Annotated in this window: 52 protein-coding genes (1 of these 52 running past the window's edge); 20 read left to right on the top strand and 32 right to left on the bottom strand. The window is 41.0% G+C overall.

Going from position 1 to position 57,671, the window contains the following annotated elements:
- The 3 genes from B0185_RS06780 to B0185_RS06770 form a co-directional block, all read right to left on the bottom strand.
- Positions 1–166: the 5' end (the start) of an ATP-binding protein gene (locus tag B0185_RS06780; RefSeq protein ID WP_005707249.1), read on the bottom strand. The gene continues 1,208 nt to the left of window position 1, outside the view; 166 of the gene's 1,374 nt are visible here — the first part of the coding sequence; the start codon lies at positions 164–166; its stop codon lies off the left edge, out of view.
- A gap of 37 nt (positions 167–203) precedes the next feature.
- Positions 204–869 carry a response regulator gene (locus B0185_RS06775; protein ID WP_005707200.1) on the bottom strand — a complete coding sequence of 222 codons (666 nt, stop codon included), beginning with the start codon at positions 867–869 and terminating at the stop codon, positions 204–206.
- A gap of 91 nt (positions 870–960) precedes the next feature.
- Complete coding sequence (locus B0185_RS06770) at positions 961–1,584, bottom strand: PepSY domain-containing protein (protein WP_005707226.1); 624 nt, start codon at positions 1,582–1,584, stop codon at positions 961–963.
- 248 nt (positions 1,585–1,832) lie between these two features.
- On the opposite strand from B0185_RS06770, the gene rpiA reads away from it, so the two are divergent.
- The 3 genes from rpiA to B0185_RS06755 all read left to right on the top strand — a co-directional run bounded on the left by rpiA (position 1,833) and on the right by B0185_RS06755 (position 4,620).
- Positions 1,833–2,492, top strand: a complete 660-nt coding sequence (gene rpiA / locus B0185_RS06765) for a ribose-5-phosphate isomerase RpiA (protein ID WP_005707186.1) — start codon at positions 1,833–1,835, stop codon at positions 2,490–2,492.
- An 84-nt stretch (positions 2,493–2,576) separates the two neighbouring features.
- Positions 2,577–3,806 carry a phosphoglycerate dehydrogenase gene (serA, locus tag B0185_RS06760; RefSeq protein WP_005707257.1) on the top strand — a complete coding sequence of 410 codons (1,230 nt, stop codon included), beginning with the start codon at positions 2,577–2,579 and terminating at the stop codon, positions 3,804–3,806.
- A gap of 130 nt (positions 3,807–3,936) precedes the next feature.
- Positions 3,937–4,620, top strand: a complete 684-nt coding sequence (locus B0185_RS06755; RefSeq protein WP_039863386.1) for a DNA utilization protein GntX — start codon at positions 3,937–3,939, stop codon at positions 4,618–4,620.
- 3 nt (positions 4,621–4,623) lie between these two features.
- On the opposite strand, the gene dnaG is transcribed toward B0185_RS06755, so the two are convergent.
- From dnaG to tsaA, 5 genes are all read right to left on the bottom strand, one after another.
- Positions 4,624–6,366, bottom strand: coding sequence for a DNA primase (gene dnaG / locus B0185_RS06750; protein ID WP_005707191.1), 1,743 nt, complete (start codon positions 6,364–6,366; stop codon positions 4,624–4,626).
- Between the two features lie 100 nt (positions 6,367–6,466).
- Positions 6,467–6,682, bottom strand: coding sequence for a 30S ribosomal protein S21 (gene rpsU, locus B0185_RS06745; RefSeq protein ID WP_005598703.1), 216 nt, complete (start codon positions 6,680–6,682; stop codon positions 6,467–6,469).
- A gap of 362 nt (positions 6,683–7,044) precedes the next feature.
- Positions 7,045–8,529, bottom strand: coding sequence for a ketol-acid reductoisomerase (gene ilvC / locus B0185_RS06740; protein WP_005707246.1), 1,485 nt, complete (start codon positions 8,527–8,529; stop codon positions 7,045–7,047).
- 173 nt (positions 8,530–8,702) lie between these two features.
- A complete protein-coding gene (locus B0185_RS06735; protein WP_005707252.1) occupies positions 8,703–9,896 on the bottom strand; it encodes a ribosomal protein uL16 3-hydroxylase in 1,194 nt (397 codons plus the stop codon).
- A 69-nt stretch (positions 9,897–9,965) separates the two neighbouring features.
- Complete coding sequence (gene tsaA / locus B0185_RS06730; RefSeq protein ID WP_005707239.1) at positions 9,966–10,706, bottom strand: tRNA (N6-threonylcarbamoyladenosine(37)-N6)-methyltransferase TrmO; 741 nt, start codon at positions 10,704–10,706, stop codon at positions 9,966–9,968.
- Positions 10,707–10,766: 60 nt separating this feature from the next.
- On the opposite strand from tsaA, the gene B0185_RS06725 reads away from it, so the two are divergent.
- Complete coding sequence (locus B0185_RS06725) at positions 10,767–11,675, top strand: 1,4-dihydroxy-2-naphthoate polyprenyltransferase (protein ID WP_005707215.1); 909 nt, start codon at positions 10,767–10,769, stop codon at positions 11,673–11,675.
- A 73-nt stretch (positions 11,676–11,748) separates the two neighbouring features.
- On the opposite strand, the gene B0185_RS06720 is transcribed toward B0185_RS06725, so the two are convergent.
- From B0185_RS06720 to tyrS, 4 genes are all read right to left on the bottom strand, one after another.
- Complete coding sequence (locus B0185_RS06720) at positions 11,749–12,609, bottom strand: alpha/beta hydrolase (RefSeq protein WP_005707210.1); 861 nt, start codon at positions 12,607–12,609, stop codon at positions 11,749–11,751.
- A 51-nt stretch (positions 12,610–12,660) separates the two neighbouring features.
- On the bottom strand, positions 12,661–14,736 hold the full coding sequence (locus tag B0185_RS06715; RefSeq protein WP_005707192.1) for a TonB-dependent receptor domain-containing protein: 2,076 nt from the start codon (positions 14,734–14,736) through the stop codon (positions 12,661–12,663).
- Positions 14,737–14,806: 70 nt separating this feature from the next.
- Positions 14,807–17,887, bottom strand: a complete 3,081-nt coding sequence (locus B0185_RS06710) for a TonB-dependent siderophore receptor (protein ID WP_005707234.1) — start codon at positions 17,885–17,887, stop codon at positions 14,807–14,809.
- 216 nt (positions 17,888–18,103) lie between these two features.
- Positions 18,104–19,294 carry a tyrosine--tRNA ligase gene (gene tyrS, locus B0185_RS06705; protein WP_005707180.1) on the bottom strand — a complete coding sequence of 397 codons (1,191 nt, stop codon included), beginning with the start codon at positions 19,292–19,294 and terminating at the stop codon, positions 18,104–18,106.
- 357 nt (positions 19,295–19,651) lie between these two features.
- Here tyrS and cpdA point away from each other — a divergent pair, with 357 nt between their 5' ends.
- Positions 19,652–20,491: a 3',5'-cyclic-AMP phosphodiesterase gene (cpdA, locus tag B0185_RS06700; RefSeq protein WP_005707189.1), complete on the top strand. Its 840-nt coding sequence runs from the start codon at positions 19,652–19,654 to the stop codon at positions 20,489–20,491.
- Between the two features lie 14 nt (positions 20,492–20,505).
- Here cpdA and nudF read toward each other — a convergent pair whose 3' ends face one another.
- Genes nudF through B0185_RS06685 form a run of 3 tightly spaced genes read right to left on the bottom strand, consistent with a single transcriptional unit; the run spans position 20,506 to position 22,283 of the window.
- Positions 20,506–21,126, bottom strand: a complete 621-nt coding sequence (nudF, locus tag B0185_RS06695) for an ADP-ribose diphosphatase (protein ID WP_005707178.1) — start codon at positions 21,124–21,126, stop codon at positions 20,506–20,508.
- Positions 21,119–21,850, bottom strand: coding sequence for a 4'-phosphopantetheinyl transferase family protein (locus B0185_RS06690; RefSeq protein WP_005707218.1), 732 nt, complete (start codon positions 21,848–21,850; stop codon positions 21,119–21,121). The genes nudF and B0185_RS06690 overlap by 8 nt, the downstream gene beginning before the upstream one ends.
- Before the next feature lie 4 nt (positions 21,851–21,854).
- Entirely contained in the window at positions 21,855–22,283 is a 429-nt protein-coding gene (locus tag B0185_RS06685; RefSeq protein ID WP_005707216.1) for an EamA family transporter, read from the bottom strand.
- A gap of 186 nt (positions 22,284–22,469) precedes the next feature.
- Here B0185_RS06685 and nhaA point away from each other — a divergent pair, with 186 nt between their 5' ends.
- From nhaA to B0185_RS06665, 4 genes are all read left to right on the top strand, one after another.
- A complete protein-coding gene (nhaA, locus tag B0185_RS06680; RefSeq protein ID WP_005707260.1) occupies positions 22,470–23,654 on the top strand; it encodes a Na+/H+ antiporter NhaA in 1,185 nt (394 codons plus the stop codon).
- Positions 23,655–23,837: 183 nt separating this feature from the next.
- Positions 23,838–25,388 carry a phosphoethanolamine transferase gene (locus tag B0185_RS06675; protein ID WP_005707262.1) on the top strand — a complete coding sequence of 517 codons (1,551 nt, stop codon included), beginning with the start codon at positions 23,838–23,840 and terminating at the stop codon, positions 25,386–25,388.
- Between the two features lie 372 nt (positions 25,389–25,760).
- The gene (locus tag B0185_RS06670; protein WP_005707220.1) at positions 25,761–26,438 is read left to right on the top strand and encodes a cation diffusion facilitator family transporter; all 678 of its coding nucleotides are present in this window, start codon (positions 25,761–25,763) and stop codon (positions 26,436–26,438) included.
- A gap of 24 nt (positions 26,439–26,462) precedes the next feature.
- Positions 26,463–26,849 (top strand): MerR family transcriptional regulator, encoded by a 387-nt coding sequence (locus B0185_RS06665; protein ID WP_005707207.1) that lies wholly within the window; start codon positions 26,463–26,465, stop codon positions 26,847–26,849.
- Between the two features lie 111 nt (positions 26,850–26,960).
- Here the strand turns inward: B0185_RS06665 and cpdB are convergent, their stop codons facing one another.
- From cpdB to B0185_RS06650, 3 genes are all read right to left on the bottom strand, one after another.
- A complete protein-coding gene (cpdB, locus tag B0185_RS06660) occupies positions 26,961–28,934 on the bottom strand; it encodes a 2',3'-cyclic-nucleotide 2'-phosphodiesterase (RefSeq protein ID WP_005707202.1) in 1,974 nt (657 codons plus the stop codon).
- Between the two features lie 91 nt (positions 28,935–29,025).
- Positions 29,026–29,733, bottom strand: coding sequence for an acid phosphatase AphA (gene aphA / locus B0185_RS06655; protein WP_005707221.1), 708 nt, complete (start codon positions 29,731–29,733; stop codon positions 29,026–29,028).
- A gap of 80 nt (positions 29,734–29,813) precedes the next feature.
- Positions 29,814–34,187 (bottom strand): two-partner secretion domain-containing protein, encoded by a 4,374-nt coding sequence (locus tag B0185_RS06650; protein WP_005707237.1) that lies wholly within the window; start codon positions 34,185–34,187, stop codon positions 29,814–29,816.
- Positions 34,188–34,486: 299 nt separating this feature from the next.
- Here B0185_RS06650 and B0185_RS06645 point away from each other — a divergent pair, with 299 nt between their 5' ends.
- From B0185_RS06645 to B0185_RS06635, 3 genes are all read left to right on the top strand, one after another.
- Complete coding sequence (locus B0185_RS06645; protein ID WP_100208025.1) at positions 34,487–35,602, top strand: anhydro-N-acetylmuramic acid kinase; 1,116 nt, start codon at positions 34,487–34,489, stop codon at positions 35,600–35,602.
- Between the two features lie 247 nt (positions 35,603–35,849).
- Positions 35,850–36,761, top strand: a complete 912-nt coding sequence (gene murQ, locus B0185_RS06640; protein ID WP_005707227.1) for an N-acetylmuramic acid 6-phosphate etherase — start codon at positions 35,850–35,852, stop codon at positions 36,759–36,761.
- Between the two features lie 198 nt (positions 36,762–36,959).
- A complete protein-coding gene (locus tag B0185_RS06635) occupies positions 36,960–37,649 on the top strand; it encodes a pirin family protein (RefSeq protein WP_005707233.1) in 690 nt (229 codons plus the stop codon).
- Between the two features lie 138 nt (positions 37,650–37,787).
- Here B0185_RS06635 and B0185_RS06630 read toward each other — a convergent pair whose 3' ends face one another.
- The 6 genes from B0185_RS06630 to B0185_RS06605 all read right to left on the bottom strand — a co-directional run bounded on the left by B0185_RS06630 (position 37,788) and on the right by B0185_RS06605 (position 43,684).
- The gene (locus B0185_RS06630; protein WP_005707229.1) at positions 37,788–38,423 is read right to left on the bottom strand and encodes a YkgB family protein; all 636 of its coding nucleotides are present in this window, start codon (positions 38,421–38,423) and stop codon (positions 37,788–37,790) included.
- A 204-nt stretch (positions 38,424–38,627) separates the two neighbouring features.
- Positions 38,628–39,491, bottom strand: coding sequence for a VirK/YbjX family protein (locus tag B0185_RS06625; RefSeq protein WP_005707241.1), 864 nt, complete (start codon positions 39,489–39,491; stop codon positions 38,628–38,630).
- 97 nt (positions 39,492–39,588) lie between these two features.
- Positions 39,589–39,681 (bottom strand): methionine/alanine import family NSS transporter small subunit, encoded by a 93-nt coding sequence (locus B0185_RS06620; protein ID WP_039851557.1) that lies wholly within the window; start codon positions 39,679–39,681, stop codon positions 39,589–39,591.
- Position 39,682: 1 nt separating this feature from the next.
- The gene (locus B0185_RS06615) at positions 39,683–41,191 is read right to left on the bottom strand and encodes a sodium-dependent transporter (protein WP_005707248.1); all 1,509 of its coding nucleotides are present in this window, start codon (positions 41,189–41,191) and stop codon (positions 39,683–39,685) included.
- A gap of 337 nt (positions 41,192–41,528) precedes the next feature.
- Positions 41,529–42,800, bottom strand: a complete 1,272-nt coding sequence (locus B0185_RS06610) for an HlyC/CorC family transporter (protein ID WP_005707184.1) — start codon at positions 42,798–42,800, stop codon at positions 41,529–41,531.
- Positions 42,801–42,892: 92 nt separating this feature from the next.
- The gene (locus tag B0185_RS06605) at positions 42,893–43,684 is read right to left on the bottom strand and encodes a cytochrome C assembly family protein (RefSeq protein WP_005707236.1); all 792 of its coding nucleotides are present in this window, start codon (positions 43,682–43,684) and stop codon (positions 42,893–42,895) included.
- 224 nt (positions 43,685–43,908) lie between these two features.
- Between B0185_RS06605 and yceD the strand changes: the two genes are divergently transcribed.
- The 8 genes from yceD to yggU all read left to right on the top strand — a co-directional run bounded on the left by yceD (position 43,909) and on the right by yggU (position 48,996).
- Entirely contained in the window at positions 43,909–44,433 is a 525-nt protein-coding gene (gene yceD, locus B0185_RS06600) for a 23S rRNA accumulation protein YceD (protein ID WP_039863384.1), read from the top strand.
- A 16-nt stretch (positions 44,434–44,449) separates the two neighbouring features.
- Entirely contained in the window at positions 44,450–44,620 is a 171-nt protein-coding gene (gene rpmF / locus B0185_RS06595; protein ID WP_005598552.1) for a 50S ribosomal protein L32, read from the top strand.
- 21 nt (positions 44,621–44,641) lie between these two features.
- Complete coding sequence (plsX, locus tag B0185_RS06590; protein WP_005707193.1) at positions 44,642–45,667, top strand: phosphate acyltransferase PlsX; 1,026 nt, start codon at positions 44,642–44,644, stop codon at positions 45,665–45,667.
- A 109-nt stretch (positions 45,668–45,776) separates the two neighbouring features.
- Positions 45,777–46,727, top strand: a complete 951-nt coding sequence (locus B0185_RS06585) for a beta-ketoacyl-ACP synthase III (RefSeq protein WP_005707244.1) — start codon at positions 45,777–45,779, stop codon at positions 46,725–46,727.
- Positions 46,728–46,877: 150 nt separating this feature from the next.
- Positions 46,878–47,627, top strand: a complete 750-nt coding sequence (gene trmB / locus B0185_RS06580; protein WP_005707181.1) for a tRNA (guanosine(46)-N7)-methyltransferase TrmB — start codon at positions 46,878–46,880, stop codon at positions 47,625–47,627.
- Between the two features lie 101 nt (positions 47,628–47,728).
- Positions 47,729–48,070, top strand: a complete 342-nt coding sequence (locus B0185_RS06575; RefSeq protein ID WP_005707261.1) for a YggL family protein — start codon at positions 47,729–47,731, stop codon at positions 48,068–48,070.
- Positions 48,071–48,166: 96 nt separating this feature from the next.
- Complete coding sequence (locus B0185_RS06570) at positions 48,167–48,703, top strand: YggT family protein (protein ID WP_005707188.1); 537 nt, start codon at positions 48,167–48,169, stop codon at positions 48,701–48,703.
- Positions 48,703–48,996, top strand: a complete 294-nt coding sequence (yggU, locus tag B0185_RS06565; RefSeq protein ID WP_005707245.1) for a DUF167 family protein YggU — start codon at positions 48,703–48,705, stop codon at positions 48,994–48,996. Before B0185_RS06570 ends, yggU begins: the two co-directional genes overlap by 1 nt.
- 200 nt (positions 48,997–49,196) lie before the next feature.
- Here the strand turns inward: yggU and B0185_RS06560 are convergent, their stop codons facing one another.
- The 8 genes from B0185_RS06560 to B0185_RS06525 all read right to left on the bottom strand — a co-directional run bounded on the left by B0185_RS06560 (position 49,197) and on the right by B0185_RS06525 (position 57,451).
- Positions 49,197–50,042, bottom strand: coding sequence for a patatin-like phospholipase family protein (locus B0185_RS06560; protein ID WP_005707258.1), 846 nt, complete (start codon positions 50,040–50,042; stop codon positions 49,197–49,199).
- A 91-nt stretch (positions 50,043–50,133) separates the two neighbouring features.
- Positions 50,134–50,457, bottom strand: coding sequence for a zinc ribbon domain-containing protein YjdM (locus tag B0185_RS06555; RefSeq protein ID WP_005707235.1), 324 nt, complete (start codon positions 50,455–50,457; stop codon positions 50,134–50,136).
- Positions 50,458–50,559: 102 nt separating this feature from the next.
- Positions 50,560–51,867: a sodium ion-translocating decarboxylase subunit beta gene (locus tag B0185_RS06550; RefSeq protein WP_005707204.1), complete on the bottom strand. Its 1,308-nt coding sequence runs from the start codon at positions 51,865–51,867 to the stop codon at positions 50,560–50,562.
- A 117-nt stretch (positions 51,868–51,984) separates the two neighbouring features.
- On the bottom strand, positions 51,985–53,781 hold the full coding sequence (oadA, locus tag B0185_RS06545; protein ID WP_005707208.1) for a sodium-extruding oxaloacetate decarboxylase subunit alpha: 1,797 nt from the start codon (positions 53,779–53,781) through the stop codon (positions 51,985–51,987).
- Between the two features lie 21 nt (positions 53,782–53,802).
- Positions 53,803–54,060, bottom strand: a complete 258-nt coding sequence (locus B0185_RS06540; RefSeq protein ID WP_005707211.1) for an oxaloacetate decarboxylase subunit gamma — start codon at positions 54,058–54,060, stop codon at positions 53,803–53,805.
- 185 nt (positions 54,061–54,245) lie between these two features.
- Positions 54,246–55,520, bottom strand: coding sequence for a sodium/C4-dicarboxylate transporter SdcA (gene sdcA / locus B0185_RS06535; protein WP_005707219.1), 1,275 nt, complete (start codon positions 55,518–55,520; stop codon positions 54,246–54,248).
- 135 nt (positions 55,521–55,655) lie between these two features.
- Entirely contained in the window at positions 55,656–56,501 is an 846-nt protein-coding gene (locus B0185_RS06530; protein WP_005707264.1) for a DNA ligase, read from the bottom strand.
- A 113-nt stretch (positions 56,502–56,614) separates the two neighbouring features.
- Positions 56,615–57,451, bottom strand: coding sequence for a DUF5718 family protein (locus tag B0185_RS06525; protein WP_005707182.1), 837 nt, complete (start codon positions 57,449–57,451; stop codon positions 56,615–56,617).
- Positions 57,452–57,671: the final 220 nt, after the last annotated feature.

The following is a 57,671-nucleotide window of genomic DNA, read 5'->3' as shown; positions in this document are numbered from 1 at the left end:
TTTCCACGGAATTGACGAAGCCTGAAAGCTGAACCAACATATCGTCTTGCAGTTTGTAAGTTTCGCGGTAAGTATCGTAGAACGAAACACCGCCCGCAATGCCTGCCGCCACAGTGAAAAGGGCGGTGAAAGCTAAAGTGAGTTTGAGTTGGATTGAGTTTTTCATTTTTCCTCTTAGGGTAAGGTTGTTATCCGAGGTATCACTAATTTTTAGAAACCAACCATCCCACGCCTCGCACATTTTTAATATGCTCTTTACCGATTTTCTTGCGTAAGGCGTGAATCAGAAAATCAATGGCGTTGCTCTCCACTTCATCGCCCCACGCGTAGATTTTATCTTCCAAGTCTGCACGAGAATGGATAATCCCTGGTCTTGTCATTAAAGCTTGCAGAATGGCAAATTCCTTGTTGCTGAGCTCAATTGGTGTCAGTTGATCAGCAAGAGTAACTTGGTAGTTCGTCGGATTGAGGGTGATTGTACCGTTACTTAACAATGGCGTGCTTTGTCCGCTTTGACGACGCAGGACAGCACGAATGCGGGCAAGTAATTCGGACAAATCAAAAGGCTTAATAATGTAGTCGTCTGCCCCGCCGTCTAAGCCTGCCAAGCGACTATCCAAATCATCACGTGCGGTGACAATCAACACAGGCGTATTGTTTTTTTCTTGTCGGAGATGTTTCAGTACTTGCAAACCATCTTGCCCTGGTAAACCCAAATCGAGCAACACCAAATCATATTGCTGGCTGTTTAACGCCTGTTCTGCCGTGTTGCCGTTGTTTACCCAATCCACCGCATAACGGGCGGTTTTCAAGCCATTCAAGACCGCTTTGGCAATCATTTTGTCGTCTTCGACCAATAAAATTCGCATAGTAAAAATGAAAGATTAAAAAATTGACGAGATTTTATCGAAAAATAGGCGGAAATACATCCGCCCGACATCGCACAATGCGAAGATAAGATTAGTTTTGACGGAAACCGCCTTCATTTTGATGATGTTCGTGACGTTCGCCTTTTTCAAAGCGATCGTGTTTATGATGCTTACCTTTATGTTTTTGTGGCATATCAATAATTTGCCCGCTATTTGCATCTACCGCCACTTTATAAACCACACCGTTGTTTATGGTTTCGATTTTGTAGAATGCCATACCGCGTTTATGCTCTAAGTCCGCTTCTGCCACTTTACCGCCCGTTTTTGTCACTGCGGTGTCCATTGCTTGAGCGAAGCTCACTTGTGGTGCAATATCTGCTGTTGGGCTAACTTTCACGGTTTTAGGGGCTTCGCTTTCCACGCCTAAAATATCACCGCTTGCTGCATCTACTGCCACTTTTTGTTTTTGACCGTTAGCAAACATTTCAACTTCAAAATGATCTTTACCAAAGTAGTGATGTTTAAAATCGATACCTTTTACTTTCGCATCGGCACCGATTTTTGCTTGTGCGGCAGATAATGCTTGCACTGCCGTGATTTTAGCTTTACCCAAAGCATCTTGATCTTTTGGAGACATTGCATTCGCATTGATTGCACCGAAAGTCATAACACCTGTTAATAATGTTGCTGCTAAAGTTTTTACTGATTTTTTCATAGTATTCTCCTTGTAGAGTTTTAAAAGTTTATTTTCATAGAGTTTAAAATCATTATGATCAAAAGCATCTCTGCTCTTGATAGTGTGTATTCTAGAGAGGAAAAATTAGCGGAAAATTAGCAAAACAAAATTTTTTATTTTTAGAAAAATTTTCAAATGACTTATGAAAAATTACCGCTTGATTTAGCTTGCTCTTTGGCACACAATGGAATCAATTTTTATCTTTAAAGCAATAATAGGGAAACGTAATGAACCAACAAGAAATGAAGAAAATTGCAGCGAAAGCAGCACTAAAATTTGTGACACCAGATACCATCGTTGGCGTGGGTAGCGGTTCAACTGTGAATTGCTTTATTGATGAATTAGCTTCAATGAAAGATGAAATTAAAGGTGCAGTAGCGGCATCGAAAGCTTCAGAAGATCGTTTGCGTGCGTTGGGGATTGAGGTGTTTAGTGCTAATGACGTTGTGGAATTAGATGTGTATATCGATGGTGCAGATGAAATTACCCCGCAAGGTGCAATGATCAAAGGCGGCGGGGCAGCATTAACCCGTGAAAAAATTGTGAGTTCTTTGGCGAAAAAATTTATTTGTATCGTGGATAGCTCAAAACAAGTCGATGTGCTTGGTTCAACTTTCCCATTGCCAGTGGAAGTGATTCCGATGGCTCGTTCTTATGTGGCTCGTCAATTAGTTGCACTTGGTGGTTCTCCTGAATGGCGTGAAGGCGTGGTAACGGATAACGGCAATGTGATTTTAGATGTGCATCACTTTAAAATTCTTGAACCGCTGAAAATGGAACACGCCATCAACAATATCGCAGGTGTGGTCACCAACGGTATTTTTGCACAACGTTTTGCGAACGTCACGATTGTTGGCACGCCTGAAGGGGCAAAAATTATTGAATAAGGTCAAGCGGTGTATTTTTGCAAACGTTTTGCAAAATCGCACCGCTTTTTGTTTTTCACTTTAAACACAACATAAGGAATAACTATGGCTAAAGTTTCTCTCGACAAATCAAAAATCAAATTCTTATTACTCGAAGGCGTGCACCAAAACGCACTGGATGTATTAAAAGCGGCAGGTTACACCAACATTGAGTATCATAAAAAAGCCCTAGATGGTGAAGAGCTTATCGAAGCAATTAAAGATGCTCACTTTGTGGGAATTCGCTCGCGTACACACTTAACCAAAGAGATTTTAGAGCACGCACAAAAATTAGTGGCGGTAGGCTGTTTCTGTATTGGTACTAACCAAGTAGATTTAGCGGAAGCGAAACGTCGTGGTATTCCTGTGTTTAATGCACCGTTCTCAAATACCCGCTCCGTGGCGGAATTAGTGTTGGCAGAAATTATTTTGTTAATGCGTCAAGTACCGAAAGCGAATATGGAAGTGCACCGTGGTGTGTGGAACAAATCAGCTGCGGGTGCAAATGAAGTGCGTGGTAAGAAATTGGGTATAATCGGTTATGGTCATATCGGCTCACAATTGAGCGTGATTGCCGAAGCGGTGGGGATGCAAGTTTACTTCTATGACATTGAAAATAAATTACCGCTTGGCAATGCTCAACAAGTTGCAAGTTTGGATGAATTACTTGCAAGTTGTGATGCGATTTCTTTACATGTGCCAGAGAATGCCTCGACTAAAAACTTAATGAGTGCAGAACGCATTGCCCAATTAAAAGAGGATGCGATTTTAATCAATGCCGCGCGCGGTACTGTCGTGGATTTAGATGCGTTAGCGGCTCGTTTAGAAGCAAACAGCTTACGCGGTGCAGCGATTGACGTATTCCCTGTTGAACCTGCGTCTATCAACGATCCGTTTGAATCGCCATTACGTAAATTTGACAACGTTATTTTAACCCCACACATTGGTGGTTCAACGGCGGAAGCTCAAGAAAACATCGGTACAGAAGTGGCAAATAAATTTGTGAAATACTCCGATAACGGCTCAACCTTATCGGCAGTAAACTTCCCAGAAGTATCACTTCCTGCCAACAATAATGCGAAACGTTTATTACACATCCACCAAAACAAACCAGGTATTTTAAACAAAATCAACCAAGTGTTTGTGGATCAAAACGTGAATATCGCAGGCCAATATTTACAAACAGATCCAGAAATTGGTTATGTGGTGATTGATGTTCAGCTTGAAGATAGCTCAGAAGCATTAAAACGCTTGAAAGAGATTGACGGCACAATTAAAGCACGCGTGCTTTATTAACATAAAATGTGAAAATGGTCAGGTTTTGCCTGACCATTTTTTATGTCTGCACTTTACTAAATTTACGGTTTTTAGAACTCACTCGAAAAATAATTTTTGCTAATTTGGTAAAGTAAATAGCGGAGGGTGTATGAATAGATTAAATTTCCGCTGTTTTCATTGCGATCAAAAATTAGCAATTGCAGATCATGGCTTTTGTAGCCGTTGCATTAAACTTTTGGCATATTCACCTTACTGCGGGCATTGTGGCAGTTTGTTGGCAGAAAATGCACTATCTTGCGGGGAATGCTTACGAAATGAGCCGAAATGGCAAAGAATAGTGCAAATTTCGGTATATAAAAAACCGCTTGCAGATTGGATTCATCGTTTTAAGTTTCATCAGCAATATTGGTTAGATCAGCCATTAGCACGATTGCTGTTGTTAGCGGTGAAACAGGCTCAACGGGAGCATGGTTTGGCACTCCCAGAAGTAATTTTGCCTGTTCCGCTTTTTTGGCAACGCCATTGGAAGCGAGGTTATAATCAATCTGAGTTAATCGCCCGGTATCTATCTCGATGGCTAGATATTCCGCTTGATACGCAAAGCCTTAGCCGTATTCGACATACTGCTTCACAGCGTGAACTTACCGCACAAGAACGACGTTTAAACCTGAAAAACGCTTTTCGGTTTAGACCGCAAGCGGGCAAATTTTATGAGCGAATTGCAATTGTGGATGATGTAGTGACCACAGGTTCAACGCTCAATGCGATTTGCAGGGAAATTAAACAAGCAGGCGTACAAGAGGTACAAGTTTGGACGTTAGCAAGGGCGTAAAATTTACTGTGAAAGTAATAAAACCAACTCTTGTTTTTCTTCCGTACTCAAACCTGAAGTTCGCTCTTTGGCGATCAACATCTCTACTCGTTTTTCGACCAATTTATCGTAGAGAAAACCGAGGGTTTCGATAAACTCTTTTTCTAGGTTTTCTGAGGCGACCATATGATCCCAACTCGCTAGCAATTCAAGCGTGCGGAATTGTTCGCTATCTCGCCAATGTTCTAGCAAAGCCCCCATTGAAATGCCGATATTAGCTTGGCAAACTTGGGCTAATTCACAGAATAAGGCAAAGCCAGGTTCGTTCAATTCGCTTAGCGGTGAGAGGTCTGGCACGTGTTTTGCCAACTCAGGATTTTGCAATAACAAAGCAATCAACAAGCGCATTGGGGTGCGTTTGATTTGGTTTGCTTGTGGTTTAGCGACATCTTTTTGCTGGCGATTTGGCAACATCGCTTCGAGCTGAGCGGGGTCTAAAATGCCTAATTTTTGCCCCAAGATATTGCGAAGGTAAACCCGCAACATTTCGCCTGGAATGCGATTAATGAGCGGAATGGCAAGCGAGGCAAGTTTAGATTTTCCTTCTGGGCTAGATAAATCAACTTGCATCAGTAAGCTATCAAACAGAAAATCGCTTAATGATTTGGAATGTTCCGCCAAATATTGTTCAAAACCCTCTTTGCCTTGGCTTCGTACGAAAGTATCGGGGTCTTCGCCATCTGGCAAAAAGATAAATTTGAGCTGACGACCATCATACAAATATGGTAAGGCATTCTCAAAGGCACGCCAAGCTGCATCACGCCCTGCACGGTCACCATCGTAGCAACAGACAATCTGCTCTGTTACACGGAACATCTGTTGGATTTGTTCACCTGTAGTTGCCGTGCCGAGTGAGGCAACCGCATTCAATACACCAAATTGAGCGAGTGCCACCACGTCCATATAGCCTTCCACCACAAACAAATATTTAGGATTTTCATTAGCTTGTAGAGCTTGGTATAAGCCGTAAAGTTCGTTACCTTTGTGGTAAGTGGCAGATTCGGGTGAGTTGAGGTATTTCGGGCGTTCATCACCCATTACACGCCCGCCAAAGGCAATCACGCGACCACGTTTATCCCTAATCGGGAACATCACTCGATTGCGAAACTTATCATAAATTCGACCGTTTTCATTTTCTGAAAGCATCCCTGTGTCGCGTAATTTTTGGGTTTCCTCAGGATTCACACCAAAGCGTTTGAGCACAGCATCATAGCTATTTGGTGCAAAGCCAAGTTCAAATTTAGCGATGATTTCGGACGATAAGCCACGACCTTGCAAGTAACTTTGGCTTGGAATATCGTGTTGTAAATTGTGTTGATAGAAGCGGGTAATTTCTTCAAGTAAACCGTAAAGATCGCGTTTCGTTTTATAACTAATAGGGCGAACGTTGCCCGATTGACGTACATTCTCTCGAGGGACTTCTAGCCCTTGCATTGCAGCAAGTTCTTCAATTGCTTCAGGAAATTCGAGCTTGTCATACTCCATCAAAAAGCTAATCACATTGCCGTGTGCCCCACAGCCGAAGCAGTGATAGAACTGTTTGGATTGGCTGACGGAAAAAGAAGGTGTTTTTTCGTGATGAAATGGGCAACAGGCTTGATAATCTCTCCCTGCTTTTTTGAGCTTAACGCGTTGGTTGATTAGATCGACAATATCAGTGCGAGCAATGAGATCATCAATAAACGAACGTGGAATAGTGCCTTTCATTGGTCCTCCATTGCTAAAAGAGTGGGATAAATAAACTAAAACCGTGATTCCTTGCGGTTTCACGGTTTTAGTAAAGATTCAGTGCTAAAAAGCAAATGAATTAGTATAAACGAGTGTTACGTGCGTTTTCACGAGCATTACGTTTAGCGTGACGTTTTGCTAAAGATGCTTTCTCACGTTTACGAATTGTTGTTGGTTTTTCGTAGAATTCACGAGCACGAACTTCTGCTAATAAACCTGCTTTTTCGCAAGAGCGTTTGAAACGACGTAATGCAACGTCAAATGATTCATTTTCACGAACTTTAATTACTGGCATATGCCATCACCTCAGAAAAATATGATTAAATTAAACCGCACACATTTTTGGCGGCATAGAACTAAAAAAGGTATCCAATTTTAACGCAGGTTAGCAAGGAAGTAAAGAGATGATTTAGGTTCTTTGTGGATTATCCGTTATACAAAATTTGCACTAAGTTAGTTCTCGTTAAACATTGATTTCATCAAGCGGTGCAAAAACATTCTACTTTTGCATTTTGATTTCGGGTAAAATGCGTTTAATTTTTCATTTAAGGAATTTTTATAATTTAATCAGAAATAATAAATTGCAATCATCCTAAACAAAACCACCGCTTGTTTCACAACAAGCGGTGGTTTTTCTAGGATATTTTACTGATTAGATTAACCCGCTACAGCAATACGTTTCATATCAGTCATATAACCGCGTAATTCTTCGCCGATTAATTCTACTGGGTGATTGCGAATTGCGTTGTTGATATCACGTAAGTAAACGTTGTCGATTTCAACGGTTGGTGTTGGTTCGCCTAAATCACCTTTTTGTAAAGTTGGAATTAATTGTTCTGCAAGAATTGGGGTTGCTACGTTTGCGAATAAGTAGTTACCGTATTCTGCAGTGTCTGAAATTACCACGTTCATTTCATATAAACGTTTACGTGCGATAGTGTTTGCAATTAACGGTAATTCATGTAATGACTCATAGTATGCAGACTCTTCGTAGATGCCGCTTGCTACCATTGCATCGAACGCCATTTCTACGCCCGCTTTCACCATTGCAACCATCACCACACCGTTATCGAAGTATTCTTGTTCAGAAATTTTGATACCGTCGGCTTTTGGTGCATTTTCAAAAGCGGTTTTGCCTGTTGCTTCACGCCATGCGAATAAATCTTTGTCGCCGTTCGCCCAGTCTGCCATCATTGTTGCAGAGAAGTGACCGCTGATAATGTCATCCATATGTTTTAAGTATAAGAAGTTTAATTGCTCTTTGATTTGCTCTGCTAATTCAAAGGCACGGATTTTCGCACTGTTTGATAAGCGATCCATCATCAGCGTGATGCCGCCTTGTTTTAACGCTTCAGTGATGGTTTCCCAACCGTATTGGATTAATTTGCCTGCGTATGCAGGGTCTTTACCGTCTGCCACTAATTTGTCGTAGCACACGATTGAACCTGCTTGTAACATACCGCAAAGAATAGTTTGCTCACCCATTAAGTCAGATTTTACTTCTGCCACGAATGAAGACTCTAACACGCCTGCACGATCACCACCAGTTGCTGATGCCCACGCTTTTGCAATCGCTAAGCCTTCGCCTTGAGGGTCGTTTTCAGGGTGAACTGCGATTAATGTTGGTACACCGAAACCACGTTTGTACTCTTCACGCACTTCTGTACCTGGACATTTTGGTGCTACCATCACCACAGTGATGTCTTTACGGATCTCTTCGCCCACTTCAACAATGTTAAAACCGTGTGAATAACCGAATGCTGCACCTTGTTTCATTAAAGGTACAACGTCAGCCACCACTTTAGAGTGTTGTTTGTCTGGGGTTAAGTTAATCACTAAATCTGCAGTTGGAATTAACTCTTCGTAAGTACCAACTTTAAAGCCGTTTTCGGTTGCACGTTGGAATGATGCACGTTTTTCTGCAATCGCTTCAGCACGTAATGCGTAAGAGATATCTAAGCCAGAATCACGCATATTTAAACCTTGGTTTAAACCTTGTGCACCGCAACCCACGATCACGATTTTTTTACCTTTTAATACTTCGCAACCGTCTGCGAATTCGCTGCGATCCATAAAACGGCAGCGACCCAATTGGTCTAATTTTTGACGTAAATTTAATGTGTTGAAATAGTTATGAGCCATGTTTGCATTCCTTCTTTGAAATGGGTTTGTTTAAGTTGGAAACAGTATAGTGCAATTCTTTTGTTGCGTAAATTGATATTATTGATATTTTATATTGCATTTTTTGCAATTGATTGATGAAAGAAAACCCCTCTTTAGCAAAGAGGGGTAGGGGAATTTAGCAGAATTGTAAGCTATTCCGCCTCGTTCAAAATCAACCAGCCCATATCGAGCCAGTCGCAAATCGTATCAAGCAACAACTCAAGTTCGGCTTGGTCTTTTACGCGAGACGCCAGTTTATTCCACGAAATTGAATCACCGTTGGCAATCCGAATTAACAAGTTAGTTTCCGCTTCGTTTAGCTCATCAATCCATTCGCCGTTTATATAAATACGTTGCGGATTTTCGGTATAGAGCATTTTCACATTTGCATCTTGTTGCAACCAGCCTCCCGCTTCGAGCACTTCTTGTACTTCATCTGGATAATTTTCACTCTCTTCGGTAAGTTGCTCGTAGCGTCTTGAACTTACCGCAGAAGCCACTGCGTGAGTAAAAATAGCATCAAATTGCTCAGAATCTTGCAATAAATTGATTAATTGACGTTTGAAGTTTGCCACCATTTTTGGATCTAACAACGCATTTGGTTGCTCATTTGGCGATAAACGGAACGGAATATTAAATTCAGAGGTTGGCAATAAATCGTGGTCTTTGTCCAAGGTTTCAGTGAATTTGCAGAGTAAATCCGCCGCATTTGGATAACGCAAGCCGAATGAGAAAGTCAGGCTATCAGTTTCTGACACACCATAATGTGCCATACGCGAAGGCACATAAAGCACGTCTCCCGGCTTCATCACTTCATCAATCACCAGATCGCCCATATCATCAAAAATACGAATTGGCTGGTTTGGTTTAAATTCAGTAGAAGGATCGCACCATTTACCTACTTGCCAACGGCGTTTGCCATAGCCTTGCACAAGGAATACATCATATTCATCATAATGTTTGCCTACAGTGCCGCCTGCTGGCGAGCAAGAAACCATAATATCATCGCGTTGCCATTGCGGAATATAGCCAAATGCTTGCCATAATTCGCCCAACTCTGGAGACCATTGCTCAAGATTTTGCACCATTACCGACCATTGTGCGGACAAGTTTTCCAAATCGCGTTCTTCAAACGGACTATTTTTCACCGACCATTGTTTATTTCGGCATTGAATTAGGCGAGCGGTAATCTCTTCTTCCAAAGCTAATTCCAAAATATCATTTGGTTCGAACAAATCGACAATTTGTGGTAAACCGTTGCGGATTAAAAGCGGTCGTTTTTGCCAATAATTTTGCAAAAAGTCTTGCGGTGTGATGTTTTCAGGTAAGCAGAATGGAATGTTCATAGGGCGTTCCTTCTTTTGAGAATAGTTGTTCTTATAATAGCCCTATTTAGGGCAAAATACACGGAAAAATTACGTAAACTTGGTGTTATCAAGTACGATCACTACCGCCTTTGTCAAATCTTGCTCATCAATCTTCCATCGTATGTTATAGCCCGCCAAATTCATGCCATAAATCCGATCCGATTTTTTCCCTTGTTGATAGGCAGGGCGAGGATCTTGAGCAATCACATCACGAATAAAATCAAGCGGTTGATTTATGCCAAATTTTGCAAAGTTTTTAGCTTTCTTGACCGCTTGTTCTGATTCAGGCAGAAATATAACGCTTAATTTTGCTTGCGGTTTTTCTTGGGCAAAGCCAGAAATGGCTTCAGGCTCGCTGTCGGCGTAGTGAATATAGGGCTTGATGTCGAAGATAGGCGTGCCATTCACTAAATCAACGCTGCCCAGATGTAACAACACTTCACCATCTTTGCATTCAACCCGTTCTAATTTTACTTTAGACAACCCAAGAGAATTAGGGCGATGCGTAGCACGAGACGCAAACACGCCCACACGTTCATTACCGCCTAAACGCGGTGGGCGAACGGTCGCGTGCCATTCACGCTTGGGAATCTGGTGAAATTGAAAAATCAGCCATAAATGGCTAAATTGCTCAATACCACGTACGGCATCGGGCATATTATAGGGCGGAAGTAGGCGTAAAATGCCCTTACCTTCTTGCACTAAGTTAGGCTGGCGAGGCACGGAAAATTTCTCATCATAAGGGCTTTCAACCACCGCCACAGGGCTTAAACTGATTGGATTACACATCATTTCTCTTTTTTGCTAAACTACGTTTTTCTTTTATCTATTCTAAACGAAACCACCAAAATGAACAAAAATTCCACCTTTGCCATCTGGTTTAGCACGGCTCGCCCGAAAACGTTACCACTTGCGTTGGCTTCTATTATTATCGGCTCAGCGCTTGCCTATTGGGCAGGCAAATTTGATTTAATCACCACCCTACTTGCCTTTATCACAACCATTTTATTGCAAGTGTTATCTAACTTTGCGAACGACTACGGCGACCACGTAAAAGGATCCGACACTGCTGAGCGAATTGGTCCACTGCGTGCGATTCAGCACGGTGCGATTACGGGCGAACAGCTTAAAATGGCGGTCATTGTGCTGAGTGTACTCTCCTTTATTTCGGGGGCAGCATTAAGTTTCTATGCGTATGAAGGAATTGAAGATCTGCTGGTATTTCTAGGCTTAGGCGTGATCTCCATTGTGGCAGCAATTACCTATACCGTCGGCAAGAAAGCCTATGGCTATTTAGGTTTAGGCGATTTATTCGTGCTGATTTTCTTCGGTTTTGTTGCGGTTATCGGTGTGTTCTATCTACAAGCTCACAGCTTGCCTGCGATGATTTTTATTCCAGCCTTTGGTTGTGGTTTACTTTCGGTTGCCGTGCTTAATATCAATAATCTCCGTGATATTAACCAAGACCGTAAAGCAGGGAAAAACACCCTTATCGTACGCATTGGCTCGAAAAACGGACGTATTTACCACGCTATTCTATTAGGACTATCGGTCGTTTCTTACCTGATTTTTGCAATATGCAATTTTGAGCATTGGTACAATTATCTGTTTTTACTTGCTGTGCCACTTTTGGTGAAACACGGTTTATTTGTATATCGCCATCAAAACCCTATCGAACTCCGCCCAATTTTAGGGCAGATGGCAGGCTTAGCGTTAATCACCAATTTACTGTTTAGTTTGGGAATTTTCTTAGGATAGAAATTCGCCATACAATAAGCAAGATTCCTCTGAATATAGGCTAAAACCTCAACATATAAGGTTCTAGCCTTTTTCATTTCTGGATGAGCTCTACACTATATTTTATTGCTTCAGGTATCGAGTTCCCATGATTTTTGTTTAAAATCCAAAGAAAGTGAGCATTATTGCCCTGTGATTTTAATTTTTCGCTCAACTGCTCTGCATTAAATGGGCGTATTTGTTGGCGTTGCTGAATGCGTTGTTTCTGTTCAGATGTTATTTGCGGATCTTTTTCTGGAAACTCTTCATACTCACCAAGAGTAATTAAAATATACTCAGGTTTATGTGCAATCCAATCACTCTTTTTAGGTAAAAACTCACCCTTTCCCCACCAAAGCGATGGGCTGGCAAGAGTGTAATACTGAAATAAATTAGGTTGATGGAATAGAATATAAAGCCCAAAAAGTCCGCCAAAAGAGTGCCCAAAGAAGTGCTGTTTTTTGTTATGAATACGATAATGTTGTTCAATATAAGGCTTTACTTCGGTTTGAATAAAACGTAGAAAATCGGCAGCACCGCCACCATTTTTGAAGGTTTCGTCTTGAACCGGGAAAGTGTAATCTCGGCGACGTTCATTAATCGAATAAGCATTATCGGAAACATAGCCGATGCCCACAATCAGCGGAAGCGGTAAATCAGGATTTACCGCATTTACCGCCAATGGAAAATGTGCATTGCCATCAAGCAGGTAAAGCACTGGTAAAGGCTTAGATTGCTGCTTCGGCTCGGCAATAAATAAGCGATAAGCCTTATTTTCAAAGTGCATATCTTGTTGGTGGATATGATAATAAGCGGTCATTTTAGAGCTAAGTTTTGCAATGGTAAAATCAGGCTCGGCATAGCTTTTTGCTATTAATAACAAGCCCAACCAAAAGTAAAGAAAATATCGCGACATAAAATGCTCAGCAACATTTAAAAAGCCTAAATGTTGCTAATTCCCAACTGATTAAAAGGTAACATTAAGGTTAGTCCATAAACGGCGTCCATCTTCTACTGTCCAGCTGCCTCCATTGGTGTTCACACGCTCTCCAATGTGATTGCCGATATTTAACACTGCCATAGTAAGAGCAACATTCGGGTTAAATTGGTAAGTTGCACCTAAATCAACAGTAGTGTAAGCCTTGCGGGTACGGAATGGATTTTTGTTATCGCCATTACGTGGATTTGCCCAAATTTGTTTGCCTTTATATGCCACACGAGTATAGGCTGTGAACGCATCACTCATGTCCCAATTTAGCTTCGCACTAGCAGAATGTTTTGGTGTGTTATCCAACGGTAAACCGCGCAAACTAACTTTAGAGGCAGAGACATCTTCATCAGATTGGCGTTTAGAGTGTTGGTAAGTATAGCTTAAATCCGCATTCCAATGTTCGTTGAAAGGAATATGAGCAGCAATTTCCGCCCCTTTCACATTCGCACGTCCTACATTGGCATATTCATACAATTTAGCCCCTGTTACAGGATCAGCCTTACCAGTGTAGTGGCTAGTTAATTTATTTCTGAAATCAGTATTAAACAAGGTAATGCTTGAACTATAGCCGTTATTATTGCTGTAAGCAAAAGCAACCTCTTGGTTTACACTCGTTTCAGGTTTGAGATTTTTATTCCCATAAATGACACCTGCACCGGCTTCGGTAGAGGTTACATAGCTTTCGCTGATTTCACGAATGCTTGGTTCTTTAAAGGCTTTAGCTACCCCAGCTTTAAAGGTAAAGTTATCATTGAAGTGGTAGATCGCATAAGCTCTAGGCGTCCAATGTGTGCCATATTTTTCGTGATTTTCAAAGCGAGAGCCGAGAGTAAGCAACAGATGTTCACCAATATCAATGCGATCTTCTAAGAAGAATGCCGATTGCTTGATGCTATTTTTGCTGTTTTCAAACATCACTTTTGATGCCTTTTTGCCATTTGGTAATGTTCTAGTTTGCACTTTTGTCACAGAATCATCTTGTAATTTTGCTTGTTGTACTTGTCCACCAAAGACGAAGAAATGGTTAGAAAGTGGCAACATAAATTTCGCATCAAATACATTGTTTTTGATTTCTGGCTTACGGCTGTTCATCACATCATTCACCATCACCTCACGTTTAGCCACTTCTTGCGAGAAGCTAAGTTCTGAGGTCATAAAATCCCAATCTGCTTGGTGAGTGAAAGACCAATGGTTGCGGGTTGCACGGGTAGTGCTTGGGCTATTTTTTGTTACTGAAGCCCCACGTGTTGTGGTTAAATCAATGGTTTTTCCTGGGGTTTCATCTTTAGATAGGCGATGACGACCTGCTTCAAAGATAAAGGTTTGTTTATCCACAGGGGTAAAGGTTAATTTGGCGTTAAGGTTGCCATCTTTGTTTTTGTTTGATGCTCCAATCAGGCGATCTTCTTGACGATAGTTACCGCCACCATAAACTTGCAACCCTAATACATTGCTAATTAGCGGACCTGAAACAAAGAAATCGCCGTGATAGCCATCACCAAATTCAGATTTATCGTGAACGGTAAAACCGCTAGAAAATGAGCCAGTCCATTCTTTTGTCGTATTTTTAGTAATGATATTGACGACACCACCCATTGCATCAGAACCATAAAGCGAAGACATTGGTCCACGCACTACCTCAATACGTTCAATTGCACTCACAGGCGGAATGAATGCTCCTTCAAATCCACCATTACCATTTGGACGAGATTCTCGCGTATTTTGGCGGTGTCCATCCACCATAATTAAAGTGTAATCGGCAGGTAGACCACGAATAGAAATGTCTGATTTATTCGCATTACTGCCACTTACATTTACCCCTGGAATATCTTGGAGTGCATTTTCTAAACGATTGGCAGGGCGTTTTTTTAGCTGTGCTTGGCTGATTACACTAATGCTTGCAGGTGCATCACGCAATTCTTGCACGGTACCTGAAGCTGTTACCACGATAGGAGCTAATTCGGTTTGTTGTTCTTCCGCCATCGCATTCGTTGCGAATGCTGCGATCATTGCGAGGCTTAAAGGGGAAAGTTTCATTTTTATGGATTTCATACATTATCCTTAATCAATTTGGTAAAAGTTTGAGGAAAACCGACCGCTTGCAAGCGGTCCGTTATACGGATTAAAACGCCCAATCGAATTTCATCATCACCGTACGAGGACGACCGTAGAAGTTATTCATACCACGAGTACGGTTGTAGTTATTTTCGAAATAGATTTTATCGGTAAGGTTCACGCCAATGAGGCTTAACTTCGCATGTTTAGTGAAGTCATATTGGATATTTGCATCCCACAAGGCATAGCCTGCTTGGCTAATATCATATAGGCTTGTTGTGCCAGTCTGTGCCGATACGCCACCACCAATTGTCCATTTGGTGTTAGGAATGTGATATGACGTTGCTAAACGGAACATTTGCACTGGTGTGAAATTACTGAAGTTATAAGGGCTTGCTTTGGTATTTTTGCCGATACGCTCTGCGTTAATTTCCTCTGCATTTTTGTATTTACTTTTGTTGTAAGTATAGCCAAAGAAGAGTTGCCAGTTTTCAGTCACATTGCCTGCTAACTCAATTTCTACCCCTTTACTTACTACACGTCCAATTGGTTTCGCAATGGTTTGGAAAGAACCTTGTCTACCCGTGGAATCAGGCACAAAGCCAAAATCGACAACCGTTCTATTTTTTTGCTCTAATGTGAACAGCGCAACAGAGCTGTTGAGGCGGTTATCAAAGAACCCGCCTTTCCAACCGACTTCATAGTTTGTCCCCATCAGTGGTGGTAAGGTGGTTTTTGAGGTAACGTCTACATTATCTTGTTGTTTAAAGATCTTCGTGTAGCTTGCGTAAATGCTTTGGCTGTCGGTTAAGTCATAAGTAATACCAAAATATGGCGTGAATTTATGACCACTCATTTTGGCGGTGTAATGCTCATTATCCGCTTTCACATTTTCCGCCGTTTGGAAATTGGTAATTGGCTCGCCATAACGCACAGGCATTTCTTTACGTTGTGAAGTATTAAAATGCACAAAACTTACCCCAGTGAGGAAATGCAATTTTTCGGTTGCATTAAATCGGTTACTCATCGTAACGGTATGGGTTTTATTTTTATTGAAGTATTTTGCGTAATTATATTGAGCAAGAATATGATCATCAGGGATTTTCACTTCTTTATAGACTGGTGTAGTACCGTTAAAACCTGTAAAAATAGGGTTGCCCTTTTCATCAACTTCCTGAATTTTATTGCCGTTAGCATCTAATTCATACACAGGGACAAGCACAGGCGCTTTCTTACCAAAATCATCCACTCTATAAACGGGCTTACCGTCTTTATCTAACAGTGGCTGATATTTTGTTTTTCTCGCATTTTTACAATCTGGCTCGTAAACGCGTACATTGCCTTTGTCGGTGTATTTATCCCAATCTGGCTCCGCAATCCCTTTTTCTGTTGGTAAGCGGTTGCTACCAAGTGGGTGAACCTCGCATTGTCCATCAAACTGAGCGTGAGTAGCTCCCGTACTTGGTCGAACACGATATTTTTTCTGGAAAATTTCAAGATAGGTAGATTGGATATCTTCGTTGTTATAAGCATAGCCTACATAGAAGTCGTGATCGCGCTCAAAGAGTGAATAACTACCATTTAAACTCAATTTAATGCCATATTGCGTATCTTTTTTCTTATATCGCATTGGCATATAGTTAAATCTTCTGTTTGTTATTCCACGATTATTGTAGGCTGAATCATAAAAACGATTCGGGAAGCGTTCATTTGCATTGTCGCTAATACCTTGTTCTGCAAGTGCTTTATTAACGAAATCTTGTTTATATTCATCATCACTTAACAGAGGGTAATTACTATCACAGAAGAAATCCCAAGTACCTTCATCAATACATTGTTGGCGTAATACTGCACGCTCATTAATACGCTTGTTTTTATATTGTTCAAACGTTTGTTGATCAAAACGATTTTTCAAATAATCAGCTTTTTGCGTTTCAAACTCTGCTTTTGTTTCTTTACGATAGCCTGCTAATTTTTCTAATGCCTTATCTTTTGGCTCAAAAGGAATGACCTCGCCTTTTTCAGTTAAGAATCCTGTTGCATCTTCACTTGACATCCCTGCAGCGTGTTCATCTTTAATAAAATACTGTCCTACTTTCGCATCGGTATTGTTTTGGGTATAAGATAATTCAAGGGTAAGCGTCCAGTCGTTATCAAGGAAGAGTTTAGTTTCAGAGAATAAATTATGTTTATCTCCTTTTAAGCGCGACCAACTTTCTCCCAAATAAGTGCTACGAGGGAATTTCAGCGGTGATTGGCAGGCAGGACGAGAAGAAAAAGCGTACACTTCAGGATCTTTGCATGGCAAAATTACCCCAGCAAAATCGGGTACTTCATTCACTTTTTGATACATTCCACCAATCGTAAACAAACCATTATCACGAATATTGGTTTCTAATACGCCGTAAACCATCTGTTTACGTCCCTTCACGTTATCTTTAAAAGAACGGGCTTTTTCATCAACGCGCACTAAACGTCCGCGAACCGTTTTTTCTTTATTCATTGCCCCTGAAACATCAAGCATAGTTCGCACGCTGCCACGTTCATCGACCGTTAATTCACCCAAATGTTGGAATTTTTCTGTTGGGCGTTTGCGAATCAGATTAATTGTACCACCAGGTTCAGAGTTGGATTGTGTTAACCCTGTTGCACCGCGTACGACTTCAATATGATCATATACCGCTAAATCTGTGCTTGGCGAAGTATCAATTTTTGCAGTGTAGCCTGAACGTCCTGCGATATTGGTTGTAATGCCATCTTCTCCTATTTGATCGACATAAAAACCACGAGAAAGAAAACGAGTTTGTAAGCCTGAATCACGCACTACATTCACGCCTGTTGTATTTTTCATTGCTTCTTCAAGCGTGTGGATTGCACGATCATCAAGCTGTTTTCTTGTGACTACACTGACCGATTGCGGTGTATCTTTACCAGAAATACGCAATCCCGTTGCAGTATTCATAGATTTGATGGTGTAGCCTTTATTCCCAGCAGTTGAATTGACAGGACTTTCTGCGACAACATTGACTTGATCAAGCACCTCATCAGCCAAAGCAGGAAAGGGAAAGGAAATTAAGGCAAGAGAAATGAGACTTAATGTAAATTTTGGATAGCTACTACATTCACTATCAGTTGTTTTACTCGGCATACATTGAGCCTCCAATTTTGATATGCTGAAGTATAAAGAAAACTAAAATATCTGAGTGGAAAAGTAGGAAATATAAGAACGTTGCAAATGATAATAACTCTTATATTCAATGTAAAGCATTTTTATTTGCTGCAAATAAAAAAGATTCGTCTGTGCATAACACAAAACCGAATCTTTTTATTGAATAAATCTAATTTTTATAAGTAATAGACTAACTTACTTCACCGTCACACGGGCAAATTTGCGTTTACCCACTTGGTAAACAAAGGTGCCTTTTTGTGCGTTTTGGCGAACATCATCGACTTTCTCGCCATCAATTTTTACGCCACCTTGTTGAGCAGAGCGGATGGCTTCAGAGGTTGATGGCACTAAGCCCGCTTCTTTTAATAAGGTTGCTAAACCAATTTCGCCTTCAAAGGTAAATTCAGGCATTTCATCTGGCATCGCTCCTTTTTGGAAGCGGTTGATAAACTCCTGTTCTGCAGCGTTTGCCGCATCTTCATTGTGGAAGCGTGCGATGATCTCTTTTGCAAGTAGAATCTTCACATCACGCGGGTTTTTGCCTGCTTCGACTTCAGCTTTTAACTGTGCGATTTCTACAAGCGGTCGGAAAGAGAGTAAATTATACCAATCCCACATTAACTCGTCAGAGATTGACATAATTTTGCCAAACATCTCGCTTGGGGCTTCGGTAACGCCGATGTAGTTGCCAAGTGATTTCGACATTTTTTTCTCACCATCTAAACCTACTAAAAGCGGTAAAGTCATTGCCACCTGTGGTTTTTGCCCTGCAGATTTCTGTAATTCACGACCGATCAACAAGTTGAAAGTTTGGTCTGTACCGCCGAGTTCCACATCGGCTTCTAATGCTACTGAGTCGTGACCTTGCAATAATGGGTAAATGAACTCGTGGATCGCGATAGATTGTTGGTTTGCAAAGCGTTTTTTGAAGTCATCACGCTCAAGCATACGTGCCACTGTGTAGTTTGACGCTAAACGAATCATACCCACCGTGCCGAGTTCGCCCAACCATTCTGAGTTAAATACGATTCGCGTTTTTTGCGGATCTAAAATTTTGAAAATCTGCTCTTTATAGGTTTCTGCGTTGCGTAATACATCTTCACGAGAAAGTGGTGGGCGCGTGGCATTTTTACCTGATGGGTCACCCACTGTTGCGGTAAAGTCACCAATTAAGAAAATCACTTCGTGTCCAAAATTTTGGAATTGACGTAGTTTATTTAACACCACCGTGTGACCTAAATGGATATCGGGTGCTGTTGGGTCTGCTCCTAGTTTTACACGTAATGGACGGTTTTCTTTAAGTTTTTCGATTAAATCGGCTTCGGAGTAAATATCTTCTACACCACGCTTAAGCTCGGCAAGAATCGTTTCGATTGATTGGCTCATAATGTTCCTTAAAATAGGCTGAAAAATGGTTCTATTATAACGGCTTTGAAAAAAAAATGAAAAAAAACGCCGTATTTTGTGGGGGAATACGGCGCAAAGAGTTGGAGTGATTACCTATTATTATTTGGAATTTTTATAAATAATAATGATTATCATCAAAGTAGTCAAGTGATTTCTAAATAAAAATAATTCTCAATTGATTAATAGGATAAAAAACGAACAAACTTTTACTTTCGAAGGCAGTTCACATTGCAAAATGAAAAAAAAATCCAACATACTTCTCATTTTTGAAAATTGGTTGCTGATCTTCGTTGCATAAATCAGTAAAGTATCGCCATCAATTTAGGGAATTATAAAATGAATACTTTTTATCCACTTGAGCCAAAGACATCGGTTATAAAATTACTCCAAATAACCGACCCACATCTTTTCTCAGATACGACAAAAGATCTACTCGGCGTGAATACTCACGCAAGTTTTCAAGCTGTATTAGATGAAATCCAAGCGGAAATACAAACACAAGCAGTTGATTTTGACGCCATTTTAGCAACGGGCGATTTAATCCAAGATCACCAATCTGAGGGTTATTTACATTTTGCTGAGATGATTCGACCGCTTGCAAAGCCAGTATTTTGGTTGGAAGGCAATCACGATCAGCAACCACAAATGAGCTTGTTGTTAGGCAAGTTTGATTATATTCGCCCTGAAAAACAGATTTTTGCGGGCAAGCATTGGCAGATTTTGATGCTCAATAGTCAAGTCGCTTCTGCTCCGAGTGGTTTTTTATCTAAAGGACAATTAGCGTGGCTAAACCAAAAGTTGAGCGAAAATCCTGAACGCTTCACGTTGGTGGTATTGCATCACAACATTTTATTCACCCATTCAGCGTGGTTAGATCAACACAGCCTTAAAAATAGCGATACATTGGCAGAAATTTTAGCACTTTACCCGAATGTAAAAGCGATTTTACACGGGCATATTCATCAAGAAGTAGACGCGATTTGGAATGGTATCCGCATTCTTTCCACGCCTTCCACTTGTATTCAATTTAAGCCAAATTGCGATGATTTTACCCTAGATAATCTCCCACAAGGTTGGCGAGAGCTTTCCTTGTTTGAGGATGGACGCATTGAAACGGAAGTCAAGCGGTTAAAAACGCAAGCATTTTTACCGAATTTTGATTCGCAAGGTTATTAACCGCCTTAGGCTTTTTATTGATATCTCTTATAATTCAGTTCTAACCACTGCAAGCCAATGACCGCAATCACGTTATCGATTTTTCCCTCAACAACCCATTGGTAGGCTTGGGTTCTAGGAACTATGTGTACTAAAATATCTTCGTTTTCTTCTTCTAAACCGTGGATTGAACCGTTGCCGACTTGGGTACTGTCGATTAAACCGAGGAAAAGATGCAAACGTTCGAATTGTCCACCTGGGCTGTCCCAAACGCTTAAGGCGTGTTCGACCTCTTTGACTTCAATCCCCGCTTCTTCAAAGGCTTCGCGTTTGGCAACTTCAGCTGGGTTCTCTTCGCCTTTATCCACCATTCCTGCCACTAATTCGAGCAACCACGGGGTTTGGTCTGAATGTTTTTGATATGCACCAATGCGAACTTGCTCAACCAACACCACATTATCCAATTTGGGATCGTAAGCAATTAATGCTGCTGCTTCGCCTTTAACAAGTAATTCACGCACTACTTCGCCACTGAATTTGCCCGAAAAAAGTTTATGGCGAAAATAGATTTTCTTCAGCTCAAAATGTCCTTTATAGACTGTCTCTTCCTTAATAATTTCGAGGTCTTTTTGACCAAATTGTAAGATATTACTCATACGATATTCCTTCATTGACTGAATAAACAAGCGGTTGAAATGTGCAGTTTTTTTGCAAACTGCCATTTTTCCATTCCCATAAATCTAGTTGGCATTTGTTGTGAACTCCAAAGAAATAGGCAAGAAAAAACGGGAATTGATGATAAAAATGCAAAACACCTTGCGGGCAATGCTGGCTTTTTATCGTTTTCTCATTGGGGCGGTGGGTCACTTCCGACAGCTTAATAATCCCCACGCCTTGCGATTTTAGCACTGCTTCTCGCAAACACCAGCTTAAATAAAAGCGTTCGGCTAAATTCGTCAAAATCTGCGGTTTTTCAAGCAACTGTTCTGTTTCAACAGCATCGGCATAGTGGCGGATAAGCGGTTCAAAACGGCGAATTTTTTGCGGATGCTCTAAATCAATACCGACTACAGGGCTTCGCTCCCCACTTGCCGCTTTCGCAAAAATAATGGCGACATAATCGCCCGAATGTGTGATGTTAAAATCAATTTCTTGCTGTGCGAAATAAGGGCGACCATTTTTTGCTCGCTGAATCTGTTCGGCTAAATTCGGATTAAAACCGTGCTTTTCGAGCAACGTTTTCAGCAAAAATTTTGCCATTCGTCGGCTTTTCCAACGCTTTAGCTGGCGTTCGGTTAAATGTTTAGGAGGTGAAAATGGCTCGGCAATAGATTCATTATTGTGGGCGAACACCACATCAATATTGCAAATCTTTCCCATAATTCTACCGCTTGAAAGCAAGTGTTAAAACACCTGCCACTACTAAGCCGATGCCTAGCCACTCTTGTTGGCTTGGGCGTTCGCCTAAAAACAGAAAAGCAAAAACAGCAACCAGCGCAAGGCTCAATTTATCAATCGGGGCGACTTGTGAGGTGTTGCCCATTTGTAAGGCTTTGAAATAAGCCAACCAAGATGCCCCTGTTGCTAAGCCAGAGAGGATTAAAAATAGCCAGTTTTTACCGCTAAGCGAGCTAAGTGGCTGCCATTTGCGGGTGTAGGTTAAAAAAAGAATAAGAGCAAGAATGATAACGATGGTGCGAATAAAAGTTGCAAAATCGGAATTGACACCTTGCAAACCTATTTTGGCAAAAATTGCGGTGAGTGAGGCAAAAACTGCCGAGGCGAGTGCCCAATAAAGCCAGTGATTTGACATAAATAAATTTCTTTTAATCTGATATTTTCGATAGACGATATTTTATCAAAATTATGGATAAAATAACTTTTCTTTTATGATAAAAAAATGTTATAAGATAATGGAATAAGCTTGCAAGCGGTCAATTTTACCGTTTGTGTTGTAGTTTTGTTTTACGATGTTTTTTGCCAATATAAGGAGTGAATGATGATTAGGCAAATTAAGAATTTCCTTAAACTTGAATCTTCAGGCGGCATCCTGCTTTTTGTCGCGGCTATATTAGCGATTATTTGTGCCAACACGGGCGTACAATCTGTCTATTTTGATTTTTTGCAAACCCAAGTGGTGTTGAAGGTTGGGGCTTTTGCGATTGATAAACCACTTTTAATGTGGATTAATGATGGCTTTATGGCGGTCTTTTTTGTGCTTGTTGGGCTTGAAGTCAAACGAGAAATGTTTGAAGGCTCGCTTTCAAGCGTGCGTAAAGCTTCTCTTCCCGCATTTGCCGCATTTGGTGGAATGATTGTGCCAGCGTTGATTTACTATTTTATCAATCATCATGATCCTGAACTTGTTCGTGGTTGGGCAATCCCAATGGCGACGGATATTGCTTTTGCATTAGGTATTGTCGCATTACTCAGTAAGCAAGTGCCATTACCACTAAAAATGTTCTTGCTTGCGTTAGCCATTATTGATGATATTGGTGCTATTGTGGTAATTGCTATTTTCTTCTCACACGAAATGAGTACGCCTGCGTTAATTGTGGCGAGTCTTGCGATTATTACGTTATTCACGATGAACCGTTATAAAGTGGTGAGTATGATTCACTACTTAATCGTCGGATCAATTTTATGGGCATCTGTGCTGAAATCAGGTGTACATGCGACATTGGCTGGTGTGATCATTGGTTTTGCAATCCCTCTACGAGGTAAAAACGGTGAAACCCCGCTTTACCACTTAGAACACATTTTAGCTCCGTGGTGCTCATTTGTGATTCTACCGCTTTTCGCTTTTGCTAATGCAGGCGTTTCATTTGAAGGAATGAGCTTAGAAAAACTGACCTCACCCGTGCCACTAGGTATCGCATTGGGTTTGTTTATTGGTAAACCAGTTGGTGTATTCTTATTCAGCTATGTTGCAGTGTTGCTTCGCCTTGCAGGTTTACCACAAGGGGTCAATTTCAAACAGATTTTTGCGATTGCGGTGCTTTGTGGTATTGGTTTCACGATGTCTGTTTTTATCGCAGGCTTAGCTTTCGGTGCGGATAATAATGATGGCAGCAATATGCTCCCATTAGCTCAATTAGGTATCTTAATTGGAACAAATTTATCGGCAGTTGTCGGCTATATTCTATTGAAAGCTACGACAAATAAGAATAAAGTAACGGCTTAATGATTGCCCTCGCTCCTTGTGGGAGAGGGATAATTTCGATGTGTTCAGCATTGAAATTTGGGAGAGAGTAAGCGGTCATTTTTGACCGCTTTTTTGTTCCTCTTTGACAAAATTGCTAAATGCAATTTTCCTGTCTCTCCCTACGAGGGGAGAGCGTAAACGTTTTTCTTATCTATTCGTATTATGAAACTCGCTAATCTTTCTAAACCTACCGCACTGATATTAATTCTTGCAATTACCCTACTCAGCAGCTACTTTCTCCTTATCGGCTCAGGAATGTTCCCAGAACCTGATTTCGGGCAAATTTTGCTGACCAGCGTACTGATTATTTTCCTCAGCTCTAGCAAAAAAGCCTTCTATTTTCTACTGCTTCCATTAGTAATCATTCATGCAATTTATACGCCAGCAGGCTTAAATTTTGGGGCGCCAAGTTACCAATATATCGCCTCGATTTTTGCCACGGATTTGCTTGAAACTAAAGAGTTCTTACAGCAAATGCCAATCAGCAGCTACCTCATTGCGTTTGTAATTCCGTTGCTTATCTGGCTGCAATATAAAATCCGTTTGAATACAGGCATTCAATTTCAACGTAACCGTACCTTCGTGGCGCTTTCAAGCGTGCTCTTTGCCTATTATTTACCCATTGCGGAGCCACTTAAACAAGCGGTTGATTCTGCAGTGAAAATTACCAAAGAGATGCATACGCTTAAAGAGATGGCAAAAGCGAACAATTGGGGCAGTTCAACGCTTGAAAATTCGAAATATGATGATTACGTGATTGTGCTAGGCGAAAGTGCCCGCAAAGATTATCACCACGCCTACGGTTACCCTGTGGAAAACACCCCTTTTATGTCGAATGCGAATGGTACGTTGATTGACGGAATGACCTCCGCGGGAACAAACACTATCGCGTCATTGCGTTTAATGCTTACGTTGCCAAACAAAGAAAGTTGGAAGCCACACTATGATTTGAGCTTGCTTGACCTCGTAAAATCCGCAGGCGTGAAAACCTATTGGGTTTCTAATCAAGGCTTTTTAGGCGAATATGACACACCAATTTCCTCGCTTGCCTCCAAAGCAGACGAAACAATCTTTCTTAAAAATGGCGGTAGCTTTAACTCTACCAATTACAGCGACTTTGACCTCTTGCCTAAATTCGCCCAAGTGTTAGAAGACCCCACACAAGGCAAACGCTTTATTGTGTTGCATCTTTATGGCTCGCACCCATTAGCTTGTGACCGCGTGGAGGATTACCCGAAAATCTTTAAAGAAGGCGAAATCAAATCACAGTATGATTATTTGAATTGCTACATATCATCAATTAAGAAAACCGATGATTTCCTAAAAAGTACCTATGAACAATTAAAAGCGAACGAACAAAAAACGCACCGTTCGTTCTCGATGATCTATTTCTCTGACCACGGTTTATGTCATCAAACGAACGAAAAAGATGGTGCGATTTTGTTCAACCAAAACTGTCACAGCCAGTTACACCATAATATTCCGCTATTTAAAATTTCGTCTGATGACACTGAACGCCACGAATATAAAGTGTTCAAATCTGGATTGAACTTCTTAGAAGGCATCGCCCATTGGGTGGGGATTCAAAATCCAAAACTTGGCGAGGAAGATCTGTTTTCAAATCAAGCAGATAAAGACGACTATGGTTTACAAAAACAGATTAAAGAGAAGTATCGTAAAGATGCAGATCCTGCGGTGGATATTCGGAAGTAATACAATAAAAAACGGCACTGTTGTGCCGTTTTGCTTATCTATTTACAATTCTCAACAAATCAATCTACTACCGCTCAATTATTTTTCTTGTTTCCATTCCACCATAGCTTCAACAAAACTCAATAATTTCGCCCGATCTTTCGTATTTAGTTGTGCAAGTAATTCGTCAAATTGGCGAGATTTCAACGCCAACTTAAAAACAAAGTTAAATTTAGCTAAAACTGGCTTTATCGGTAAAACAAAATTGTTGAATTGGTTTGGGTATTGAGTCTACGTCGGCACCCGATTAAATGTACGTTTTATGACTTGACATTGTAGTTACTACAGACTTTATGATTCTTGCAAAGTAAATCAAATAGTTAAGGAAATAAAATGAAAGAAGTTTCTATAGTAAAAAATTATACTCCTAAAGAATATCAGCAGCATGCATCTTGCCCTCATAGTCAAATTTCTAAAAATAAAATGGTATTAGGCATCAGTTTTGCAATTATTACCTTTTATATGGTTGTTGAATTTCTAGGGGGATATTGGTTTAACAGCCTTACTTTGATGGCTGATGCCGGGCATATGGCAAATGATAGTTTATCTATTTTTTTAGCATGGATTGGATTATTTTTAAGTCTAAAATGGCAAAAATGGTTAGCTTTAATCAATGGAATTTCATTAATTTGGGTCGCTATTTGGATTTTTATCGAGGCTGTAACACGTTGGCAGGCTCCGATAGAAATAGACGCTTTGCCAATGTTAGGTGTAGCTTTACTAGGGTTTGGGATTAATTTGTTGGTAGCTTTTATAATGCTAAAAAGTAATCGCCATAATTTGAATATTCGTGCAGCATATTTGCATGTTTTAGTAGATTTATTTGGTTCGGTTGTTGCTATTATTGCAGGAATAAGTGCTTGGTGGTTAAATTGGCAGTGGGTTGATGTAGTCGCTAGTGGTATTTTAAGTCTTTTTGTCTTATACAGCGGTATTTCTACAGTTTTTCAAGCTGTTAAATCATTGTATGATAGAAATACACATTTCTTATTAGGTGATCATTCTCATTAAAGTAAAAAATTGCTTGAGGAAATAATGAAAATTAGTGAATTAAGTAAATCTACACATACTAATATTGAAACTATCCGATACTATGAAAAGCAAGGAGTATTGCAGCCACCTAAGCGGTTGGTTAATGGTTATCGATATTATGATGAAGAGAGCGTAGAGCAATTAAACTTTATCAAAAAATGTCGGACATTGGGTTTCTCTTTAGAGAATATTAAGGTACTCAATCGTATTAAATTCAGTATGGAAGATCATTATCAGGCGGATCAATTAGTACTGAATCAACTGATTCAAGTGGAAAATAAAATATCTCAATTATTAGAAATTAAAGCTTTTTTACAGTCCATTGTTACCGAAAGTGAACATAATGAAGAGGAATGTAAAGCAATAGAAGAGTTGAAAAGTATAAAATAAAGAAGATAGATTGCGAACTAAGTAAAAACCTCTAAAAATTTGACCGCTCTTTAGGAAGAAAAAATGCCGCCTAAATTTTAATTTTTAGACGGCATTTTATTTTCCTAATTATTATTTAGATAAATCAATTTGATACACTGCAAAACCGATTTCGTCGGTACCCACCTGTTTCATCGGGTATTGTGCTTTTTCTGCGATAAATTTCGCTGCTTGTTCGCTTGGCGATGTTTCAAAACGGACATCTAATTTATCGTTACCTGTGATAGGCACAAAACGCCAGTTTTTATCCGCATTTGGATTGACTGAACCCTCTTTCTCACTGGTTGCTTTAATATAATCAGCCAAAATTTGACGGCTTTCATCTGGTGAAGCGTACACAATATGTTTATCACCTGTGCCTGGGAATTTATTGCCATAAGCACGATAGTTATTGGTTGCAATTAAAAATTCTGCTTTAGGATCAACTGCTTTGCCTTGGTAAGTTAAATTTACTACGCGATGCGAATCTGGGTTGATAAGTTTGCATTCGCCGTCGTAACGAGCAGGTTTGGTTAGATCGTATTCATAATTAACACCATCAATCACATCAAAGTTGTAAGTACGGAAGCCTTCCCAGTCGATTAATGATTGTGGTTTATCACTGGTAGGGTCAATTTGTTTAAACATACCTGCACTGCACTCTAACCATTCTTTTAATTGTTCGCCTGTGGCTTTAACAACTACTAATGTATTTGGATAGAGATATAAGTCTGCCGCATTACGGAAAGTTAATTCACCTTTGTTCACTTCGGTATAGCCCGTTGGGTCATTTTTACGACCACCCGCTTTAAATGGAGCACCTGCACTTAAAATAGGCAAACCAGCCATTTCTGCCACACTTGATGCCACTTTTTCAACGTATGCTTTTTGTGCCTGGTTTACAATTTGAATGGTTGGATCATCTTGCACTAATGCAAGGTAGCTATACATATTATCTGTAGCTTTGCCGATAGGTTGAGAAACAAATTTACGGGTAGCTTCGTGAACTGGTGCCAAAAGAGCGGTGATTTCTGGGTCATTTTTTGCAAGTGCTTTTTTGGTTTCTACATCATAAATTGGACGAAGCACAGCTTTGCCTGAAGTAACAATCCATTTACCTTTGTGCTCTGTTAAGCCTAAATCTACCACACTGATATTATTTGCCCAATAGCCAGCCATACTTTCCGGAATACCTTTTACTGTACCATTGACGATGTCCGCATTTGGTGATTTCGCAAATTCTTTATTTGGGAATAAACGGTGCGAGTGACCAAAAATAACTGCATCAATATGTGGAACATCGGCTAAATAGAATGCAGAGTTTTCAGCTCCTTCTTTGTATGGTTCATCAGACGGGCCAGTGTGAGCTAATGCAACGATAATATCTGCCCCTTTTTTCTTTATTTCAGGGACATATTTTTGTGCTGTTTTTACAATATCGCGGGTTTCCACTTTGCCTTGAAGGTTCGCTTTGTCCCAAACTATAATTTGTGGCGGTACAAAACCGATATAACCGATTTTTAATTTATGTGTTTTGCCATTATTATCCACCACAGATTTTTCTTGAATGACATAAGGTGTGAAATAAGGTTCTTCTGTTCCCGCTTTTACTACGTTAGCATTCACAATCGGGAATTTAGCTTGTTTGATGGCATCTGCAAGATAATTGAGACCATAGTTAAATTCGTGGTTACCTAATGTACCCACTTCATAATTCATCGCATTTAAACAATCGACCGCAGGGTTAGATTTACCCTCTTTATAGCCTTGTGCAGCTTGATAGTCTGCAATTGGATTACCTTGAATTAGGTCACCGTTATCTACTAATACGCTATTTTTTACTTCAGCACGTGCTTGACGAATAAGGCTTGCCGCACGAGTAAAACCGAATTTATCGGTTGGTGCATCTTTATAATAGTCAAAATCGGTCAAGAAACTATGAATATCTGTTGTTGCCACAATGCGTAGATCAACATCACTCTTTCCTTTTGCTATCGCAAAACGGTTTGCACTTAATGCAAGAATACTGGTCGCACCAATTTGAATAAAATGACGTCTGTTCATCATAAAAACTCCACAAAAATTTTGAAAAAGTAGGCGGATAGAAATCCGCCCACCTAAACATGTTTATCCTATTTTAAGCTCATTCAACACTATTTTAATAGCTTGAGTTAATTAAAACCTCTTCGCCATAGCCACCTAAAGTTGGCATTGGCTGGTAAGTTGAGTTTGCCGCACGCATTAGACGAATACCGCGAATGCCTGCTTCTTTCGCGGCTAAAATATCATCGTCGCTGTCGCCATAGTGGATTGTCACTTTATGAGCAATAATACCAGGGGTTTTATTATATTTTGTCGTACGTTCACGACCACCCATAAATTCCACTGGATGCATATTTTTAATATCAAATGCTTTTTGTAATACAGAGGTTACGCCATCGGTTTTACCTGCTGTACGACCCGTAATAAAGTAAATCTGATCGCCACGCTCTTGGTGCATTTTGATTAAATCTGCACCAATTTGTTTTGGAATTGAGTAATTATCGCACCCTGCATTTACTTCATTCCAGAAATCTTGATTTTTTAAGTAATCTTGTTTGCCTGGCGAGTATTTTTGCTGACCGTGATAGAAGCAAGGACTGCTAAATAACACGGTATCATCAATATCAAAGCTCACATTAATAGGTGCTTTACCCTCTAATTCTTTTTTAATTTGATCAACTGAAATCCAGTGAATGGGTTGTTCAACCAACATTTCACGGGCGTTAGTGCCTGATTGAGTATAAGGCTCAGTTTTAGACGCAAATGCTGGCATCATTAAACTACCGATAACGACTGCTAATGAGAGTTTAGTTAATTTGTTCATAAAGAATCCTCTTTTTTATAATTGAAATAAGCGGTCAATTCTTCGCAAAAATTTGCAAAAAATTGACTGCTTGATGAGTTTTAGTGTCTTACACGTACTTTATAATTTACTTTATTATTTTTAATAAGTTGTAAATTTACTGCACGTATTGGTTTTACTACCTGTCTTACTTTTTCAGGAATTTTTGCTTCAACTTGTTTTTTTATCGCTGTAGTAGCTTCCGCTTTAAAATATATTTGGCGACTACGATGATTTTTCATCTCAGTACGAGATTTCACGCCTTTGACTACAACTGTATCCTGTGTTGCATTTACGCCAGCATTAGTTGCTGTTTGCTGATGTTTGGCGTTAACCTCTAATTTTGCATCCGCTTTCACACCTGCAATGGAACCGTTATTCCAGTCATTTTTTGCTGCTTCTGCCCACTTATCAGTAGTTGGGACAGCAAGTTTACCACTACCATTCGCAGAAAGGCTTACACTTACTTCATTGACTTTATTGGCTAATTGCTCACTGTGAGAGTCACCTGAAATCGTACCGCTTGCGTGGTTAGCATTGACAGAGCCACCGATAAATTTCGCATCACCACCAGCATTGATTTTAGCTGTATCGGTGTTGAGGGTAGTTTCGGTATGTGTTTCATTACGCACCACATTCACATCAAGATGACCGCTACCTGAAGACGGAGTCCATTTTTGTTCAGCTACACTACCACCTAGTTTTAATCCTACAGACACACCTGTTTTATTCACGCTGTCTGTTGTTGCAGTTAACGCTAAATTGCCTTTGCCTGCATTAAGATTGAGCTGTTCAGAGGTTGAGGTCACGCCTTTTAAATTCACTCCGTTTTGAGCTTGAATGCTCACGTTTTTACCGTTTACCGCCACGCCTGTGTGCGTTTGGCTGTTTTCAGTGTTTACGCCTACATTTGCATTGAAGCCTGCATTTGCTACTTTAGCTCCAATATTCACGCCAGTAGCAACAGTGGCTGCGACGCTTTGTACAGCATTATTACCTGCGGTGATATTAACTCGGTTACCAGAAAGTTGTGCATTTTCAACCGCTTGCACATTTGTGCCTTGCAAGTTCAATACGCCTTGTGTTTGCACATTTACGTTTTTACCCGCAATGGTGTTCGTCGCCGCTTGGCTTTGGCTGCCGTTTTTACCATTTGCAGAAAGGCTTAAATCAATAGATGGAACTGCTGCACCTGCTGATGGCACAACCATTGCACCAACACCTACTTTCGCTTCAAAACCACCACCTGATTGGGTTTTACTGCTTGTTGCTTGGCTGAATTGAGCACTTTGAGCTTGAATATTCACATTTTCACTTGCGTTAATATTTGCTTGGCTATTAAATTTGCCTGTGTGAATGTTCACGTTTTTCGCATTAATTGAGCCTTGCACTGCATTGCTTTCTTGGCTAGTAGATTGGTTGTAATTTGCTCCTACTTTTGCCGCAACGTTAAAGCGTTGGAAGTTAGTAGTATCGGCTGAAACGCCTAAACTCGCCCCAGCTGAAAGGCTGTTTTTCTCAACACGATTTGCAACTGCTACAAGTTGATGGCTGTTTGAATTAAATTGTGCCGTTTCTCCCGCCTTGTATTGGGTCGCATTATCTTGAATGTGGTTTGCATTCACGCTGATATTTTTGCCCGCTTGTAACTGCGTTGCGGTATGCGTTGTGCTTGAAGCGGTTTCGTGCCCACCTTTAGCAGAAAGTTCTGCATTCACATTAAAGGCTTTCGCTTGGTTGATGCCAGCCGACACGCTGAGATCCACGTTCATATTATTGCCAAAGCTATTTGTGTTATTTTTTGCAGTCGTGTGAAGTACCTCTTTCGCATTTTCTTGGATATTTCCGCCCGCTTGCACTTGGCTGCCTTGATGCTCAATACGATTAGCGTTGAGTTTTACATCATTTACCGCTGAAAGTTTGCTTGCTTGGGCTTTGTTTTCCACGCTTGAAGTTAAAGCGTGAGCCACACTCACACCTAACGTACCACTTAATTTGCTCTCTGTTATTGTACCGCTCAAACCAACATTTACTTCATTTTTCACGCTGTTGTTGATGCTTTGATTTTGAGCTGCCTGTGTCGTGATTTTATCCGCGTTAATGACTAAATTGCCGTGAGTTGCCGCCACTTCACTGCCTGAAACAGTCACAGTTTTTGCATTCAATGCTACATCGTTCCCTTTTACGCTTGAACCTGTATGCGTTGTTGTGTGACTATTTTGGCTGTTATTGTAAACGTTCAAGCCCAAGTGGAATTTACCTTCTGCATTTACCGCATCTGCTTTTTTCTCTTGGCTAATTTCAATATCTGAATCTACGCTTGGCGTGCCTTTGCTGTTATCAATATTGAGGTTTGCGGTTAAATGTCCGTGTTGGAATGATGTTTTGAGGCTATCGAAACCGCCTGCGAAACTAAAACCAGCCTTGCTTGATTCCGTATGAACGTGGTTAGTTGAGCCTTTCACTTCAATGCCACTTTTCGCTGCAATGTCCAGCAAGCCCACAGATTGCACGGTTGAGCCAGCAATGCTCACGTTTTTGCTAGTAGAAAGTTGGAGATTCGATTCTGATTTTAAGGTTGAACCTTTTGCAGTAGAAGTATGTGTATAGCTACTTTGGCGAGCCTTGGTAATGTCAAAAATTGTACCTTGACGAGCATAATCAACTGCAGTGGTTTTCGCTTGAGTGCTATCAATGACTAATGCACCTGCATTGCCTTTTACTACGCCATTACCACCTGTTACGACACGGCTGCCTGAAATATGCACGCCACGGCTTGCATCTAAAGTCGCATCGCCTTTAACGGTAAAATCAGCTCCGTGAACAGTTTCCGCACTTCTGCCTGTACCCACGGTTTTAGAGCCTGCTAAACCACCCCAGAAACGCATATCATCGCTGAGGTTATAACTTTCACTAGATTTCTCTGAACCGAATGAGAGCGAACCGCTGTTTTTCGCGAGCAATACACCATCCACATTTGCCACTACGCCTGTTAAATGTACGTCGCCTTTACCGCCTAAAATAAGATCTTGTTCAGTCGTTAATTCTGTCGCAGTGTAGTGTTGCACGCTACTATCTTGGCTACTTAAACCTGTTTTTAAACGTGCAGTTTCATTTTTAAATTCAGCACGAGCCGTTTGAGTGGTAGTGGCTTTTACACCACGTAAATTTACGCCTTGTTCGCCATAAATAGCGATCGTTTTTGCGGAAACTTTTGCACCTTCAGTGGTCACTTTACCTTTGGTTGCTTCAAGGTTTACGCTATCGCCTGCAATCGTAGTGCGGTGTGTGGTTTCAACACGATTGCTCTCTTGTTCATTGCGATACCAACTGCCTTTGCTTTGGTTTTTGCTGTGTTCACCTAAATTTACGGTTTTTTCTGCCCCTAAATGTATGTTGCCACCGCGAATATTACTATTTTTGGTTTGAATATCTGTGCCTACGATATTCAAATTACCGCTGATATTCATATCAAATTGTTCAGCTTGAATACGCGTTGCTTGGTAGCTTTCACTTGAGCCACTTTGATGTTCACGAGCTTGTACGCCATTTTGATGCGTAATTTTGGCTTTACCACGATCTGTATGACGACTAATTCTACCGTTTAAGTTTGCATTGCCTGCGGTAATATCCACTTCTTTTGCTTGTAAATCAGCCGCTTGAGCGGTGATAGTCGCACGATCATCGGTTGAATGAATACGGATTCTACCCGCTTGAATACTACCCACGACTTTGCCGTCTAATACTTGCCCTTTGCGTTCAGTTGTGGTGATTTTAAGCGTGCCATTGTCTTCACGTGCAATTTTATTTTTGCCCGTAATTATATTTACGCCATCTTTGGTGGTAATTTGTCCGCCAACGGTCACTTGCGGTGCAATTAAATCAATGTCGCCAGAACTGGTAATTTTGCCGCTGGTGCTTAACGCTTTATCGCCTGTTGCATCATAGCCTTTAAGTTTACCCTCTGCGACTTGCGGTTTACCTACCATAAGCGAAGCACGAGGCGTATTAATAAAACCGCCTCCTTCCACGCTAATGCCGTTCGGGTTAGCTAACACATAATCGGCTTTATCACCAAAGATTTCTTGCTGACCAGCAATTTTAGAAGAATTGCGACTCACCACTTCATTAAGAATCACTTTTGCGGATTGGGTTTTGAGATTTGGGTTGGCGTTCAGATCGCCTGCGAGTTGAGATTTGCCATTTTGACGAGCGTTATTTAACACCGCTCCTGCCTTATCCACATTGAATTTATCGTATCGGTTATGCGATAAGCCCGCATTGCTTGGGTTGGCGATATTGATAATTTCAATGCCCTGTTTTTTGCTCACTTGCGTATTAGCATCGGCACTGGTAATTTCCGCAAACGCTGATTGACCTGCAATACTCAATGTAATCGCAAGCGAAATTTTGCTTAAAGAGTAGGGTTTAGACATATTGGCACCTCACAAAATGGAACGATACAAGCGGTGAGATTTATCGTGCTTTTTGCAAATTTCTGACGAAATCTTACCTCTTGGCTAGACGTTTAGATAGATATAGAAGCTAAATACAAAATGCTGATATTAAAACAAAAATGGGAGGGTTCGACTAGTAATTTATCTCTTGAAAATGTGATCTACTTCACAAAAATAGAAAGTTTTTGGAGTGTTTTAAGTTAAATTTTACGCAATCGTTTGCTATGTTTGGTTAAGCGTTAGAATATGGGACAATGTTAGAAACTAATTAGAGAGAGATAAATATGAAGTTATATTTAGGCATTATGTCTGGTACAAGCCTTGATGGCGTAGATTTAGCCTTAGTGGATTTTGAGAACGGGGCGAAATTGATGGCAAGTGACTTTGTTCCTATGCCCGAAGCACTGCGAGCGGATTTGTCTGTTTTATTGAAGTCGGGTGAAACATCGTTACAAAAATTAGGGGAAATCGATCACCATTTGGGCGTGTTGTATGCCGATTGTGTGAATGATTTCCTGGTGAAAAACCAGCTTGAGGCAAGCCAAATTACCGCCATTGGTTGCCACGGGCAGACGGTTTGGCACGCTCCACAAGGTAACTTCCCATTTACGATGCAAATTGGCGATATGAATTTAGTTGCCGCACGTACGGGGATTACTACTGTGGGAGATTTTCGCCGTAAAGATATGGCGATGGGAGGTCAAGGTGCACCGCTGGTGCCTGCCTTTCACGAAGCCGTTTTTGCACGCCCAAATCAGTTTACCGTTGTGCTCAATATTGGTGGCATTAGCAATATTTCGGTGCTTGGCCCTAAGTCGGAAACCATTGGCTACGACGTAAGCGTGGGCAATGCACTGATGGATAGTTGGATTGAAAAACATCTTGGTAAGCGTTACGACAAAAATGCCGAATGGGCAAAAACGGGCGAGGTGATCTCCGAACTCTTGGCGGAAATGTTGAACGAACCATTTTTACAGTTGCCGCCCCCGAAAAGTACAGGGCGTGAGCTGTTTAACCTTGCGTGGTTAGAAAAGCAATTTGCAAATTTAACGGCAATGACCGCTTACAAAGTAGAAGATGTACAACGCACATTGGCGGAATTTACCGCTCAAAGCGTCTCTCGTGAATTATCGCAGTGGAAAAATGAGCCAAATAAAGTGTTGTTGGTGTGCGGTGGCGGGGCGAGAAACCCACTATTGATGGAACGTTTCAATGTTTTGTTACCAGATTGGCATGTTGGTACGACTAATGATTATGGAGTAGATGTTGATTATGTGGAAGCGACTGCTTTTGCCTGGTTGGCGTTTCAAAGAATGGAAAACCTGCCAAGTAATATGCCAAGCGTAACGGGGGCATCGCAAGCGGTTAGTTTAGGGGCGATTTTTCCGAAATAATTAATGGATAAGACAGTTTTTCTTTCATTCTGTGCTATAAATTCTATTCTGTGCTTTAGCTAAGTAGCCTATAATATAATTGAAAATTAACAGGAAAAATCAAGATGAAAAAATAAAAATGAGGCAGCCTGTTGTAGTGGTATTATTTGGTTTGAGTGCGTTGGTAATGGCAAGTTATTCTGCGTTAAAATGAGCTGAAACAAAGATAAACGCCAAATTAAATGTATAGTTGTGAAACGAGTGTAATATGAATCAAACACTACTCAATTCGCTCTCTCAGATGATGACTGAGCAACGCAATCCCCGTTCTCTTAACATTGATTGCATGACGGCAATCGATATCGTGCAACTTATCAATCAAGAAGATCTGTTAGTTGCTAAGGCAGTAGAAAAATGCTTACCTCACATAGCCGAAGCAGTCGAAAAAATCGAATACGCATTCACAAACGGCGGGCGACTTGTCTATATTGGTGCTGGCACGAGCGGACGATTAGGCGTATTAGATGCGTCTGAATGTCCACCCACTTACGGTGTGCCACCTGAAATGGTAGTAGGTATTATTGCAGGTGGCGAGCGAGCTTTACGCCACCCCGTCGAAGGGGCAGAAGACAACTACGAGCAAGGCAAAGCCGATTTACAAGCGGTCGATTTTTGCGAAAAAGATGTCTTAGTTGGCATCGCAGCCAGCGGTCGGACGCCTTATGTGATTGGTGCGTTAGAATATGCCAACTCATTAGGTGCGATTACGGTATCCATTGCCAGCAACGCAGGTTGTGCAATGTCGCAAATTGCCGATATTGCAATTGAAACCGTCGTAGGTGCGGAAGTGCTCACAGGTTCAAGCCGAATGAAATCAGGCACAGCACAAAAACTGGTGCTTAATATGCTTACTACGGCTTCGATGATTCGCATCGGCAAATGCTACCAAAACTTGATGGTAGATGTGCAAGCCAGCAACGAAAAACTCAAAGCAAGAGCGGTGAAAATCGTGATGGAAGCCACCGGCTGCACCAAAGAAACCGCAGAAATCACCTTGCTTCAAGCCGATAACCACGCCAAAGTTGCTATTCTTATGATTTTAGCCAATGTGGATAAACCCCAAGCTGAAAAAATGCTTGCTGAGAATCAAGGTAAGTTAAGGCAGGCACTTCAAAGTTAATGATTTTAAGCGGTCAAATTTCTGTTCTATTTTGCAAAAATGAAAGAGAATTTGACCGCTTTTTATTTTATTCATTTTTGCTAAATAATCTCTTCATAAAATCTCTCTTTATCCTATTTTTAACCGTTTTATAATGCACTCCATCAAAACCGAACGCATTTTAAATGCAAATTATTAACTTAAAGTAAGGAATAGAGTATGTTAAAAATTAGACGTGCAAATGAACGAGGTCATGCAAATCACGGTTGGTTAAAGGCTTATCACAGCTTCTCTTTTGCGGATTATTTCGACCGTAATCATATGCATTTTTCCGATTTACGGGTGATTAACGAGGATTTTGTCCAGCCAACAATGGGCTTTGGAATGCATCCGCATAAAGATATGGAAATTCTCACTTATGTGCTGGAAGGAAAAATTGCTCACAAAGACAGTATGGGCAATGCGAAGGAATTTAATGCAGGCGAGTTTCAGATTATGTCGGCGGGTTCGGGCGTATATCATTCAGAGTTTAATCCGTCTGAAACGGACGTGTTGCACTTGTTGCAAATCTGGATTATGCCGAATGAATATGGTATTACGCCTCGCTATGGGCAAAAGCAGTTTGCCGATAAAGAGGGTGCAACTTTAATTCTTTCACCAAATGCGGAGGATGGCTCGTTTAAGGTCTATCAAGAGATGAAATTATGGCGTTATCAATATGGAGTGAACCAAACAGCGGAAATCAAATTAGAGTCTCATCGTAACTATTGGTTGCAAGTGGTCAAAGGCAGTTTAACGGTGAATGGAGTGGAACTAAACAGCAGCGATGCGTTGGCGGTGAGCCAGGAAACTTTGCTTGAATTACAAACAGCCAGTAAGGTAGAATTTTTGTTGTTTGATTTGAAATAGTAAAAAATTTTCTAAAAAACACCGCTTGTATTATGTTTACAAGCGGTGATGCTAGAAGAATATTTAATTCTCCATTATTCTTGATAATTAACCCAGTTACCTAATGATCTGCCCCCTAAAATTTAGACTGTTTTGCAATTAAGCTTCACGTTTTCTCGCTAAAATGCGATTAGCACATTCAGCCGCAGCAGTTAAGCCGCCTGCCATCATAATCACATCTTTGATGACTAAGCGACCAACACCAGAGAGATAAGGGAAGCCATAGGCTGGTGTTGGTAAATCACCGCCCAGATTAGGCACCCAAGCTTCTGGTGTAGTAATTAAAAACGAGAGTGTTACAATCGACATTCCGAAGGTGAGCAATCCGCCCGCCAAGCCTGCTGTTGCATTCCAGATACCAGCTAAAGTGAGGATGCCCACAGTTACGATAATTGCACCGATGATATAAGAAGCGGTATAAGTACCGTTTTCTTTATGCCATTCAATGTTTTTCGCTACCATTTTGCCTTCAGGATTTTTGTGAAGAGTGTATTCCATCACCATTTCGCCTTTGTCATTTTCAACTAAATTTGGACCTTTTTTATACATATAGCTGAAGAACGGGCTGTTTGATACAAAGTGGGCGATACCGTCCGCTTCATATTGACAAACTTTTAAGCCACCAATCCAAACCATAACGATAAAAATAGCAATACGAATAAAGTTGATAAACTGGCGTTGCATTGGGGCAACGATTTTAGCAACAAATTCAACAAACGCATTAAATGCACTCATAGATACCTCATTAAGAGTAGTAAAAAAGGGGTAGAATTCTAGCATATTTATTTGTTGAAAAGATGAACGATAAAAACTATTTATTCGTAAGATTTTGACTATCTTGATTGCATAATTTCGAACTGAGTTTGAATAGTTTTTTTTGAAGTTTTAGAGTAGATCCTAAATTGGATTCAGGGCTTATTTTATTCTTGCAAGCTTTTCTTATATTTTTATTGCTTGTTTCATCGACTCAAATAATGCATCCAACATCGCAAAGCGTTTGCGGTACATTGAACGTTTTTTGCTTGGGATTTCGTCTAAATTGCGATCATCTTCAAGTGGGAGTAGCCAATAATTTTCACGTTTTCCGCCTGCTTCAGAGAAAATCGCATCATAATCCACTACATAGCGTTTGCTTTGCACAAGGCGTGATTTGTTCTGATATTTTTGCGGAATCCCCAATAATTTATCATAGCCTAAAATTTGGGTAAGGCTTTTCATTGCATCTACCATTAAATACGCTGGGCGCAAGCCGTGGCAAGCTTTAGTGAGCTGTTTTACTATCTCTTTTGAGCCTTCAAAATTTGGACCTTGTACCACAGCAATCAATAACGCATCATCTAATTTGCCAAAAGTCAGCAAGTAAATCAGTTGATTCTCAGGTTTATAACGAAGTTCCAATGCCCAATAACCTTCCATCGGCTGATGTTCGTTAATATTAAGCAAAATCTCAAAATCAGGGATAACTTCGCCAAAACTTAATGGCTGCTGCCACAAAGGTGGGTTGAGATGAGCAAGTTGTTGCGGGATAAAAAGTAAGTTCTCGCAGATGGCATTGAAGCGTTGTTGACTGTTAAAACGTTTATCTAGAAAGCGATGTACCAATGGATAGCCATAGTTTGTTCGCTCGTTAAGTAGAGAAATAAGCAAAGGGTGTTGGTTGACAAATTGCTCAAATTTTTTGACCGCTTGAGCGTGTAAAAGTGAACGCAGACGATAGCGTAAACGCTTGCCCGCATAAGATTTTTTGCCTCGGTTAGGATAAATATCGTTTGCTTTTGTCCAGTGATATTGCGATAAATTCATTGCAGCTCCTTAAAATCGGCGGCTATTTTCGCATAATCTGGACGGTTTGGCGAATATGAAAAAAACGGGTTTCGATTACTCGACACCCGTTTCAGTTTTATTCTTTCGGTAAGCGTTTAATTGAGAGGATTAAACCGCCCCAGATGATGACTAACGCTGCAACCATCATTAAAATTGCTGATGTGCTCATATTATTCCTCCACGTTAAATTCAGGTTCGTTTTTCCACGGTAAGCGAGAAAGGATAAACGCCACGATCACTAAGAAAATTGCCATTCCCCAACCGAAAGTATCCACAAACCAGTTTGGATAACCTTCATAGCCTTCGGTAAACACTTTTACGCCTTCACTTAATAGCATAAACGCTAAAACCCCTGTGGTAACGATAATGCATAAACGCCAGATAGTGCCGACTTTGAATGATGAAGTTTTATTGATGTGGTGACCTAATGTACTAAGTTTGCCATTCGCTACAATTGCAATTAAGGCAGCAAAAGCGACCGCTACAATACCAAAGTAGTTCACAAATTTATCCATTACATCCAACATCGGCAAGCCTGTTGTGGTGCCAAATAAGATCACAGAGACGATCATCATTGGCACTCCAACCACGAAAGTCGCAGTTACACGCCCCATTTTGAGTTTGTCTTGAATGGAAGCAATAATTACCTCAATCACTGAGATAAATGAAGTTAATGCTGCAAAGGTAAGTGAACCGAAGAACAATACGCCTAAAACCGTGCCCATTGGTGCTTCGTTAATGATGGTTGGGAAAGCGAAGAAGGCTAAACCGATACCACCTTTCGCCACCTCACTTACTTCTTGACCTGCAGCCGTTGCCATAAAACCAAGTGCTGCAAATACACCGATACCTGCTAGCACTTCAAAACTTGAGTTTGCAAAGCCGACCACCAAGCCTGTGCTGGTAAGGTCTGAATCTTTTTTTAAGTATGAAGAGTAGGTTACCATAATCCCGAAACAGATTGAAAGCGAGAAGAAGATTTGCCCATAAGCTGCAATCCATACGCTTGGATCTGCTAATTTTGACCAATCTGGCGTGAATAACGCATCTAAGCCTTTTGTTGCACCAGGTAGAGTCAAAGCATAAATTACCAACGCAATAAACATTACGACAAGCACTGGCATCAATAAGCTAGAAACTTTAGCGATCCCCTTTTGCACGCCGAATGCAAGCACGCAAAGTGCGATAATCCAAACAGCAACTAATGGGCCTGTAACTAAGCTAACAAAATCGAAACTCACACCTTGTGCAATATCGCCCATTTTAAGGAACTCACCGACGAAGAAATCAACAGGTTTATCGCCCCACGTTTTGCTAAATGAGAAGAAAGTATAAATGGCTGCCCAGCCTAATACTACTGCATAATATAAGCCAATGATGACATTCACCATTACTTGCCACCAGCCAAACACTTCAAAGTGTTTATTTAAGCGACGGAATGAGAGCGGAGCGGCTGCACGATGGCGGTGACCAATCGCAAAGTCCAAGAAAAGTAGCGGAATCCCTGCAGTTAAAAGTGCAACGATGTAAGGAATGATAAATGCACCGCCACCATTTTCATAAGTGGTATAAGGAAAACGCCATATGTTTCCCAAGCCTACGGCTGAACCGATAGCTGCCATAATAAACGCTTGACGACCTGAGAAGGTTTCGCGTTTGTGGGTAGTTTGATTAGACACGGAAAAGTTCCTCTAAAAAGTTAAAATATGCAAACATTGATTTGAGTTAAGTCAAATAAGTTGCGAATAATTCGCATGGCGTGAAGAATATGCCGAAGTGATTAGAAAGTAAAGAAGAGGAATATAAAACTTTGATAGTTTTTTAGAAATGTTACTAGCGAATTATTCTATATTTATGGGTTTAAAGTAGATGTTTATGCTAAAAATTATCTTGTTCTAGTTTTTGTGATAAGTTTGAGGATTAAAAAGTAGAGGGAAAGTTTGTTTTTTAATTGGATAAAAAACAAGCGGTGAGAGTTGCAAAATATTGTACAAATCTACCGCTTGAAAGGAGATGTTAATTTTCTGTATCAGGCAACGGCTCAACCTTCGCTTGTTTCACCATATTATCTGCCACTTCTAACACTGTAATTTTCAGGTTATAGAGCTCAAATACGGTATCTTCATCAGGGATTTTTTCCAAGTGTTCGAGAATCAAGCCGTTAAAGGTGCGGACTTCATCCACAGGCAGTTGCCAGCCAAAGAGTTTGTTCAGATCGCGTAAATTTGCAGAACCTTCGATAATCACTGTGCCATCAGCTTGTTGTTTCACTTCTTCTTCCAGCGTTGGGGCGGTTGAAGTGGTAAATTCGCCGACAATCTCTTCTAAAATATCTTCTAGCGTGACTAAGCCTTTGATATCACCGTATTCATCAACCACCAAGCCGATTCGCTCTTTGTTCGCTTTGAAGTTCATCAATTGCGTAGTCAGCGATGTGCCTTCAGGGATGAAATAGACCTCATCCACGGCACGGATAAGCATCTCTTTGGTAAACTCGTTTCGCTCTAACATTAAGCGGAACGCTTCACGCACGCGGAGCATCCCTAGTACGTTTTTGTCCATATTGCCTTTGTAGATCACTACGCGAGCGTGAGCGGCACCTGTGAGCTGACGCATAATGGCTTTCCAGTCGTCGTCGATGTCAATGCCGCCTATGTCGTTGCGAGGCACCATAATGTCTTCAACGGTCACTTTTTCCATATCCAGAATGGAAACCAGCATTTCTTGGTGTTGGGTTGGAATAAATTTCCCCGCTTCAAGCACCACACCACGCAGTTCTTCCGCACTTAACCCTTGGTTTTCATCCTTATGAATGCGAAAGAGCTTCATTAAGCCGTTGATGATTAAATTCATCAAAAAGACTAACGGCATGATGATTTTTTTCAGTGGAACAAGAATATAACTTACAAAGAAACCGACTCGCTCAGGATAAATAGCGGCAATGGTTTTCGGCAGAATCTCAGCGAAAACTAACATCACAAAGGTAAGAATACCCGTTGCAGCAGCTACGCCTGCATCGCCTGCAATACGCATACCAATCACGGTTGCAATCGCTGAAGCAGCAATATTTACAAGGTTGTTACAGATTAAGATAAAGCTTAATAAAACATCGGTTTTTTCAAGTAGTTTGCTCGCTAAAATCGCACCTTTATGCCCTTGTTCGGCAAAGTGTTTCATTTTATAGCGGTTGAGTGACATTAGCCCTGTTTCAGAGCCAGAGAAGAATGCCGAGAGGGCTAAAAGAATGGCAAGCGTGATAAAAAGCGTACTCAGGGGAATGCTGTCCAAAATAAATTTCCTATATTTGTAAATATTCAAGCGGTTGAATTTTGTTAGTATTTTGCAAAAAACAAAATAAATTCAACCGCTTACCGTGCTGGCTATTTCACCAGATGGCTACCAAAATAGCCGATTGTGAGTAATATCATACCCGAAATTGAGTAAATAAGCACCCGATTTCCACGCCAGCGGAATTTCCACTGTCCAAGCAGTTGCACCGCATAAACAATCCACGCCAGTGAAGTGAAAATCGCTTTATGCACTTGCTCAGGAGCGAAGAAGTTGTGCAGATAAATCATTCCCGATACAAGAGCTACTGTCAGCATTGCTTGAGCTGCAAGGGTGAGCGTGAAAAAATGGCGTTCAACCGTCATCAATGGCGGCAGCATTGAACAGAAAAAGAGCTTTTTGCTTTTAAGCTTTTGATCAAGCCATTTGAGTTGTAGTGCATAAATAAACGCCAAGAAAAAGAGGGCGTAAGAGAACAAGGCGATGCCTAAATGGAAGATAAGCCCCGCATTTTCGGCGATATTTTTGGTAAAGTTACCTGTTGCAATTAGGCTTACTGCTACGCTACAAATCCCGAAAGTGTAAACAATCATCAGCGGAAACCAGATGGTTCGCCATTTGAGCAAGGTAAGGGTTGCAAAAGCACTTAATAACAGGCTCATCAAAGCATTAACATTAGCAAGCGTGAAGTTCTGTCCTTCGCTTAAAAGCAACTCTTGAGAGGTGCTAATAAAGTGGCAAAGCACGGCAACTAAGCCAATGGAAAAAACGGCTTTAATATTTGGTTTTTTATTGCTATTTTGGTTTTCAATATTCGCCAGCGTTGGGGTAATCCAAAGCAAGGCAACACAATAAGCAATAATGGAGAGGACGGAAAATAACATTGTAATCTCTATCTATTAAATAAGAATAATTTTCAGCTGAAATAACGTTATCAGTTTTAATGGCTTTTGGCTATTACCTCAGATAAATTTTTCCAAGAAATTTATGTTTTGTCAAAATTTGGGGCAAAGCAGAGAAAAGGCTTGTAATTAAGCTGGACAAATTTTGTAAAAAAGCCGATTTTCCTTTTGACTATTTGACGTTCTATCTGTAATATATCGACCCTATGCAAAAGGTAAAACTACCCCTAACAATTGACCCATATAAAGACGCTCAGCGTCGAATGGATTATGAAGGTTACTTTCCAAAGGATCTTTTAATCCGTTTGGGTGAATCTGTTGGTCACGTGCTAAGCGATGCACAAGTTACTCTCTCGTTATATGTTGATCCGCAAAAACTCGTGGTGATTAAAGGCACGGCGACAGTTGATGTGGAGCTTGACTGCCAACGTTGTAGTAACCCATTTACGCAAACGCTCGACTGCACATTTTGTTTCAGTCCAGTGTCAAATATGAATCAGGCGGACGATTTGCCCGAAATTTATGATCCGATTGAAACTAATGAGTTCGGTGAAGTAAATTTACTAGATATGATTGAAGATGAGTTTATCATTGAATTGCCTCTAGTCCCGATGCATGATGCTGCACACTGTGAAGTGTCCACGCAGGAACAGGTTTTTGGCGAATTGCCTGAAGAACTGGCGAAAAAACCGAACCCGTTCGCTGTATTAGCTAATTTAAAAAAGAACTAACTTAGGAGTATAGCCAATGGCTGTTCAACAAAATAAAAAATCTCGTTCACGTCGTGATATGCGTCGTTCACACGATGCATTAACAACTGCTGCAGTATCAGTAGACAAAACAACGGGTGAAACTCACTTACGTCACCACGTTACTGCTGACGGTTACTACCGTGGTCGTAAAGTAATCAACAAGTAATTCCTTTTTTAGAGGTTTAACTTGAATCATCTAACTCTTGCGTTAGATGTGATGGGCGGGGACTTTGGTCCCCGTATTACTATGCCCGCTGTACAAAAAGCATTGGAAGCAAATCCAAGGCTTACTTTTCTTTTATTTGGTGATCAGCAACAGGTTGATCCAATTCTGCAAATTTTTCCAGAAGCACTACAATCTCGCATTCAATTTCAGCATACAGACAAAACCATTGATCCCGAAGTGTCTTTTTCGGTTGCAATGCGTCAAAGCAAAAACAGTTCTATGCGTTTAGCTATTGAAGCGGTTGCCAATGGGCAAGCGGATGGCTGTGTAAGTGGCGGTAATACAGGTGCTCTGCTTGGTTTGGCAAAATTATTGATTGTTCCTCTACCGAATATTGATCGCCCAGCACTTACTTCGCTTATTCCAACCATGAATGGTAAATCTACTGTGATGCTCGATTTAGGGGCGAATGTAGAGGTTAATCAGAAGCAACTTCTTCAATTTGCTGAAATGGGCAATATTTTTGCTCAAACCATTTTAGGCTTAGTTTATCCTCGTCTTGCTTTACTGAACATCGGCACAGAAGAGAGCAAAGGCACGCAAGTATTGCGAGATGTAAACAAAATTCTGCACAGACGTTATGACATCAACTATTGCGGATTTATTGAGAGCGATAAGCTAATGAATTATTTGACGGATGTGATTGTCTGTGATGGTTTTAGCGGTAATATGGCGTTGAAAGCATTGGAAGGTGCAGCGAAAAATATTATCTCTTTACATAAAGAAAAAGAGGGCTCGCATCTCTGTTCGTTAGTCAAAAATTTCTTTATGAAAGCATTTTTGTATCGTTACTATCGCAAGTTGCAAGAAATCAACCCAGACAGACACAATGGGGCAACTTTGCTTGGCTTATCAAAAGTTGTAGTTAAAAGCCATGGTGGAGCGAGTGCGAATGCTTTTTTCTATGCAATTGAATACGCCATTCAGCAGATTGAACACAAAATTCCTGAGTGCATTCAGCAAAAATTAGTGAGTTTAGCCCACTGATTTGCAAAACTTTACCTAAAATCGCTCGCTTGTTTTCCTATAAATTTTGGCTACTTCAGGCTATAATAGTTAAATTTTCCATAATTAAAAATATCACTGAGAACAAAATATGAACAGCAAAATTTTAGTGACAGGGAGTTATTTACCTAAGCAAATTCGAACCAATGCTGATTTAGAAAAGATGGTAGACACTTCAGATGAGTGGATTGTCACCCGTTCAGGTATGAAAGAACGCCGTATCGCAACGCCAGATGAAACCGTTGCGACAATGGGTTTTGAAGCAGCGAAACAATGTTTAGCACAAGCAAATTTAGATCCACAAGAGATTGATTTAATTGTGGTAGGCACAACGAGCAACTCACATGCTTATCCAAGTGCTGCTTGCCAAATTCAAGGCTTGCTTGGTATTGAAGATGCAATCTCATTTGATGTTGCGGCAGCTTGCACAGGCTTTGTATATGCATTAAGTGTAGCTGATCAATTTGTCCGCACAGGCAAAGTGAAAAAAGCATTAGTGGTAGGGGCAGACCTTAACTCTCGCAAATTAGATGAAACTGACCGCAGCACAGTGGTGCTTTTTGGTGATGGTGCGGGTGCGGTGATTTTAGAAGCAAGTGAAGAGCAAGGCATTATTTCAACTCATTTACACGCTTCTGCTGATACTAAAGAATCGCTCGTCTTACCAAACGCAGAGAGAACCGAGCCAAAATCGGGCTTTATCTCCATGCAAGGCAATGCAACTTTTAAATTGGCAGTTCGTGAGCTTTCGAACGTGGTCGAAGAAACCTTACGTGAAAATAATTTAGATAAAAGCGACTTAGATTGGCTCGTACCTCACCAAGCAAATTTACGCATTATCACTGCAACTGCAGAAAAATTAGAGATGTCGTTAGATCAAGTGGTGGTCACAGTAGATCGCTATGGTAATACTAGTGCTGCAACCATTCCTGTGGCATTAGATGAAGCTGTGCGTGATGGGCGTATTCAACGTGGTCAACTATTGTTGCTTGAAGCTTTCGGTGGTGGCTGGACTTGGGGTTCAGCGTTAGTGCGGTTTTAATAATTTTTGTAGGGGGTGAATAAAGTTCACGCACGTGAGCGGTTGATTTTCTGATTATTTTCGCAAAATGTACGTGAATTTTTAATCCACACACCCTACACTAAAATACCAAAAGTACTGAATTTTCAGTGCTTTTTTATTGAGAGAAAAATGTCAGAAAAAATTACCTTTGCAGATAAAAAGCGTAAAACCGTTGAACAGGCGGAGTTTACCGAAGATGGACGTTACTTACGGAAAGTGCGTAGTTTCGTATTGCGAACTGGACGTTTGAGTGATTACCAACGCGATATGATGAACAATAACTGGGCAAATCTTGGCTTAGATTACCAAAGCACCCCCTTTAATTTCCAAGAAATTTTTGGCAACAACAACCCAGTGATTTTAGAAATTGGCTTCGGTATGGGGCGTTCGTTGGTGGAAATGGCAGAGCAAAATCCAGACCGCAACTACATCGGTATTGAAGTTCACACGCCTGGTGTAGGGGCTTGTATTGCCTATGCATTAGAAAAAGGTGTGAAAAATTTACGTGTGATTTGTCATGATGCAACCGAAATTTTACGTGATAGCGTTGCCGATGGCACATTAGGTGGCTTGCAACTTTATTTCCCTGACCCGTGGCAGAAAGCAAAACATCACAAGCGCCGTATTGTACAACCTGAATTTATCACTCGCGTATTAACCAAACTTCGCTCGAATGGTTTTATTCATTTTGCGACCGACTGGGAAAACTACGCAGAACATATACTTGAAGTCTTACGCCAATTTGAAAATGAATTAGAGAACACTTCGGCAACGAATGATTTTATTCCTCGCCCTGATTTCCGCCCATTAACTAAATTCGAAGAGCGTGGGCATCGCCTCGGTCATGGCGTTTGGGATTTATATTTTCTCAAAAAGTAATAAACAAGCGGTGAAAAAGGCTTGAAAAATCGCAAAATGTAACCATCTTTTGCCCAATCAAGTTTCGCCAATTTCAACGAACATTCCATAAGGAGAAAAATATGGCTATTCAACGTAACGCACGTCAGCGTAAAAAAATGCACTTAGCAGAATTCCAAGAATTAGGCTTTTTAGTAAAATTTAACTTTGCGGAAAACACAGGTATCGACCAAATTGATGCAACCGTTGATCGTTTTATCGACGAAGTGATCAAAGCAAACGGTCTTGCTTATGAAGGCAACGGTTACCTCGCTTGGGAAGGTTTAGTATGCTTAGAAAAAATTGGCAAATGTGATGAATCACACCGTCAATTAGTGAAAACTTGGTTAGAAAACAATGGCTTACAAAACGTACAAGTAAGCGAATTATTCGATATCTGGTGGGATTTCCCAGAAGAAGCTTAATTAAGTATTTTCATCTCAAGCGGTCAATTTTTGCAAAAGTTTTACAGAAATTGACCGCTTACTTATATCAAAAACTAAAAAATAAAAGGAAATAAAATGGAAATAATCGGTTCAATTTTGTCGGTCATTATCGGCTTTTTCACCTTTATTTTAATTCTACGTTCTTGGCTAGAATTTTGCCGCATAGATCCTCGAATGCCACTTTCACAATCATTATTGAGAATAAGCGAACCTGTGCTTACCCCCATCAAAAAAATCATTCCAACCCGCAAAGGCATCAACTTCGCAGCGATTTTATTAGCTGTAGTGTTACTGATGGCGGAAAAATGGATCGTATTTGGCTTATCTGTTCCACTTGCTGTATTGGCAGGCGTATTAGGTGTGCTTAAAACCTTTGGGCAAATTCTCTTCTTTACCACCTTAATTCGAGCTTTAATGAGTTGGGTGACTCAAGGAAACCATCCGCTTGACTATATGGTGGCACAAATCACAGAGCCTGTCTTAGGTATTATCCGACGTATCTTACCTCGCACGGGAATGTTAGATTTCTCTGTAATGGTACTTGGCTTTGCGTTAATTTTGCTAAACAACGTGTTCTACAATATTTTCGGCGTATTATGGGCAATTGCATAATGCAAGCGGTCGAAAAAGTAGAAAATCTTGACGGCATTCGGTTGCGAATTCTCCTGCAGCCGAAAGCCAGCCGCGATCAAATTGTCGGCTTACACGATGGCGAGCTAAAAATTGCCATTACTGCCCCGCCTGTGGATGGTGCAGCCAATGCTCATCTGCTTAAATATCTCAGCAAATTGTTTCAAGTGCCGAAAAGTAGCATTGCGTTAGAAAAAGGCGAATTGCAACGGCATAAGCAAATTTTTGTGCCAAGCCCGAAGCAAATGCCGAAAGAGATAGTTGAAATGATATAGTCGAGGGCAATGTGTTGCATTCCAAGGACCTGCCGAATGTTGTTTAGCTGTTAGTAAAGCGATTCAAGCATTTACATAATGAAGTAGAGAGGGGGAATCCTGTAAAACGTTTTAAGGGGATGATATTTAAAGAAATTTAAATAAAAAATATTTTTGCAAGCGGTCTAAAAATTTTGGCCGCTTGCAAATGTCTATCTCGCCTACGATGTCGCTAAAAACGCCTGCAAATTTTCCCATTCTCGTTGCATATCACTTACACCTAAATCATACATGGCTTGGAGTTTATTTGGATCTTTTTCAACTCGTTTTATGTTTAAATCAACAGAAGGGCGGATCACAAAAATCTCGCCTTTTTTGGCTTGTTCAATCACATTTTCGACTTGCTTGTTATACATCGCATAGCGGTTGTTTACTGCGTCTGCAAATTTGGGATATTTACGATACCAAAGTTTGGCAAGTATCGGATTGGGTTTAGATTTGCGGTAATCAAGCGTGCGAGTAAGCACCACGATGATTTTGTCGTAGCCCATTTTTTTCATTTGCTCAAGTGGGATAGAGTCGGCAATCGCACCGTCAAGATAAGGTACACCATTGATTTCGACAGGCATTGAAACATAAGGCATTGCGGAAGTGGCTCTCAGCACTTCCATTTGAGCCAGTGGATCAGTCAGTTTGACATATTCTGCCTGAGCTGTGTTCAGATTGGTAATAGTGGCGTAGAAATCTATCTGTGTTTGTTGGAAAGTGGCATTATCAAAAACATCTTGTTTAAATGGCACTTCGTAAAAGGCAAACGCTTTGCTGATAATATTACCCGTTTTAATCAGGTTTTTTAGGCTTACATAGCGGCTATCAGGCATAAATTTTTTGTTGTAGCGAATAGCTCGGCCTTTTTGTTTAGAAGGGTAATTTACGCCGAACAATGCCCCTGCTGAAACTGAGATAACACCATCCACCCAAAAATCTTTATCTAAAAAAGTATCAAGCACGCCGGCGGTGTACATACCTCTCATCGCTCCACCTTCGAGTACTAAGCCAATTTTCATCTACTTTCCTTAAATGATTATTTGAAATAGTTATGTTTGCTTATAAAAAATGGCGGACTAAAGTCCGCCGTTAGCATCTGTATATTAAAGACTACGCTTTTTTTAAAAACTCCGATTTCAGCATAATTTTGCCACAATCTACGTTGTGATCGCCATTCACTAAGCGAATATTTTTGAATTTTGTGCCTTTTTTCAACACTTCTGATGAGCCTTTGAGCTTTAAATCTTTAATCAATAACACATCATCGCCCTCGCTTAATAAGTTACCGTTACTGTCTTTGACGATGAGTTGATCTTCATCATCTTCAGCTACTTCTTCGCCTGTCCATTCATAAGCACAATCTGGGCAAACGAATTGGATAGTGTCGTGGTAGGTATTTTCGCCGTTACATTTTGGGCAAGCTGGGAATGTCATTTTTAGTCCTTAATGTTGTAAAATTTGGTATTTTATAGCGAAATCGTCTAAAAATATAGCTCTCTTATGTCGTAGGTGGGCTAGAACCCACCCTACAACTAATTACATCATCGCTGAAATATATTTCAACATTACCCCAGCAGCAATGGCTGAACCGATAACGCCTGCTACGTTTGGTCCCATTGCATGCATAAGGAGGAAGTTTTGTTTGTCGTATTCTTGACCAACTTTATTCGACACACGTGCTGCCATTGGCACGGCAGAAACGCCTGCGGAGCCGATAAGTGGATTGATTTTATCTTTGGTGAATTTGTTCATCAATTTCGCCATTAATACACCGCTTGCAGTACCAATGCCAAAGGCAATCACGCCAAGCACCAAAATGCCGAGGGTTTGTGGTTGTAAGAATTTATCCGCCACTAATTTCGCACCAACAGATAAGCCTAAGAAGATGGTTACGATGTTGATTAACGCATTTTGAGCTGTGTCATTTAAGCGTTCTACTACGCCACTTACACGCATTAAGTTACCGAAACAGAACATACCAAGTAATGGAGCAGCATCTGGCAATAAGAGTGCCACTAACACCAACAACACGATTGGGAAAAGAATTTTTTCACGATTGCTGACTTGGCGACCTTGCACCATACGAATGCGGCGTTCTTCATTGGTAGTTAAGGCTTTCATAATTGGCGGCTGAATGAGCGGTACTAATGCCATATAAGAGTAAGCAGCAACGGCAATTGCACCCAGTAATTCAGGGGCGAGTTTACTTGCTAAGTAAATTGCAGTTGGACCGTCCGCCCCACCGATAATGCCGATCGCTGCGGCTTGTGGTAGAGTGAAATCAATCACGCCAATCCAGTTAAGGGCTAATGCACCTAGCACGGTGGCGAAGATCCCAAATTGTGCTGCAGCCCCTAAAAGCAAAGTTTTCGGGTTAGAAAGTAGCGGACCAAAGTCAGTCATTGCGCCTACGCCCATAAAGATCACCAATGGTGCTACGCCATAACCAATTGCCACTTTATAGAATAACGCCAACACGCCTGCGGTATAGCCCATATCGCCTGCGATGACTTCTAGTTCGTTTTGCACAGATGGCAACGCTAAGGCAATGGCTTCTTTCAGGCTGTGAATATCAATGCTTGGGCTGTTTACTTTGGCGGCAATAATCGCTAATTGTTCAGGTGTACCGTAGTGTAAAAGATTATCGAGAGCTGTCATCGCCATTCCCGCCTCAGGAATGTTCGAGAGCAAGCCTCCAAAACCAATCGGTAGGAGCAGAAGCGGCTCAAAGCCACGAGCAATCGCCAGCCAGAGGAGTAACAGGCTTACTGCAATCATCACTGCTTGCCCCCACTCCATATGCATAATGCCCATACCTTGGAAAAGTGCAATAATGCTGTCCATATTTTGTCCTTTTCTTTGTAGGGGCGTGAATTGAAAACTCACGCACGCGAAATTTGAAAAATCCAACCGTTTGCGTGCGTGAACCTATGGTTCTCACACCCTAAATTATTTTAAAAACTACGCCAAACTCATCATCACTTGTTCAACAGCCACAGAGTCGCCTTGTTTGATACTAATGCCTTGCACTCTGCCCGCTTTCGCTGCACAAATTTGGGTTTCCATTTTCATTGCTTCAAGAATGAGCAACACATCGCCTTCAGCCACTTGCTGACCTTCTGCCACTTCCACTTTTAAGATGATTCCCGCCATTGGGGCTTTCACAGGTTCCGCATTTGCGGAACTTGGTGCAGCTGCTGGCGTTGCAGTCGGTGTGATATGAGTAATATCGCCGCCTTCGCTCACTTTTACCACAAAGGCTTTGCCTTCGAGTTCCACAGTATAAACCGCTGGTTCGCCTGCTTTCGCCGCTGGGGCTTGAGAAGCGGTTGGTTTTTCCGTAGATTTTGCAGATTCTTGACCTGTTGGTGCAGGTTCAAAGGCAGTTGGGTTATTGCGGTTTTCCAAGAATTTCCAGCCCACTTGTTGGAAGAGTGCCACAATTAACACATCGTCCACTACGTTGCCTGAAAGAGTGATACCTTTTTCTTTGGCTTGTGCGGTTACTTCGGCGACTAATTTATCCCATTCTGGGGCAATATGAGCCGCTGGGCGGTCGGTTAATGGTGTAGCACCTTCTAACACACGAGCTTGTAATGCAGCATTAACTGGGGCTGGGGTTTTGCCGTATTCGCCTTTTAAGATGCCCGCAGTTTCTTTGGCGATGGTTTTGTAGCGTTCTCCCATCAACACGTTCATTACCGATTGAGTACCAACAATTTGTGAGGTTGGTGTTACTAACGGAATGTAGCCTAACTCTTCACGCACGCGTGGAATTTCTTGCAACACAAGATCAAGTTTATCAGAGGCATTTTGTTGGCGGAGTTGGTTTTCAAGGTTGGTGAGCATACCGCCCGGTACTTGTGCCACTAAAATACGGCTGTCGATACCACGGAGTTGTCCTTCAAATTTCGCATATTTTTTACGCACATTGCGGAAGTAAGCTGAGATTTTTTCTAATGCAGGAATGTTCAAACCTGTGTCGTATGGTGTGCCTTGCAGGGTGGCAACAATAGATTCTGTTGCAGGGTGTCCGTAAGTGCCAGACATTGAAGAAATCGAGGTATCGACGCCATCCACGCCTGCTTCAATCGCTTTGAGCAACGCCATTTCTGCCATCCCTGTGGTAGAGTGGCAGTGTAGGTGGAGTTCCACATCGAATTGTTTTTTGATGGCACTCACTAATTCTTGTGCTGCCATTGGGGTAAGAATGCCTGACATATCTTTGATGACAAGAGAATCAATGCCGATTTCAAGCAGTTGTTCTGTCACCTCTAACCACGTTTGCAGCGTATGCACAGGGCTAGTGGTGTAGCTCAACGTACCTTGTGCGTGTGCACCTTGTTTTTTGACCGCTTGTAGGGCTTGTTTCATATTGCGTGGGTCGTTTAATGCATCAAACACGCGGAACACATCCATACCATTTGCCACAGAGCGTTCGACGAATTTATCGACTACATCGTCTGCATAGTGACGGTAGCCCAATAAGTTTTGACCACGTAAAAGCATTTGTAATGGAGTGTTTGGAATCGCTTTTTTCAATTCACGTAAACGCACCCACGGATCTTCTCCTAAAAAACGAATGCAGCTATCAAAAGTTGCACCGCCCCATGCTTCTAAAGACCAATAGCCGATTTTGTCTAGTTCGGCGGCAATCGGTAACATATCATCTAAACGTAAACGGGTTGCGAAAAGAGATTGATGAGCATCGCGTAATACCACGTCAGTGATGGCAATTTTTTTGGGTTGAGTTGTCATAATTCAAATCCTTCTGATAATTTATAAACCTTGTTTTCTTCTGTGATGTGCAATAGCGGCAACAATCACAGGGCGTAAACGCTCAAGATCATCTTGAATAGGTGGCGTTGCCGCTTGAGGTTTGCTTACGGGAGCAGGGATAGGTTCGGGAAAATATTGATTGATGAGCTTAGACATAAAAGCGACGGCATAGATCAGGATGAATAAGAAGAACATCACAAATCCCATACCAGAAATCATCAAATTGACACCTTCGCCAAAGAGTTCTGCATTGGTCATAGAATTTCCTTATCTTGATTGATGAATAATTGAAGAATAATCGTGAATGAATTGGAGTGCAAAGGATTGAAGTGAAAAATGTGGAGTAGATCACAAAAAATTTAATCAAAAAATAAAGCGGTTCATTTTTTGGGGAATTTGCAAATGTTTCCAAAAAATAACCGCTTATTATTCTATCTACTTCGTTATGGGAAGAACGGAAAGAAAATTGGCAGTAAGATCATTGCCACAATAATGGTTACTGCTATGAGTGGTACACCTGCTTTGGCATAATCAGCAAAACGATAATGACCGACTGAAAGCACCATCGTATTGGCTGGTGTACCGATTGGCGTTGCGAAGGCACAAGATGAACCGATTACTATCGCCATCAAAACCGCACGCGGATCAGCAGCGAGCGAGCTTGCAATGGAAAGCCCAATTGGAGCAAGAAGAGCAGCTGTTGCAGTGTTGGACATAAAGTTAGTCAGTAAGCAGCTTAATAATAAAATTGTGAGTAATAACAAGGATGGATTGGGATTATCACCTAGCAAGCCTAAAATTAAATGTGCGATGTCAGCACCTGCCCCTGTGCGTTGGAGGGCATCGGCAAGGGCAAGTGTTCCTGCAAATAAGAAGACTACTTGGCTATCAATCGCTTGATAGGCTTGTTTTTCGGTAATGACACGCATAATCACTAAAATCAAGGCACCAATACAAGCCGAAATATAGAGTTTGATGCCGATCACATCTTCAAACACCATCGCAAGTAGCGTACCGACAAGTATTAATAATGACAAATATTGTTTCCATTGTGGGATAGAATTATGGTGATTATGGAACGCATTGTATTCCTCTTCTTCTACGTGAATGTTGGGTTGTGCAGGCAAGAAGCGATAGCCGATAAAAGCAAAGTAGAGAATGCCCGCCACTAAAATCGGTAAACCTAATTTTGCATATTCGAAGAAGGCAAATTTTAAACCAGTTTGTGATAATACACCTTGCACTACCAAGTTGTTGGGTGAGCCGATAAGTGAAAGGTTGCCTCCTAGTGTGGATGCAAATGCCATTGGCATCAGCAAACGTGAGCGTGCAAAGCCCGATTTAGAAGAAATACCGAGAATAACAGGAATGAGAATGGCTGCCGTGCCCGTGTTGGACAATACACCAGACATCAAGCCAGTAATGATCATTAGCACAACCATCAATTGGCGTTCACTTTTGGCAAAACGGCTGACTACGCCGCCAATTTTGTTCGCCATACCTGTTTCAAACAAGGCTCCACCGATTACAAACATTGCGACGAATAAAATCACGTTGGTATCGACAAAGCCTAAAAATGCCTCTTTCGCAGGCAATACGCCTGTGACGGCTAAACCAACGGTTACCACCATTGCGGTAACAGCAAGCGGTAGTTTTTCGAGTGCAAACATCAAAACGGCAAAGCCGAGAAAACAGAGTGTAATTACACTTGGAGTCATGGATAAGCTCCTCTGAAAGATTGAAATTTAGCTTGCTATCATACCTAACTTGAGGGGGATAGGATTGATCCAACGCAATAAAAGGCAGATTTTGGAGTGAAATAGATTAAAATAAATACTCTTTTTGGTTGTTTCCTATCTGGTTTGATCTGTATTTCGCAAGATTTCATTACGCTCACGTAAGTAAGTCGCAAAACGGGGCTTACCTTGTTGTGTTAAACCTCGATAGCGGTAGGTAATTAGGCTACCAATCGCAGGTGGATTTTCTCGCTCTTTATTTTTAAAGCCAGAACCAATTCGAAAACGTCCGCGATGATTTTCACAGGTAATTGCACCAAGACGATTGGCGTGTTTGCCTTTTCCTTGATGATGAGCAACGACAATGCACTCTTCATCAGCTGCAGGTTTCATTTTCAGAATTTGAGCCGAACGACCGTGAATATAGTGTGCATTCGGGTTTCTTACCACCACACCTTCACCGCCTTGGTTCAAAATTGCTTGGTAGAATTGCTGTAAATGTGCCTGATCTTGAATGGGAATTTGTGAAATAATCTGAATATAAGGTGTTGGATGTTCCCGCAGATAATTTTCTAAGGTTGCCAAGCGTTCAAATAGGTTTCCCGCTGCATTTGGCACATCGAAAACATGCAGCTTCAACTTATACCAGCCTTTGGGTTCTGCGGAACGAACTGTACCAGAAATGTTTTCAAACTTGCCTCGTTCGCTAAAAAGTTCGCCATCAATGGCAAAAGGGGGGAAGTTTTGTAGGAAATAATCTGGAGGATTGAAGGGATTGCCTTGGCGGCTAATCAGTTTTGAGCTGTCCCAATAAGCCCGTACGCCATCAAGTTTTTCGCTCATTACCCAGCCTGAAATATCTTGATTTTTATATTCTTGCAGGAGCATTAAATCGGGCAATTTCGCCAGTGTTACAAGCGGTAGAAAAAGCAATGCAATTTGCCAAAAGAATCGTTTGAACATAAAAAGTGCCTCCAAATGGAAGCACTATAAAAGAAAGAAAAATTGCGTTCAGAAAATTTTATGAAATTTTCGAGCGAGATCGCAAAAATAATCAGAAATTTGACCGCCTGTGGTTATTTCACTTTTTGAACAAGAGCGGAAATGCCTTCTTTCGCGAACTCTTCTTTTTCTGCCATCTCAACAATTTGTTCGTGAGTATATTTTGTGGCGTTATACACGACCACGATGCTGGTATCGCCTACTTGTAAGAAGTTTGTTTCACCAAAGGGGGTGTAACGCGTTGCACCGATGCTGATAATTGTTTGAGCAGGGTAGTTTGCTTGTTTAATCAATTCCGCAATGTGGTTCATCGGGCCTTGATCAGGCTGGTTGTTCATTTTGTCGGTAATCCAGTTCAACAATTTTTGGTGGAAGTAGCTGTAGCTGACGGCAGGGCTATCTTCGCCATAAGTGTTGAGCTTGCCATCGCGTTTGTGGAAGCAAGTAATGTTATATTGGTCAAGGTTTCCGCCTTGCTCGAATTTATCTAAAGCGATTTGGGTGGCAGAAATGCCTTTGGAATTTACACCCCAGTTTTTCTTTTCACAGATTTTGCGTGCGTTTGGACGGCGGATTGAGCAGTCGTTATAAGCCGCAAAATGGGTTGGTTTTAAGGCAACTACTTTTCCATCTTGATATTTAATGTTACAGATTAAAGCAACTTCTGGCTCAATTTGCAGATTGTCTGCATCGTTTGGAAAGGCGATAGAGTCGTTTGTTAAAGGATAAGTAGAAAGAAATTGTTCAGTTGGTGCAAGCGTTTCACTTGGTACATAGAATGGGAAAATCGCTTTTGGCTGGATTGCTTCTTCGGTTTTTACCACTACGAAATCCGCTGCTTCGCCCGCTTGTTCTAAATGCCCCGCAAAATTGCCTGCTACGCCAAAACCGATGAAATTTTTAAATGTCATAAATAAAAAGTACCTTAATAAAGTTAGAAAGTGAAGATACTTTAAAGAGATTTACTCCGAATTACAATTATTTGAAAAATCCTTCTGCTAAAATGTATAGAAAATTATCTAAAAATGGTATTTATCTATACTTTTTGCATAAAGTTCCAACAAGCGGTAAATTTTTTAAAATTTTTTGCAAAAAGTGCTTGCACGGTTTTAATTTTTCTCTATAATGCAC

The sequence above is a fragment of the Haemophilus parahaemolyticus genome, assembly GCF_002015035.1.
In the GTDB taxonomy this organism is placed as follows: Bacteria; Pseudomonadota; Gammaproteobacteria; order Enterobacterales; family Pasteurellaceae; genus Haemophilus_A; species Haemophilus_A parahaemolyticus.
Note: the sequence above shows the minus strand (reverse complement) of the source record. Positions and strands in the feature narration are given on the sequence as shown.

Coding starts and splice junctions, on each gene's coding strand:
- B0185_RS06775 (WP_005707200.1), bottom strand. CDS start 869: ATGCGAATTTTATTGGTCGAAGACGACAAAATGATTGCCAAAGCGGTC.
- B0185_RS06770 (WP_005707226.1), bottom strand. CDS start 1,584: ATGAAAAAATCAGTAAAAACTTTAGCAGCAACATTATTAACAGGTGTT.
- rpiA (WP_005707186.1), top strand. CDS start 1,833: ATGAACCAACAAGAAATGAAGAAAATTGCAGCGAAAGCAGCACTAAAA.
- serA (WP_005707257.1), top strand. CDS start 2,577: ATGGCTAAAGTTTCTCTCGACAAATCAAAAATCAAATTCTTATTACTC.
- B0185_RS06755 (WP_039863386.1), top strand. CDS start 3,937: ATGAATAGATTAAATTTCCGCTGTTTTCATTGCGATCAAAAATTAGCA.
- dnaG (WP_005707191.1), bottom strand. CDS start 6,366: ATGAAAGGCACTATTCCACGTTCGTTTATTGATGATCTCATTGCTCGC.
- rpsU (WP_005598703.1), bottom strand. CDS start 6,682: ATGCCAGTAATTAAAGTTCGTGAAAATGAATCATTTGACGTTGCATTA.
- ilvC (WP_005707246.1), bottom strand. CDS start 8,529: ATGGCTCATAACTATTTCAACACATTAAATTTACGTCAAAAATTAGAC.
- B0185_RS06735 (WP_005707252.1), bottom strand. CDS start 9,896: ATGAACATTCCATTCTGCTTACCTGAAAACATCACACCGCAAGACTTT.
- tsaA (WP_005707239.1), bottom strand. CDS start 10,706: ATGTGTAATCCAATCAGTTTAAGCCCTGTGGCGGTGGTTGAAAGCCCT.
- B0185_RS06725 (WP_005707215.1), top strand. CDS start 10,767: ATGAACAAAAATTCCACCTTTGCCATCTGGTTTAGCACGGCTCGCCCG.
- B0185_RS06720 (WP_005707210.1), bottom strand. CDS start 12,609: ATGTCGCGATATTTTCTTTACTTTTGGTTGGGCTTGTTATTAATAGCA.
- B0185_RS06715 (WP_005707192.1), bottom strand. CDS start 14,736: ATGAAATCCATAAAAATGAAACTTTCCCCTTTAAGCCTCGCAATGATC.
- B0185_RS06710 (WP_005707234.1), bottom strand. CDS start 17,887: ATGCCGAGTAAAACAACTGATAGTGAATGTAGTAGCTATCCAAAATTT.
- tyrS (WP_005707180.1), bottom strand. CDS start 19,294: ATGAGCCAATCAATCGAAACGATTCTTGCCGAGCTTAAGCGTGGTGTA.
- cpdA (WP_005707189.1), top strand. CDS start 19,652: ATGAATACTTTTTATCCACTTGAGCCAAAGACATCGGTTATAAAATTA.
- nudF (WP_005707178.1), bottom strand. CDS start 21,126: ATGAGTAATATCTTACAATTTGGTCAAAAAGACCTCGAAATTATTAAG.
- B0185_RS06690 (WP_005707218.1), bottom strand. CDS start 21,850: ATGGGAAAGATTTGCAATATTGATGTGGTGTTCGCCCACAATAATGAA.
- B0185_RS06685 (WP_005707216.1), bottom strand. CDS start 22,283: ATGTCAAATCACTGGCTTTATTGGGCACTCGCCTCGGCAGTTTTTGCC.
- nhaA (WP_005707260.1), top strand. CDS start 22,470: ATGATTAGGCAAATTAAGAATTTCCTTAAACTTGAATCTTCAGGCGGC.
- B0185_RS06675 (WP_005707262.1), top strand. CDS start 23,838: ATGAAACTCGCTAATCTTTCTAAACCTACCGCACTGATATTAATTCTT.
- B0185_RS06670 (WP_005707220.1), top strand. CDS start 25,761: ATGAAAGAAGTTTCTATAGTAAAAAATTATACTCCTAAAGAATATCAG.
- B0185_RS06665 (WP_005707207.1), top strand. CDS start 26,463: ATGAAAATTAGTGAATTAAGTAAATCTACACATACTAATATTGAAACT.
- cpdB (WP_005707202.1), bottom strand. CDS start 28,934: ATGATGAACAGACGTCATTTTATTCAAATTGGTGCGACCAGTATTCTT.
- aphA (WP_005707221.1), bottom strand. CDS start 29,733: ATGAACAAATTAACTAAACTCTCATTAGCAGTCGTTATCGGTAGTTTA.
- B0185_RS06650 (WP_005707237.1), bottom strand. CDS start 34,187: ATGTCTAAACCCTACTCTTTAAGCAAAATTTCGCTTGCGATTACATTG.
- murQ (WP_005707227.1), top strand. CDS start 35,850: ATGAATCAAACACTACTCAATTCGCTCTCTCAGATGATGACTGAGCAA.
- B0185_RS06635 (WP_005707233.1), top strand. CDS start 36,960: ATGTTAAAAATTAGACGTGCAAATGAACGAGGTCATGCAAATCACGGT.
- B0185_RS06630 (WP_005707229.1), bottom strand. CDS start 38,423: ATGAGTGCATTTAATGCGTTTGTTGAATTTGTTGCTAAAATCGTTGCC.
- B0185_RS06625 (WP_005707241.1), bottom strand. CDS start 39,491: ATGAATTTATCGCAATATCACTGGACAAAAGCAAACGATATTTATCCT.
- B0185_RS06620 (WP_039851557.1), bottom strand. CDS start 39,681: ATGAGCACATCAGCAATTTTAATGATGGTTGCAGCGTTAGTCATCATC.
- B0185_RS06605 (WP_005707236.1), bottom strand. CDS start 43,684: ATGTTATTTTCCGTCCTCTCCATTATTGCTTATTGTGTTGCCTTGCTT.
- yceD (WP_039863384.1), top strand. CDS start 43,909: ATGCAAAAGGTAAAACTACCCCTAACAATTGACCCATATAAAGACGCT.
- rpmF (WP_005598552.1), top strand. CDS start 44,450: ATGGCTGTTCAACAAAATAAAAAATCTCGTTCACGTCGTGATATGCGT.
- B0185_RS06585 (WP_005707244.1), top strand. CDS start 45,777: ATGAACAGCAAAATTTTAGTGACAGGGAGTTATTTACCTAAGCAAATT.
- trmB (WP_005707181.1), top strand. CDS start 46,878: ATGTCAGAAAAAATTACCTTTGCAGATAAAAAGCGTAAAACCGTTGAA.
- B0185_RS06575 (WP_005707261.1), top strand. CDS start 47,729: ATGGCTATTCAACGTAACGCACGTCAGCGTAAAAAAATGCACTTAGCA.
- B0185_RS06570 (WP_005707188.1), top strand. CDS start 48,167: ATGGAAATAATCGGTTCAATTTTGTCGGTCATTATCGGCTTTTTCACC.
- yggU (WP_005707245.1), top strand. CDS start 48,703: ATGCAAGCGGTCGAAAAAGTAGAAAATCTTGACGGCATTCGGTTGCGA.
- B0185_RS06560 (WP_005707258.1), bottom strand. CDS start 50,042: ATGAAAATTGGCTTAGTACTCGAAGGTGGAGCGATGAGAGGTATGTAC.
- B0185_RS06555 (WP_005707235.1), bottom strand. CDS start 50,457: ATGACATTCCCAGCTTGCCCAAAATGTAACGGCGAAAATACCTACCAC.
- B0185_RS06550 (WP_005707204.1), bottom strand. CDS start 51,867: ATGGACAGCATTATTGCACTTTTCCAAGGTATGGGCATTATGCATATG.
- oadA (WP_005707208.1), bottom strand. CDS start 53,781: ATGACAACTCAACCCAAAAAAATTGCCATCACTGACGTGGTATTACGC.
- B0185_RS06540 (WP_005707211.1), bottom strand. CDS start 54,060: ATGACCAATGCAGAACTCTTTGGCGAAGGTGTCAATTTGATGATTTCT.
- sdcA (WP_005707219.1), bottom strand. CDS start 55,520: ATGACTCCAAGTGTAATTACACTCTGTTTTCTCGGCTTTGCCGTTTTG.
- B0185_RS06530 (WP_005707264.1), bottom strand. CDS start 56,501: ATGTTCAAACGATTCTTTTGGCAAATTGCATTGCTTTTTCTACCGCTT.
- B0185_RS06525 (WP_005707182.1), bottom strand. CDS start 57,451: ATGACATTTAAAAATTTCATCGGTTTTGGCGTAGCAGGCAATTTTGCG.